The sequence below is a fragment of the Paenibacillus sp. S28 genome, from assembly GCF_016624415.1.
GTDB lineage: Bacteria > Bacillota > Bacilli > Paenibacillales > Paenibacillaceae > Paenibacillus_AQ > Paenibacillus_AQ favisporus.
In genome coordinates this window covers 230,685-288,355 of record NZ_JACVTM010000007.1, presented here as the reverse complement: position 1 = coordinate 288,355, position 57,671 = coordinate 230,685, and the positions used below count along the sequence as shown (strand labels likewise).

54 protein-coding genes and 2 pseudogenes (2 of these 56 cut by a window edge) are annotated in these 57,671 nt (G+C 47.5%); 40 read left to right on the top strand and 16 right to left on the bottom strand.

What is annotated here, in order from left to right:
- The 6 genes from IAE55_RS19045 to IAE55_RS19020 form a co-directional block, all read left to right on the top strand.
- A protein-coding gene (locus IAE55_RS19045) for an alpha/beta fold hydrolase (protein ID WP_200633561.1) crosses the window boundary here: on the top strand, positions 1 to 463 show its 3' portion. It extends 368 nt beyond the left edge of the window; the window shows 463 of its 831 coding nt (coding positions 369-831); its start codon lies beyond the left edge, outside the window; it ends in the stop codon at positions 461 to 463.
- A 345-nt stretch (positions 464 to 808) separates the two neighbouring features.
- Entirely contained in the window at positions 809 to 1,075 is a 267-nt protein-coding gene (locus tag IAE55_RS19040) for a CD3324 family protein (RefSeq protein ID WP_200633560.1), read from the top strand.
- A 131-nt stretch (positions 1,076 to 1,206) separates the two neighbouring features.
- The gene (locus tag IAE55_RS19035) at positions 1,207 to 2,061 is read left to right on the top strand and encodes a GNAT family N-acetyltransferase (RefSeq protein WP_200633559.1); all 855 of its coding nucleotides are present in this window, start codon (positions 1,207 to 1,209) and stop codon (positions 2,059 to 2,061) included.
- 168 nt (positions 2,062 to 2,229) lie between these two features.
- Positions 2,230 to 2,868 carry an HD domain-containing protein gene (locus tag IAE55_RS19030; RefSeq protein WP_116230173.1) on the top strand — a complete coding sequence of 213 codons (639 nt, stop codon included), beginning with the start codon at positions 2,230 to 2,232 and terminating at the stop codon, positions 2,866 to 2,868.
- 291 nt (positions 2,869 to 3,159) lie between these two features.
- Positions 3,160 to 3,696, top strand: coding sequence for a DinB family protein (locus IAE55_RS19025; protein ID WP_200633558.1), 537 nt, complete (start codon positions 3,160 to 3,162; stop codon positions 3,694 to 3,696).
- Between the two features lie 315 nt (positions 3,697 to 4,011).
- On the top strand, positions 4,012 to 6,000 hold the full coding sequence (locus tag IAE55_RS19020) for a Na+/H+ antiporter (RefSeq protein ID WP_200633557.1): 1,989 nt from the start codon (positions 4,012 to 4,014) through the stop codon (positions 5,998 to 6,000).
- A gap of 8 nt (positions 6,001 to 6,008) precedes the next feature.
- Here the strand turns inward: IAE55_RS19020 and IAE55_RS19015 are convergent, their stop codons facing one another.
- Both IAE55_RS19015 and IAE55_RS19010 read right to left on the bottom strand, forming a co-directional pair.
- The gene (locus IAE55_RS19015; RefSeq protein ID WP_200633556.1) at positions 6,009 to 7,223 is read right to left on the bottom strand and encodes an MFS transporter; all 1,215 of its coding nucleotides are present in this window, start codon (positions 7,221 to 7,223) and stop codon (positions 6,009 to 6,011) included.
- 241 nt (positions 7,224 to 7,464) lie between these two features.
- Entirely contained in the window at positions 7,465 to 8,310 is an 846-nt protein-coding gene (locus IAE55_RS19010) for an SDR family oxidoreductase (RefSeq protein ID WP_200633555.1), read from the bottom strand.
- 94 nt (positions 8,311 to 8,404) lie between these two features.
- Between IAE55_RS19010 and IAE55_RS19005 the strand changes: the two genes are divergently transcribed.
- On the top strand, positions 8,405 to 8,818 hold the full coding sequence (locus tag IAE55_RS19005; RefSeq protein WP_105442638.1) for a MerR family transcriptional regulator: 414 nt from the start codon (positions 8,405 to 8,407) through the stop codon (positions 8,816 to 8,818).
- A 27-nt stretch (positions 8,819 to 8,845) separates the two neighbouring features.
- Here the strand turns inward: IAE55_RS19005 and IAE55_RS19000 are convergent, their stop codons facing one another.
- Entirely contained in the window at positions 8,846 to 9,703 is an 858-nt protein-coding gene (locus IAE55_RS19000) for an SDR family oxidoreductase (protein WP_145159531.1), read from the bottom strand.
- Positions 9,704 to 9,901: 198 nt separating this feature from the next.
- Here IAE55_RS19000 and IAE55_RS18995 point away from each other — a divergent pair, with 198 nt between their 5' ends.
- Positions 9,902 to 10,513, top strand: coding sequence for a TetR family transcriptional regulator (locus IAE55_RS18995; protein ID WP_145159316.1), 612 nt, complete (start codon positions 9,902 to 9,904; stop codon positions 10,511 to 10,513).
- Between the two features lie 113 nt (positions 10,514 to 10,626).
- Here the strand turns inward: IAE55_RS18995 and IAE55_RS18990 are convergent, their stop codons facing one another.
- On the bottom strand, positions 10,627 to 11,538 hold the full coding sequence (locus IAE55_RS18990; protein ID WP_200633554.1) for a helix-turn-helix transcriptional regulator: 912 nt from the start codon (positions 11,536 to 11,538) through the stop codon (positions 10,627 to 10,629).
- Between the two features lie 246 nt (positions 11,539 to 11,784).
- Here IAE55_RS18990 and IAE55_RS33875 point away from each other — a divergent pair.
- From IAE55_RS33875 to IAE55_RS18970, 5 genes and pseudogenes are all read left to right on the top strand, one after another.
- Positions 11,785 to 11,880 (top strand): annotated as a pseudogene (locus IAE55_RS33875) (YdeI/OmpD-associated family protein); the annotation flags it as partial.
- A 434-nt stretch (positions 11,881 to 12,314) separates the two neighbouring features.
- Positions 12,315 to 12,566, top strand: a complete 252-nt coding sequence (locus IAE55_RS18985) for a heterocycloanthracin/sonorensin family bacteriocin (protein WP_200633553.1) — start codon at positions 12,315 to 12,317, stop codon at positions 12,564 to 12,566.
- 229 nt (positions 12,567 to 12,795) lie between these two features.
- Complete coding sequence (locus tag IAE55_RS18980; RefSeq protein ID WP_267918341.1) at positions 12,796 to 14,754, top strand: putative thiazole-containing bacteriocin maturation protein; 1,959 nt, start codon at positions 12,796 to 12,798, stop codon at positions 14,752 to 14,754.
- Entirely contained in the window at positions 14,751 to 16,700 is a 1,950-nt protein-coding gene (locus IAE55_RS18975) for a TOMM precursor leader peptide-binding protein (RefSeq protein ID WP_200633552.1), read from the top strand. The genes IAE55_RS18980 and IAE55_RS18975 overlap by 4 nt, the downstream gene beginning before the upstream one ends.
- Positions 16,701 to 16,742: 42 nt before the next feature.
- Entirely contained in the window at positions 16,743 to 18,338 is a 1,596-nt protein-coding gene (locus IAE55_RS18970) for a SagB family peptide dehydrogenase (protein WP_200633551.1), read from the top strand.
- A gap of 223 nt (positions 18,339 to 18,561) precedes the next feature.
- Here IAE55_RS18970 and IAE55_RS18965 read toward each other — a convergent pair whose 3' ends face one another.
- Positions 18,562 to 18,957, bottom strand: a complete 396-nt coding sequence (locus IAE55_RS18965; protein WP_200633550.1) for a hypothetical protein — start codon at positions 18,955 to 18,957, stop codon at positions 18,562 to 18,564.
- 414 nt (positions 18,958 to 19,371) lie between these two features.
- Here IAE55_RS18965 and IAE55_RS18960 point away from each other — a divergent pair, with 414 nt between their 5' ends.
- The 3 genes from IAE55_RS18960 to IAE55_RS18950 all read left to right on the top strand — a co-directional run bounded on the left by IAE55_RS18960 (position 19,372) and on the right by IAE55_RS18950 (position 21,926).
- On the top strand, positions 19,372 to 20,565 hold the full coding sequence (locus tag IAE55_RS18960; RefSeq protein WP_234489677.1) for an NAD(P)/FAD-dependent oxidoreductase: 1,194 nt from the start codon (positions 19,372 to 19,374) through the stop codon (positions 20,563 to 20,565).
- Positions 20,566 to 20,586: 21 nt separating this feature from the next.
- Positions 20,587 to 21,450 (top strand): RNA polymerase sigma factor SigJ, encoded by an 864-nt coding sequence (gene sigJ, locus IAE55_RS18955; protein ID WP_200633549.1) that lies wholly within the window; start codon positions 20,587 to 20,589, stop codon positions 21,448 to 21,450.
- Positions 21,451 to 21,620: 170 nt separating this feature from the next.
- Positions 21,621 to 21,926 (top strand): hypothetical protein, encoded by a 306-nt coding sequence (locus IAE55_RS18950; protein WP_146116188.1) that lies wholly within the window; start codon positions 21,621 to 21,623, stop codon positions 21,924 to 21,926.
- A 115-nt stretch (positions 21,927 to 22,041) separates the two neighbouring features.
- On the opposite strand, the gene IAE55_RS18945 is transcribed toward IAE55_RS18950, so the two are convergent.
- Positions 22,042 to 23,514 (bottom strand): DHA2 family efflux MFS transporter permease subunit, encoded by a 1,473-nt coding sequence (locus IAE55_RS18945; RefSeq protein ID WP_200633548.1) that lies wholly within the window; start codon positions 23,512 to 23,514, stop codon positions 22,042 to 22,044.
- Positions 23,515 to 23,907: 393 nt separating this feature from the next.
- On the opposite strand from IAE55_RS18945, the gene IAE55_RS18940 reads away from it, so the two are divergent.
- The 3 genes from IAE55_RS18940 to IAE55_RS18930 all read left to right on the top strand — a co-directional run bounded on the left by IAE55_RS18940 (position 23,908) and on the right by IAE55_RS18930 (position 28,025).
- Entirely contained in the window at positions 23,908 to 24,348 is a 441-nt protein-coding gene (locus IAE55_RS18940; protein ID WP_200633547.1) for a DUF5946 family protein, read from the top strand.
- A gap of 485 nt (positions 24,349 to 24,833) precedes the next feature.
- Complete coding sequence (locus tag IAE55_RS18935) at positions 24,834 to 26,573, top strand: Rieske (2Fe-2S) protein (protein ID WP_200633546.1); 1,740 nt, start codon at positions 24,834 to 24,836, stop codon at positions 26,571 to 26,573.
- A gap of 228 nt (positions 26,574 to 26,801) precedes the next feature.
- Complete coding sequence (locus IAE55_RS18930) at positions 26,802 to 28,025, top strand: RNA polymerase sigma factor (protein ID WP_200633545.1); 1,224 nt, start codon at positions 26,802 to 26,804, stop codon at positions 28,023 to 28,025.
- 81 nt (positions 28,026 to 28,106) lie between these two features.
- On the opposite strand, the gene IAE55_RS18925 is transcribed toward IAE55_RS18930, so the two are convergent.
- On the bottom strand, positions 28,107 to 28,556 hold the full coding sequence (locus tag IAE55_RS18925; RefSeq protein ID WP_145159342.1) for a MarR family winged helix-turn-helix transcriptional regulator: 450 nt from the start codon (positions 28,554 to 28,556) through the stop codon (positions 28,107 to 28,109).
- A gap of 134 nt (positions 28,557 to 28,690) precedes the next feature.
- Here IAE55_RS18925 and IAE55_RS18920 point away from each other — a divergent pair, with 134 nt between their 5' ends.
- A complete protein-coding gene (locus IAE55_RS18920) occupies positions 28,691 to 29,557 on the top strand; it encodes an SDR family NAD(P)-dependent oxidoreductase (RefSeq protein ID WP_442793340.1) in 867 nt (288 codons plus the stop codon).
- 159 nt (positions 29,558 to 29,716) lie between these two features.
- Here the strand turns inward: IAE55_RS18920 and map are convergent, their stop codons facing one another.
- Complete coding sequence (map, locus tag IAE55_RS18915) at positions 29,717 to 30,469, bottom strand: type I methionyl aminopeptidase (protein ID WP_105442649.1); 753 nt, start codon at positions 30,467 to 30,469, stop codon at positions 29,717 to 29,719.
- A gap of 5 nt (positions 30,470 to 30,474) precedes the next feature.
- Positions 30,475 to 31,077: a TetR/AcrR family transcriptional regulator gene (locus IAE55_RS18910; RefSeq protein WP_200633543.1), complete on the bottom strand. Its 603-nt coding sequence runs from the start codon at positions 31,075 to 31,077 to the stop codon at positions 30,475 to 30,477.
- Between the two features lie 477 nt (positions 31,078 to 31,554).
- Here IAE55_RS18910 and IAE55_RS18905 point away from each other — a divergent pair, with 477 nt between their 5' ends.
- The 5 genes and pseudogenes from IAE55_RS18905 to IAE55_RS18885 all read left to right on the top strand — a co-directional run bounded on the left by IAE55_RS18905 (position 31,555) and on the right by IAE55_RS18885 (position 34,111).
- Positions 31,555 to 31,863 carry a PadR family transcriptional regulator gene (locus IAE55_RS18905; RefSeq protein ID WP_285855252.1) on the top strand — a complete coding sequence of 103 codons (309 nt, stop codon included), beginning with the start codon at positions 31,555 to 31,557 and terminating at the stop codon, positions 31,861 to 31,863.
- Complete coding sequence (locus IAE55_RS18900) at positions 31,860 to 32,207, top strand: DUF1048 domain-containing protein (RefSeq protein WP_076164786.1); 348 nt, start codon at positions 31,860 to 31,862, stop codon at positions 32,205 to 32,207. Before IAE55_RS18905 ends, IAE55_RS18900 begins: the two co-directional genes overlap by 4 nt.
- 12 nt (positions 32,208 to 32,219) lie before the next feature.
- Entirely contained in the window at positions 32,220 to 32,570 is a 351-nt protein-coding gene (locus tag IAE55_RS18895; protein WP_200633541.1) for a DUF1048 domain-containing protein, read from the top strand.
- A 15-nt stretch (positions 32,571 to 32,585) separates the two neighbouring features.
- Positions 32,586 to 33,341: pseudogene (locus IAE55_RS18890) on the top strand (ABC transporter ATP-binding protein); the annotation flags it as partial.
- A 2-nt stretch (positions 33,342 to 33,343) separates the two neighbouring features.
- The gene (locus IAE55_RS18885) at positions 33,344 to 34,111 is read left to right on the top strand and encodes an ABC transporter permease (protein ID WP_200633540.1); all 768 of its coding nucleotides are present in this window, start codon (positions 33,344 to 33,346) and stop codon (positions 34,109 to 34,111) included.
- A gap of 257 nt (positions 34,112 to 34,368) precedes the next feature.
- Here the strand turns inward: IAE55_RS18885 and IAE55_RS18880 are convergent, their stop codons facing one another.
- On the bottom strand, positions 34,369 to 34,578 hold the full coding sequence (locus IAE55_RS18880; RefSeq protein ID WP_200633539.1) for a hypothetical protein: 210 nt from the start codon (positions 34,576 to 34,578) through the stop codon (positions 34,369 to 34,371).
- Positions 34,579 to 34,782: 204 nt separating this feature from the next.
- Between IAE55_RS18880 and IAE55_RS18875 the strand changes: the two genes are divergently transcribed.
- From IAE55_RS18875 to IAE55_RS18865, 3 genes are all read left to right on the top strand, one after another.
- On the top strand, positions 34,783 to 35,115 hold the full coding sequence (locus IAE55_RS18875) for a winged helix-turn-helix transcriptional regulator (RefSeq protein ID WP_089547588.1): 333 nt from the start codon (positions 34,783 to 34,785) through the stop codon (positions 35,113 to 35,115).
- 240 nt (positions 35,116 to 35,355) lie between these two features.
- Positions 35,356 to 36,084: an NAD(P)-dependent oxidoreductase gene (locus IAE55_RS18870; protein ID WP_200633538.1), complete on the top strand. Its 729-nt coding sequence runs from the start codon at positions 35,356 to 35,358 to the stop codon at positions 36,082 to 36,084.
- Between the two features lie 13 nt (positions 36,085 to 36,097).
- Positions 36,098 to 36,556 carry a DUF2269 family protein gene (locus IAE55_RS18865; RefSeq protein WP_145159378.1) on the top strand — a complete coding sequence of 153 codons (459 nt, stop codon included), beginning with the start codon at positions 36,098 to 36,100 and terminating at the stop codon, positions 36,554 to 36,556.
- A 48-nt stretch (positions 36,557 to 36,604) separates the two neighbouring features.
- On the opposite strand, the gene IAE55_RS18860 is transcribed toward IAE55_RS18865, so the two are convergent.
- Both IAE55_RS18860 and IAE55_RS18855 read right to left on the bottom strand, forming a co-directional pair.
- Positions 36,605 to 36,916 (bottom strand): Dabb family protein, encoded by a 312-nt coding sequence (locus tag IAE55_RS18860; protein ID WP_200633537.1) that lies wholly within the window; start codon positions 36,914 to 36,916, stop codon positions 36,605 to 36,607.
- Positions 36,917 to 36,937: 21 nt separating this feature from the next.
- Positions 36,938 to 37,507 carry an NADPH-dependent FMN reductase gene (locus IAE55_RS18855; protein ID WP_200633536.1) on the bottom strand — a complete coding sequence of 190 codons (570 nt, stop codon included), beginning with the start codon at positions 37,505 to 37,507 and terminating at the stop codon, positions 36,938 to 36,940.
- A 166-nt stretch (positions 37,508 to 37,673) separates the two neighbouring features.
- Here IAE55_RS18855 and IAE55_RS18850 point away from each other — a divergent pair, with 166 nt between their 5' ends.
- Positions 37,674 to 38,582: a helix-turn-helix transcriptional regulator gene (locus IAE55_RS18850; RefSeq protein WP_234489676.1), complete on the top strand. Its 909-nt coding sequence runs from the start codon at positions 37,674 to 37,676 to the stop codon at positions 38,580 to 38,582.
- Here IAE55_RS18850 and IAE55_RS18845 read toward each other — a convergent pair.
- Positions 38,579 to 39,511: a DMT family transporter gene (locus IAE55_RS18845; protein ID WP_200633535.1), complete on the bottom strand. Its 933-nt coding sequence runs from the start codon at positions 39,509 to 39,511 to the stop codon at positions 38,579 to 38,581. The two genes, IAE55_RS18850 and IAE55_RS18845, sit on opposite strands and share 4 nt — an antisense overlap.
- 384 nt (positions 39,512 to 39,895) lie before the next feature.
- Here IAE55_RS18845 and IAE55_RS18840 point away from each other — a divergent pair, with 384 nt between their 5' ends.
- The 5 genes from IAE55_RS18840 (at position 39,896) to IAE55_RS18820 (ending at position 47,117) form a co-directional block, all read left to right on the top strand.
- Positions 39,896 to 41,488: an extracellular solute-binding protein gene (locus IAE55_RS18840; protein ID WP_200633534.1), complete on the top strand. Its 1,593-nt coding sequence runs from the start codon at positions 39,896 to 39,898 to the stop codon at positions 41,486 to 41,488.
- Positions 41,489 to 41,558: 70 nt separating this feature from the next.
- Positions 41,559 to 42,521 (top strand): ABC transporter permease, encoded by a 963-nt coding sequence (locus tag IAE55_RS18835; protein ID WP_200633533.1) that lies wholly within the window; start codon positions 41,559 to 41,561, stop codon positions 42,519 to 42,521.
- A 13-nt stretch (positions 42,522 to 42,534) separates the two neighbouring features.
- A complete protein-coding gene (locus tag IAE55_RS18830; RefSeq protein ID WP_200633532.1) occupies positions 42,535 to 43,416 on the top strand; it encodes a carbohydrate ABC transporter permease in 882 nt (293 codons plus the stop codon).
- 94 nt (positions 43,417 to 43,510) lie between these two features.
- Positions 43,511 to 45,877 (top strand): AraC family transcriptional regulator, encoded by a 2,367-nt coding sequence (locus IAE55_RS18825; protein ID WP_200633531.1) that lies wholly within the window; start codon positions 43,511 to 43,513, stop codon positions 45,875 to 45,877.
- Positions 45,878 to 45,965: 88 nt separating this feature from the next.
- Positions 45,966 to 47,117, top strand: a complete 1,152-nt coding sequence (locus tag IAE55_RS18820; protein WP_200633530.1) for an enolase C-terminal domain-like protein — start codon at positions 45,966 to 45,968, stop codon at positions 47,115 to 47,117.
- Between the two features lie 186 nt (positions 47,118 to 47,303).
- On the opposite strand, the gene IAE55_RS18815 is transcribed toward IAE55_RS18820, so the two are convergent.
- Complete coding sequence (locus IAE55_RS18815; RefSeq protein WP_200633529.1) at positions 47,304 to 48,269, bottom strand: aldo/keto reductase; 966 nt, start codon at positions 48,267 to 48,269, stop codon at positions 47,304 to 47,306.
- Positions 48,270 to 48,634: 365 nt separating this feature from the next.
- Here IAE55_RS18815 and IAE55_RS18810 point away from each other — a divergent pair, with 365 nt between their 5' ends.
- Positions 48,635 to 49,360, top strand: a complete 726-nt coding sequence (locus tag IAE55_RS18810) for a stalk domain-containing protein (protein ID WP_145163636.1) — start codon at positions 48,635 to 48,637, stop codon at positions 49,358 to 49,360.
- A 257-nt stretch (positions 49,361 to 49,617) separates the two neighbouring features.
- On the opposite strand, the gene IAE55_RS18805 is transcribed toward IAE55_RS18810, so the two are convergent.
- Positions 49,618 to 50,367 carry an MBL fold metallo-hydrolase gene (locus tag IAE55_RS18805; protein ID WP_145163638.1) on the bottom strand — a complete coding sequence of 250 codons (750 nt, stop codon included), beginning with the start codon at positions 50,365 to 50,367 and terminating at the stop codon, positions 49,618 to 49,620.
- 563 nt (positions 50,368 to 50,930) lie between these two features.
- The gene (locus IAE55_RS18800; RefSeq protein ID WP_105442665.1) at positions 50,931 to 51,488 is read right to left on the bottom strand and encodes a TetR/AcrR family transcriptional regulator; all 558 of its coding nucleotides are present in this window, start codon (positions 51,486 to 51,488) and stop codon (positions 50,931 to 50,933) included.
- Positions 51,489 to 51,702: 214 nt separating this feature from the next.
- On the opposite strand from IAE55_RS18800, the gene IAE55_RS18795 reads away from it, so the two are divergent.
- The 5 genes from IAE55_RS18795 to IAE55_RS18775 all read left to right on the top strand — a co-directional run.
- Positions 51,703 to 52,710 carry an oxidoreductase gene (locus IAE55_RS18795; protein ID WP_105442666.1) on the top strand — a complete coding sequence of 336 codons (1,008 nt, stop codon included), beginning with the start codon at positions 51,703 to 51,705 and terminating at the stop codon, positions 52,708 to 52,710.
- A gap of 369 nt (positions 52,711 to 53,079) precedes the next feature.
- Positions 53,080 to 54,234, top strand: coding sequence for a GntR family transcriptional regulator (locus IAE55_RS18790; protein WP_200633528.1), 1,155 nt, complete (start codon positions 53,080 to 53,082; stop codon positions 54,232 to 54,234).
- Positions 54,235 to 54,439: 205 nt separating this feature from the next.
- Positions 54,440 to 55,390, top strand: a complete 951-nt coding sequence (locus tag IAE55_RS33870; RefSeq protein ID WP_200633527.1) for an ABC transporter permease — start codon at positions 54,440 to 54,442, stop codon at positions 55,388 to 55,390.
- 33 nt (positions 55,391 to 55,423) lie between these two features.
- Positions 55,424 to 56,341, top strand: a complete 918-nt coding sequence (locus IAE55_RS18780) for a carbohydrate ABC transporter permease (protein ID WP_076164828.1) — start codon at positions 55,424 to 55,426, stop codon at positions 56,339 to 56,341.
- 39 nt (positions 56,342 to 56,380) lie between these two features.
- Positions 56,381 to 57,671, top strand: the 5' portion of a protein-coding gene (locus IAE55_RS18775) for an extracellular solute-binding protein (protein ID WP_325168662.1). 422 nt of this gene lie beyond the right edge of the window; only the first 1,291 of its 1,713 coding nucleotides appear in the window; its start codon is at positions 56,381 to 56,383; its stop codon lies beyond the right edge, outside the window.

Genomic DNA, 57,671 nt, shown 5'->3' with positions numbered 1-57,671 from the left:
GGCCGAGGTGAAAAGTAATCCTTACATCTGGCATTTTGGTTTTCATAACGTGCCTGAACTGCCCGAGATACTGGTTTCAGGCAAAGAACTTCCTTATTTCTCCTTTTTCTATGACGTGCTGGCCGGAAAAGGCAAGCGAATGAGTGATGCCCGCAAAACATTATATGCCGAAGCCTATTCCCGTTTGGACGCATTGAAAGCAGGATTTGATTTATACAGATGCTTCCAAGAAGATGAACAGGATAATGCCGCGACAAAACATGTTACCGTGTCAACGCCAGTTCTGTACTTGCGAGGATCGGACGAAAATGCAGATATTGAAAAATACCTTGCCGGATTTAGGGAAAATGGCCTGCAAAATATCAAAGCCAAAATCATCGAAAATTGCGGACATTTTTCAGCAGAAGAACAGCCTGAACGAGTTGCAATGGCCATAAAAGATTTTATCCATAATTCTTTGTAACACTAAGAGGTTCGGCTAACAGTACCAACCCCTCATGCTTTGAAATGACAGTTGGGCGCAGTTCCAGACATTTACATGAAGTGAAGAAATCGCTAAAATAAACATATTATCGATTGTAATATTTGGCATTGATTAGACACCGATCATTTTTTGAAAGTGAGGTCTCGAATGATGAGAAAATTGACGATCAGCTCCATGCAAAGTCTTGTACTATAAACAACGGCGGTTGTTTGTATGGAGCTCAGAATTCATTTTTACCGCCTGAATATCAGCGTTCATGATAATTGTTTATAGGATAGGCTTTGCAACCTTAAATTTTAATTAATTTTAAGGAGCAGAGCTATCATGAAGTATGTAAACGCAGATATCATTTTTCCGGAAGAGCTTTTAAAGGAAATACAGAAATATATCCACGGAAGTATGGTTTACATCCCAACCCCTGAAGGACAACGGAAGAAATGGGGCGAAAATTCAGGAAGCCGAAAACATTTGAGCCTCAGAAACGAAACTATACGTCAGCTGTATATTGATGGTGTAACGATCGATGAACTTTCTGATCAATTCTGCCTTTCCATCGATAGTATTAAAAAAATCATTTATTCAAAAATGTAGGCCGTAGAAATCACATCATATGTTATGATGTGATTTTTTGTGTAACAAATGATTCTGAAAGATCTTTTATATATTTCTAAACAGTTTCCTTTGCTACGATTGGAGCAACACCATTCAGAGGGGGCATTTGGATGTCATTACAAGTTCGTCCATATCGTTCTGAATTTGAGGAAACGGTAAAAAACTTAAGTCACAAAGCATGGATCCTTTTTAAATATAATCAAGATTACGATCATCAGAGGATGAGCTGCGTATTTAACGAGGACGGGAATTTAATTTGTGTGGGATACTTACGCCACGGAATTGCGGATAATCATGATGTATTCGAAGTCGAAATGCCCACGAATGAGTTAGCTTTAAACCGGATGGATGAAGTGAGAGCAGCTCTTTTCCCGACATTTATAGAAACCTGTCAAAAGCTGCGTAATCCAAACAAGAAAACGAAGCTGGTTGCGTGGAAGGACTTTTATGGTGACAGGGCGTTTTACGAAGGGAAGGGTTTTAGCTCTTTTCAAACTTATTACATAGCACGGCGTTCACTTGAAGAACCTGTACCTGAAGTCAGAACGCCTGTTGGAGTGAATGTCAAATACCACCCGATGGAATCCAGAGAAGAACGAATCCAATATACCGAGCTGGAAAATCAATTTTATCAAGGTGTAGTATACCGAAGTGTAAATGTGTTGGAATGGATGATGGGTGGTCCGGAGTTACATACCATTTCTGCCTTTGAAGGTGATGAGCTTGTTGGTAGCGTAATGTGTTGGCAAACTGGGGCAGTCGAAAGATTATTCGTCATTCCGCGTTGGCGTAATAGAGGGCTGGGCAGGTTTCTCATCACGAAGGGATTTGAGTATCACCTGAAGAACGGCAGAAACGAAGTGGAGACGCTGGTTCATGAACAGAATAAGGAAGCTATGTCGTTGTTAGAGTCAATGGGATATACCTTTCCTGTAAAATTAGTACTTATGTCAATGGATATTTAGAAAAAGGATCTGCAGCGCCCTGGGAATATTCAAATGTCTTAAGGGGATACTGGAAATAGGTAGGAGATCATTCATTTGGTCGATAATGATCATAGAAACACCCGCATTGATCTCCATTCCATGAAACCCTAGTATAAGCTTAACGACATAAATAGGGGGCGCTTAGCGATGTCCATGTCAATCGCAGATATCCAAATACCTGATAGCAAGCTGGCCAAGGAAGCGGCCGAATTACTCCGGGAACATGGCGATGATTTGCTGTGGAACCATTCAAACCGGGTATTTCTTTTCGCAGCATTCAAAGGCAACCAGAGTCAATTGAAGTATGATCCGGAATTACTGTATATCAGTTCTCTTTTCCACGATCTAGGCCTTACGCCTGCATTCCGCAGTCCGGACAAGCGCTTTGAAGTCGACGGCGCGAATGCCGCTCGGGATTTCCTGCAAAGCCGTGGCGTTCCGGAAGAATCCATTCGTTTGGTGTGGGATGCTGTCGCCCTGCATACTACGATCGGCATCGTCGAGTATAAAGAAACCGAAGCGGCCCTGATGAATTTTGGCGTCGGTTACGACGTCGTGGGGAAAAACTTCGAACTGATCTCGGAAGAAATTCGCCGGCAAATCGTTGATGCGTTCCCGCGAAACCGGTTTAAGCACAACATTCTGCGCGCCTTCTTTGAAGGCTTTAAGCATAAACCGGAAACGACCTACGGCACGATTAACGCCGATATATGCGAGCTGTTTCTGCCGGGCTATAAACGGCCTAATTTTTGCCATCACGTGCTTCATTCCAGATGGGAAGAGTAACAGCGCACGCTCAATCAGCCTAAGCCATGAACCTGGACAAGAGCATACACACTTCATAGCCGCGTAAATGCGGCTTTTTGTGTTTTAAGATGAATGTATGCTAAAGTATGATGCAACAAATTGGAAATTTTTAACGTCAAAGCAGTGATGATTAGGATAGAATCAAGGTATATGTGTGGATACCGCAGGACCGGTTGAACTTTTAAAAGTCTTAAAAGTCATTTAAAGAAACAGGAGACGATCGTAATCTGTGTTAAGACTCCCAAATATGAATCATCGAGGAGAGAGCAAATGAATATGAAACAGATAGATATTTTTCGTATGCAATTTGACTTTGTTTGGGATACGGAGACCTGGTTTTTACCATTAGAATCTGCTCTTGCAGGTTTAAATTCGACCGATGCAAGCTGGCAGCCCCCTGGAGGAGGGAATACCATTTGGCAAACGGTAAACCATCTGAATTATTACAACGCCCTGCTTGTCAAACAACTCCATGACTCTACGCCTGGAACAGAGGCATCTGAACACAAGCCTACATATGGTGATATCGGAGAACCCCCTGATTCTAAATGGGAGGCCGTTTTGGCAGAAGATACATTTGGAGGGCCTGGGGACCCGGCGGATTCTGACGAATGGGCGGCAACCGTGGCAGAAACCCGCCTGATTTGTGAAGATTTGCGTCAATCGCTGGCCCAAATGAACGATAGGCAGCTGGATGAGGAGCGTGTTGGGAGGCTTGCCCGTCAAATGCTGCACATCGTATACCACATCGGACAAATCGTATTCATTCGCAAACAACAAGGTTCTTGGCCAAAGGAACGGGAATAATTTGTATATTCGCTTAAGGGCCCTATAATGAAGTACCAAAGCCTAATTTCTCACCGAATGCCGAGAAATTAGGCTTTTTCACGCTTAATAGCTATATATGGTGAAGAACAAATGGAAAGTAGGGTGTATTAAAGAAGCTGTCGGTAATTCCGATGATAATACCTATGGGTACTATAGAATATTGCTCTGGGCTTAAGTGCAAAGCGATTCACATACAGTTCATAAATTTACTTTACAATAAGCTGAATCGTTTGTGAGAGCCCTGAATTTACGACAAGTTGATGAATACAGATCGATAATGGAGGTAAGATTCGTTTGGAATTGTTTGAGTTTATTTTGCTAATGCTGGCGGCGGTTTCTTTATCCAATTTAGTGAACCGGTTTATCCCCTCGGTCTCCGTGCCGATTATTCAAATCGTACTGGGGATGTTGATCACTTGGCTGCCGTTACACTTTGAACTGAAATTAAATCCAGAGCTGTTTTTGCTCCTGTTCATTGCCCCGCTGCTGTTCAATGATGGAAGGCAAGCAGATAAGGAAGCGCTCTGGAAGCTGAAGAAACCAATCCTTTTGCTGGCACTGGGTCTGGTATTCGTCACGGTAGCCGTGGTAGGTTATTTCCTGAACTGGCTCCTTCCGGTGATTCCGCTGGCGGCATCTTTTGCACTGGCGGCTGCATTAGCGCCTACCGATGCTGTGGCCGTGGGTGCATTGGAGCAGAAAGTAAAAATCCCTCATCAGACGATGCAAATTCTGGAGGGGGAATCCTTAATCAATGACGCATCGGGGCTGGTGTCATTTCAGTTTGCCGTCGCCGCAATGGTCACCGGTGTGTTCTCTTTCAAAACGGCCAGCGTCAGCTTTGTTTCCATCTCACTTGGCGGTGTGGTGCTGGGCCTGCTGCTCACGCTTGCCAAATATGGAGTGGTGAAGTGGCTGCGCAGATTGGGGATGGAGAATGTTACGCTTCACATGCTAATTGAGATTCTGACCCCTTTTGTGATTTTCATGGCGGCCGAGGAATTAGGGGTTAACGGCATCCTGGCCGTCGTCGCCGCAGGAATCGCCCATTCTTTTGGCTACAAAAAAATGAATCCCGAGGTAGCCAAGCTGCGGGTTGTATCCAAAAGCACCTGGTCGGTCATTGTTTTTGTACTGAACGGACTGGTTTTCCTGCTGCTTGGCACACAGCTTCCAGATATTATTCAGACGATTTGGAACAGCGCGGAAATCGGAAATCTGAAAGTCATCATGTACACCCTGTTATTGACCGCAGCTGTGCTTGGGCTGCGCTTCATCTGGGCGATTCTGATGGATATGGTCGAAGGGACCAAACCGCGAGGCCCTTGGCGGCTCAGTGTCAAGAAGGCGCTGATCCTCAGCCTATCAGGCGTCCGGGGAACGATCACACTGGCGAGTACGATGTCACTTCCATTATTTCTTAGTGATGGCACCGCATTTCCGGCGAGGGATCTGATCATTTTCCTTGCGGCTGGAGTTATCCTGTGGACCCTTATTGCGTCCAACTATCTGCTGCCGCTTTTATTGGGGAAAGAAACGCAAACGGAGCAGGAAGAAGAAGAGGTTCAGGCAAAAATTGAAATTCTGAGGAATGTGGTGAACGGATTAAACGAACTGACCACGGATCAGAACCGGCTGGCGACTGCCCAGATCATCAATACGTATACTTCCAGAATCAAATCGCTGAAAAAAGAGGAAAAGAACGATAAAGTGCAGCGTGCCTTGGGCCTGTCTATCCTGAAATGGGAAAGAGAGAACACGCTGCACGCGGTTCAGAAGAAAGAAGTGAATCCAGTCACAGCGTACCGTTACCTTAAAAGAATAAACCAGCTGTTATTTATGCACACAGGAGATGTCCGTTATAAAAAAGAGCTTTTCCCTGTGAAGCAATGGATTGAAGTGTTCGGAATGCTGCATCCGGCCCGCCTGAGTATCCGAGAGAGACGCGCCGAATTGGCCAGGCTCAGAATTCAAAATACGGCTTACGTCATAAAGGAGCTGAATGCGCTGCTTGCAAAAGGGGAGACGGATATGGAGTCGGTCAGCTCGCTGATCCTGCAATATGAACGTACGCTGCTTCTTCTGACCCGAAACGAATCGGACACCTACAACCGGGAAGAGTCTGACATCATGATGCAGGAGCTCGCACGGGTCGGGATTCAGCTGGAGAGAGACAACATCCAAACCATGTTCGAGACCGGACGGATATCCAGACAAGGCATGAAGGAAATGAAACGTGATATTCTCTTCATGGAGCATGATTTGAGAGAAGAGATGGGTTGAGAATCATCCTATTGATTTATGCTGCCTGTTAACGCGTTCGTAGACGCCGATGACGATTGTTTATTCAATTTTCTTACCGAGACCAGACTGCTTGCAAGCAGCACAAATGCACCAAAAAGATAAGGCAAGTCAATATGGATTTCATATAATATTCCTGCGAGTAACGGTCCAAAGATCGTACCAAGACTCGTATAGGCATTATTCATCCCTGCGACGAATCCTTGGTCCTCTCCAGCTTCTTTGGATAGGAGGGTGTTGATGGTTGGACGCAAAATATTATTGAATGAAAAAAATAGCATGGTGATGATCATGACATAATAGTAATTGCCTGAGAATAGCAACGATGCGAGCGTGAAAGCGGATAGCAAAAGCATGGCGACGATAACCCGCTTTTCTCCGAACCGGCGGGTGATCCGGTCGGTCAGGAGCACTTGGTTCAGCGTGCCGATCAAAGAGCACACGGTAAGTAAAATGGCGATTTGCTGCGTGGTGAAGCCATAACCCTGAACGACAAAAAGCGGGAAAATGGCTTCAAAGTGCGTCAGACCAAACGTCATGGCGAAAACAATAAGCAGCAGGATAAAATAACGGGATTTTACGGAAAGACCAATTTGACGAAAGATATTGTCTTTCTTGTCCTGCACAGATTGGCGAAGGCGGCGGATCTCAGGCGACAGCGGCTCGGGGAGCATCCACATACTGCATATCATAGCCAGCAGTCCAACGGATGCGGAAGCGAAGAAAGGCATTGTGATACCCCATTCCGCAAGCAATCCTCCTACACCCGGCCCGATAATAAACCCTGAAGTCATCGATGCGCCTAACCAAGACATGGCCTTGCTGCGCTGGGCATCTTCTGTAATATCCGCAACGTAAGCAATAATCGCAGGGACCAGGGCGGCTGACCCGATTCCGCCGATCAGTCTCGACACGAATAATAAGGTTAAATCGCCTGCAAACGCCGCCAATAAATTAGAAATGGCAAACAAAATCAACCCTGTAATGATCATCGGTTTACGACCGTACCTATCGGACAAATTTCCTGCGAAGGGTGAGAATAGAAACTGCGTCAAACCGAAGCAAGAGACGAGATAGCCGGCGGCTTGGCCGCTTGCTGAAAACATTTCGAGCAGTTCCGGCACGATCGGAATGACGAGGCCCATGCTCAGATTAGCGAGAAACATATTCAATAGAAGTAATGGATATGCGGACCTTGGTAACATCAATGATCTCCTCTGTAGTCAATATATAACGATGGAAACAGGATAAACGGAACTTTTCATTTATGTTAGCATGCATCAGTCCGCTTGAATAATATGAATAATATTTACGACAGGAATCATTTTAATATAGATGGCTATCCGTATCCGATGAACAGGGAGACATAACAAGCGAATAACGGTAAACTTTCCTGAAATGAAAAGGATGTCCCAGGCCAATTAAGGCCTGGGACATCCTCCTTTTTTAGGCAAAATAATGCCCTTCTTCGAGATCGGCGATGAGTCCGGGCTGCATCGGTTTCCAGCCAAGAAGCTCCCGTGTTGCCTGACTCGCTTGCGCAGTGTTGTACAAGCTTGTAATGTCGAGAGCCGCAATGGCACCTAGAAAGCCGAAATGGGCAGCAGCTTCTTCAGATGTGATGCTGACCGCCGGCACGTTCAATTGCCGTCCGATGACCTCGGCGATCTCGCGGAGCGGAATGCCTTCATCGCCGGCGCCAAGCAGCCGTGAGCCCGCCGGGGCGGATTCCAGCGCCAGACGGTACAGAACTGCCGCGTCCAGGCGGTGAACCGCCGGCCAGCGGTTCGTTCCATCACCGATGTAGGCGGCGAAGCCCTTCGTCCGGGCGATGCTGATCATCATCGGGACAAAGCCCTTATCGCCTTCGCCGTGCACGGACGGTGCAAGCGAGACGATCGATGCCCGGATACCCCGCTTCGCCATCGCGAGCACGGCTTCATCCACGGCATGTCCATTGGCGTGTGCCGTAGTTATGAACGGCTTCCCGGAGCCTTCGAGCGCCGCTCCCATGACTTCCACGGCCCGTAAATCCAGAGCCAGTGCACCTTCAAAGTCGGAAAAATCGTTGGTGAACGCCAGATGAATCACGCCGTCCGCAGCCGCGGCGGCGCTGCTTAGCGTATCGAGATCGTCCAGCGTGCCGTATAGCGGTTCGGCTCCCGCTGCCTTTAATCCCGCGGCTTTCTCTTCAGAGCGGCAGAGACCCGATACAGTATGTCCTGCACCGATCAGTTCTTTGACAACCGCGGAGCCGACATACCCTGTTGCTCCTGTAACAAAAACATGCATTTTGAAATCCTCCTTCATAAGTTGACTGCGTGAACATGTTAAGCATAAACTATGAAGTGAACTCTAGGGCAAGCGGTCCAAAGGAGAAATGACGATGAAAATTCAGGAACTGGCGGACAAGATGGGATTAACGATTCATACGATCCGCTATTATGAAAAGGAAGGCTTGCTGGATGATCGGCATGTCCGGCGAGAAAGCAACAATTACCGCAACTATTCGGATGAAGCCGTCGAGCGGTTGAAGCTCATCAAGAAGTTCCAGTCCATTGGCTGTTCACTGGCTGAACTGAAGGAAGCGCTGCGGGACCACGACGCCAACGCGAACACGAACCAGCAGATTATCGATTGGATTCGCGGCAAGAAAAAGGAGATCGAAGGCAAGAAGGAAGAATATGACCAGATGCTGGTCACCCTTAACTGGATGCTGGAGTATCGGACTCTCCTCATGGACGATCCGCAAAAAGCACAAGAGATGCTAAATTCTTGGCATGCCGGCTCAACCGATTGAGCTGCTTTCTAAGTCGGCGTTAACGTGTCACCGAGAAAGCGAATCTTTTAAAAAATCCGCAAAATTCATTGGGGATCTGCCGATCAGTTTTTCCAATGCGGGATTGGTTTGCGAGAAATCTCCCTGCCGACTGGCCTGGAACATACCCGTTAGCATACCGACCATCGTTTCAGGTAGTCCTCTGGACATTAAATGGCTCCGATATTCATCATCCGACACGACAATTCGACGAATCGGCCGGTCCAAGACCTTGGAAGCAATCGATGCGATTCTATCCATGTCAATCGCTTCGGAAGCCGTAAGGTTAGGGGTTATACCGTCATAACTCTGCTCTGTCAGGATTACCGCTGTGGCTTCGGCCAGGTCGGAATGGGTGGTCCAGGCAACAGGACCATCTTCCGGAGCAATCAATTCCCCTGTTTTTAAAGCATCACCCATCCACATGATTGCTGAAGCGGCATAAAAGCCGTTTCGCAGCGACGTGAAAGCCATTCCTGAAGATTTTAGCATTTCTTCTGTAGCCGCATGAACGTTCATGGGAGGAAAATGCGACGTTGCAGATGAAAACATTTGGCTAGTGTACAGCAGCCGTCGAACGCCAGCTTTTTTTGCCGAGTCGATTGCGGTTTGATGCTGACGAACAGCAACCTCTCCCAAGGAGTGGGACGAGATCATTAGAACTTGAGACGCTTCCTCAAAGGCGTGATTGAGACTTTCGGAATCATCGAAATGCCCTTGCCGAACACGAACTCCGCGTTCTTTTAGATCCTGTGCCGTATTCACATCTCGGACACTTACACCAATGTCCCCAGCAGGAACACGCTTGAGAAGTTCCTCTACGACCTGCCGGCCTAATTTTCCATTCGCTCCTGTAACAACAATCATTTTTACACTCATCCTTTCGTTTGCGAATCATGATAGAGTTTCTTGCCATACGATTTTGCTTGTGTAATCATGATCGTATAAGTAAAATTTAAAAGGTCGGGTCCGTGCGAACAACCTGCAAAAAGCTGTTTTTGTTGTGTTCCGGACATTTTAGTCCTTTTGTCTGTTATTTGAGTTCTAGAGAAAGAGGGGGATAGAATGTCGGTAAATCCAGAGGATCCGCGTGTTAAAAGAACCCGTCAGCTGTTCGTGCAGGCTTTTAACGATTTGGTTGGGAAAAAGAGAAATGTCTATTCCATTTCTGTGCACGATATCACGAATCAAGCGGCCGTAAATCGAACAACATTTTATGCACATTTTCAGGATAAATATGACTTTCTTGAATATTGGATGACGGAAAAATTCCAAATGGCTATAAGGGATAGACTGCCGGAAGAAACAAGATGCAATGCGAATAATTTGCGAACCCTTATTCAAACCCTATTCGATTTTCTATTGCGGTTTCAACAATGCAGCACGCCGGGAGACAAGCAGTTTGAAGCGATGTTTGAAAAGGTCATGCATCAGGAACTTCATCGATTCCTGCTTCAACGGATAAATGAAATGGACAAACAGGGCTTTTCGCAAGAAAAATGGGAAGCGATGGCCCTCGTTATCAGTTGGGGCATATTCGGTTCGGCTTTGCAGTGGAGCCGGTACCCTCAAGATCGCTCAGTGGAAACGATGTTTGAAGGAGTCATTGAGGTTATATCGGCCAACTTAACCCCTGTATGGGAGTTTTATAACAAAAATAGCAGAGGAGGTACATAGTAAATTCCGGGCAAGCCGGGAGGTGGACTTTCTCGGGCAACTCTGAAGCTACTGCCAAAGGCAGAGCTTTTTTTTGTGCGAGCGGATCAAGTTGGGCTCATTCGGTGGACCATTTAGGAATATTGATTAACCATTTCAAGTAAATATTTTCGAAATTCATCAGCATAGGATTGCGGTTCTACGATTTTTAGGTTTGTCCCGAAACTTGCTAAAAATTGAAATCCGATAAGGTTCTGAGGAACGTGGATGGTTGCCAGGAAAAGGTCAGAACTATAGTTTTCAATACTCTTACGGCCATACCGTTCAATAAATTGATCCTTTATGCTGGGCGAAATCAACGCTCTTACAGTGACTAGTTCCGGTTGATAACTTGATTCATGTTCTTGTTCTAATGAATGATCTCTAGGGCTAAACGTTTTTTCATCCACTTGAAGATGGTCGATCCTGGATAATTTAAACGTTCTATACCTCAAGCGATGCAGACAGAATCCTTTCAAATACCAGCTTGTTTCGCTAAAATGAAGCTGATATGGCTCGACCATTCTATTCGTGGTCACACCATTTTTATCCATATACTCAAATGAAATTAACCTTCTTGCTAATATCGCTTCTTGACACTTCTTCAAAGTTTGACGAATTTCAGACCTTCCCTCCCAATCATAAAATGACAGATGTATTGAGCTTTTCGGAGCCAACGGGCTAACCATGGCTTCCATTTTTTTAATGGTCACTTCAACTTCTTCGCTGATCAGAATTTGTTCCAATCCGCCGAGTGCCGTTAATATATTCTCCAGGTCGGAGCTGCTTAAGAGACGTTTATCAACCTTGTATTCATCCATAATACCGTAGCCGCCATGAACTCCGTTGACGGAATAGATGGGGATGTTGGATACACTTAATGTTTCCATATCACGCAGAATCGTTCTTTTGGTAACGTTAAATAATTGTGCGAATTCTTTGGTTGAAACCACATCCTTTTTCAGCAGGATCATGATGATGGATATTAATCTCTCAACCTTTTCCATATGTACTCCTTCTTGTTCTGTACATTATTTATAAATGGTGACATAAAGCTGTCACCTCTTATTCATTATACTACATTTATAACAAGAAGGAGGTTTTACTAAATGTCAGCGATTGTCTATTTAAACTTTGATGGGGTTGCAGAACAAGCGATTGATTTTTATGCGAAAGCTTTTTAAAAATGGTCTTTCCAAAGAAGGCCATTTTTTTAATATTCCTATTTGAAAGGAGGACAATCTTATTAATTTATGTTTAAGAACAGATTAGAAAAATTCCTAACAAACACGAGAAAAAACAAGATGTACGGTCAATGGAACGATAATGGACGCCTACTGGATTATTAATATCCTTTACATTAGAAAGAAACCAAAAAAGTCATAACCACAGATATTGGTTATGACTTTTTTGGCGCCTCGATTTTCCGTTAGCTTAATACAACACCTTGCATGAACGGGACATTACTGCATGATCCAGTTTTAGCTTAACTAACGGGCAGTTTTGCTTATAGTCGTGAATCCACGCGGGGGACTTAGAGAAGGCAGTCCGAAGGATCGAAATCCCGAAACCTCATGGTAGAGTTCGGGGTTATTAGTATTTTGCCGTATCCATTTTTTCGTAGGCATATGTCATAGGAACACTAGCGGATCCAATTTCATAAATTATTTTGTCGAGAAGGGCGGATGGGCTTTGTATGCCGGTTCGGATTCAGATCCAAACATTCTCGTATAACGATTGTCCCGTGCAGGGACAGTGAAATGAATGATACGGAGGGTATTAAATGAACGAATTCCAGAAAGGTCTGCAAAACTTGAATGTCGGCCAATTCAATACGTCGGGGATGACCCCTACGTCGGCGCAATATCAGAACTGTCCGGGGGATTCCCGCTTATGTGTTGGTATTTGCTTTTTTTGCGCCGGCGCATGTGGCGGGTTTTGTTCATGCGGTAACTGTTTCCGCTGCAGTAGCTGCTTCAATTGCGGAGGCTGCGGAGGTTGCGCACGTTGCGGAGGCTGCGCCCGCTGCCGTTGAGTTCCAACAAGCTCGCTTGGCGATCCGCAAAACGGTATGCCCCTGCAGATATCGCGTCTTGCAGGGGCTTGCTCCTTTTTGTTTTAGGCATGACGGACAAAACGCTCTACATAACTTGAAAATGAGGGAAAACCGAAGGTGTGTCAATGCGGTTATCACCGGCAGAAGCTTAGTCTTTTACTTACGAAGCGGTTTTGCCTCCGGCAAAACCTTAAGGAGGAATAAAAACTTGAACCCTTCTATGCGTCTGAAAGTGAAAGGGGATACGTTCTTTCTCCCCGATTCGAATGGAGGCGTCTATTTTCGCAACAATACGGGTTCGTTCCGAATGGAAGGCGACATGGTCGACCAGTGGATCGAAAAATTGATGCCGATGCTGAGCGGGGATTATTCCATGGCGGATCTGACGGACGGGCTGCCGGAACCGTACAAGGTACGGGTTTATGAAATCGTGGAAGTACTGCTGAATAACGGCTTTGTCCGGGATTCCAGCCAAGACCGCCCACACAGTCTTGCGGAAGCGGTAGTACGGAAATATGACGCACAGATCGAATTTCTGGACAGCTTGGCGGGGGAGGGCGCATACCGCTTTCAAACCTATCGCGAGGCTAATCCGATTGTGGTTGGTTCCGGCCCGATCTTTATCTCGCTCGTTGCGGCTTTGTTGGAATCTGGGTTGCCCCGGTTTCGTATGTTGATCCTGAACCCGGCGACCACGGATCGCCAGCGGATCTCAGAGCTGACAGCGGCCGCGCGTCTCACGGACTCCGAGATTGAAGTCAAGGAGATCTTTCCGTCGAATGACGGCTTCCTCGATTGGTCTGAGGTCGTGCGGCAGGCGGATTCCGTTCTCTACGTTGCTCAGGATGACGATCCCGGAGAGCTTAGAGCGCTTCATGCGGCCTGCAGGGACGCGAAGAAGCTGCTGCTGCCTGCCATCTACTTGCGGCAGGTGGGCATAGCAGGACCGTTGGTGCACCCGGATTCGGACGTCTGCTTCGAATCGGCATGGCGCAGGATTCACCGAACCGCTCTTGGCGATGCAGATCGGCCGACCCCCGTCTCTACTACGTCGGAAGCCATGCTCGCGAATGTGGTCGTATTCGAATGGTTCAAAGCCGTTTCGGGCGTGACAGTTTCTGAGTTGAACGGAAAACTGTTCCTGCTGAATCCGGAAACATTAGAAGGCGGGTGGCATTCGTTTCTTCCCCATCCGCTGGTCAGGGGTCTTCGTCCGGCCGAGCCTACGGATCCGTTCGACCATTCAATCGATCAGCGAACAGAAAGGCAGAATGCAGAACGTCTCTTTTCCTATTTCAATCGCTTGACTTCGGCGGAGACCGGCATTCTTCACTTGTGGGAGGAAGGGGACTCGAAGCAGCTTCCGCTCTCCCAGTGTCGCGTTCAGGCTGTCGACCCGCTGTCGGAAGGCCCCGCTGATCTGCTGCCGCTGATCGTCTGTTCTGGAATGACGCATCATGAGGCTAGGAAGGAAGCGGGCTTGGCCGGCATCGAGGCGTACGTGTCGCGACTGGCCGGGGTTCTGAAGACAGCCAGACCTGCGCAGCCGGATTCCGCCAGCCTGATCGACTCGCAGCCGTATGGATATGTAGGGATCGGAGCAGGAGAGACCGTAGCAGAAGCGGTTTTCCGCGGACTGCGGAAATGTCTCTTCGAGGAGCTGAAAAGTCGTTCCGAATCCAGCGAGCCCTCCGTTTATCCAATCAAGCTAAGCGGAGTTGAGGACGATATTTGCCGCTATTATTTGCGCGCATTATCTACGATGCAGGAAGCCCCGGTAATCGGATTGGGTCAAGAAGCGTCGGGTTTCCCGGTCGTCTGGGTCGGTACGAACGGGTACTGGTTCGGCGGAGTCGGAGTCAACCGCACAATGGCGCTGCGTGAATCGCTCCGACAGGCGCTGATGAAAACTCAAAACGATGCGGCGGACATTCAAAGCCAAATCCTGGAGCGTTCTTCGGTCAAGGTTGAAGATGTCTTACCGCAGAGCCTGACGATCCCGGGTTTCGATGATTCGGAATCCGGCATCATGCTGCAGTCTGTCAGGCAGATCCTGCAATCGAACCATAAGCGGATCGCGGTCGTTGACTTATCGATAGAACCGTTTATGAAAGAAGAACTGGCAGGGGTGTTTGGCGTGTCGCTGAGAGAGGAGGAGACGCATTGAGCGCAATCGTGACGGTCATCGGGGAAGGACAGCTCGCGGATTTGGTAATCAAGCAATTGTCTGCCGATGGCCGCTATCGGCTGTTCCGGCAGGAGAGCATGGATTCCGGAGAGGCGGCAACGGGAGACTTGGCGCTGGTGCTGAACGATGCTTGGGATCCTTCTGTTCATCTTGCGGCGGAGGAACGGTTCCGACAGTCGGGAACACCCTGGCTTCGCGGCTTTGTTGCATTCGGAGAAGGGATTGTCGGTCCGTTGGTTCGTCCGGAGGGGCAAGGATGCTCGCAATGCGCGGATACCCGGTTCCTGCTGGCGGGAAGTGATCGCAGGGAATCGTGGGGCCTACAGCAGATGCTGGCATCGCAAGGGGGGATCGGCCGGGACGCTTGGGCATCTCGCACGGGATTGTTGCAGATGGCGCGCCTTGTTGCGGCCGAAGCCGTGAAGGTGCTGGAGGGTGGAGAGCCGGAGACGGAAAGCCGGATATACTTGATCGATCTGCGTACGATGAACAGCTCGTCGCACTTCTTTCTGCCCGATCCGCTATGTCCGACCTGCGGCCGATTGCCGGAAGACGATGAGGGGACGGCTCGCATTGAGCTGCAGCCAAGCCTGAAAATCAGCGGTGAAACGTACCGCAGCCGTTCGATGGATGAGCTGAAGGAAGTTTTAGCCAAAGATTACCTGGATGTCAGGACTGGTTTTCTGAATGGGAAAATGGTTGACCTTGTGTCTCCTTTTGCCGATGCGAGCATCAATTTGCCCTTGTTTGGAGGAGATGAGGCTTGCGCAGGTCGGACCCACTGCTATGCGGATAGCGAAATGACGGCCATCCTGGAGGGGCTGGAGCGTTATTGCGGTCTGTCGCCCCGCGGCAAACGATCCGTCGTCCATGACAGTTTCCGCAATGTGCAGGACCAGGCGCTCGATCCTCTTCGCGTAGGCGTCCATGCGAAGGAACAGTATGAACGCGCAGGCTTCCCGTTCAAGCCATTCGATCCCGAGCAGCCGATCGATTGGGTATGGGGTTATTCGTTCCTGCAGCAGCGTCCGATTCTCGTACCGGAGCTGCTGGCTTATTACAGTTCGGGCTGTGGTCAAGGGTTTGTCTACGAAACGTCCAATGGCTGTGCGCTGGGCGGCAGTCTAGAGGAAGCGATCTTCTACGGGATGCTGGAAGTGGTGGAGCGCGACTCCTTCCTCATGACCTGGTATGCACGGCTGCCCCTGCCGTGCCTGGATCACCGTTCGGTCCAGGACCGGGAATTGAGATGGATGACGGATCGTATAGAGGCCGTAGCGGGCTATGAAGTGCAATTGTATAAATCGACAATGGAGCACGGCATACCAAGCGTGTGGGCGCTCGCGAAAAACAAGAAAGAGCGGGGTGTAAACCTCATCTGCGCGGCGGGCGCCCATCCAGATCCGATTCGCGCGGCCAAGAGCGCGATCCACGAGGTGGCGGGCATGCTGCTCACGGTCAACGAGAAATTCGAGGAAAACCGTCAGCAATATGAACGGATGCTTCTCGATCCGTACCAGGTCGTCCAGATGGAGGATCATTCCATGCTGTACGGGTTGAAAGAGGCGGAGGAACGGCTCGATTTTCTGCTGAATGACGATCGTCCGATCCAAACGTTCGCTGAAGCGTTTGAACCGAGGGGCTGGAACGCAGATCTGACCGATGATCTGAAGGCTATGCTGCATGTTTTTCGCCAATTGAATCTTGAGGTGATCGTGGTCGACCAGACAACTCCAGAGACGCGCCGCAACGGATTGCATTGCGTGAAAGTGCTCATTCCCGGCATGCTGCCGATGACGTTCGGGCAGCATCTCATCCGTTTGACGGGACTTGATCGAGTGCTCAGGGTCCCTGTAGAGCTGTCATACTCGCAGGAGCCCTTGTCTCCCGAGCAGCTTAATCCATATCCGCACCCGTTCCCATAAATTTAACTATCAGCGGCGCGGTTGAAGACAAGGAGGAAAGCGATGAGTCTTATGAATTTGGACGTTTTTCTTCACCATTTGCAATATGATCCGGATAAGGTCAAGCCCTTGAATTGGGAGACGGATTGGGATGACGCACCGCTTCCATACAAGCTTTATCGCGATTTGCCAATGATTCCACTGTCCAGGGAAGTGCCGGCAACGCTCGAGGGCAGGGTTACGACCGGTGAGCCGCCTAACCTTCGCGATATCGGACATTTCCTTTACTATACATTCGGGCTTACACAATTGACCCAATCCGTCATGGAACGGGATACATCGGAAGAGTCGGCAGGCGTCTTGCAGATGTGTCGACGCTTCGTACCTTCCGGAGGCGGGTTATATCCGAGTGAACTGTATCTCTATCTGAAGCTTGGTGAATTGCCTGCCGGCGTATACCATTACGATGCGGCGCATCATCGGTTGGCGTTGCTGCGCGAAGGAAACTTCGATGATTATGTAGCAAAGTCGCTTGGGAATCGCCGCGACGTGAGCGGTTGCTTCGGAGCCGCGTTCGTATCTACGGTTTACTGGAAAAATTTTTACAAATATAATAATTTTTCCTACAGGCTGCAGGGACTGGATGCTGGCATTTTGATCGGACAGCTGCTCGAAATCGTGAAACGATTCGGATATTCGTCTAGTGTGCATTTTCAATTTCTCGATCAAGCCGTCAATCATCTGCTCGGACTATCGGAACAAGAGGAGAGCGTGTATGCGGTTATCCCGTTATCGACTGATCCGGTGATCCGGTGGATGGAACGCGGGAACGAGGATCAGGACACGGTTTCCGCCTCCGAGCTGTGCGGGGACTTGCTGCCAATCAAGCATGATCACTATGTCAGGTCACAGAGGATCGCAGATTATCCGATACTGCTTCAGATGAGCGAAGCGTCCAGACTGGATTCGACGCGATTGTTCCGAGAGATTCGGAAGGATGAACAAGCAATCCCGGATCATGCGCTCACACTGCCCCTGCCTCCTGTAGACCGCTTGTCGTATGATTTGGCGGCGGCCTGCCGCAACCGGTTTTCGCCCGAGACAGAATTTATTTCGAAGCCGATCGGTCTCTCCCGGCTTGCAGCTCTGCTTCGGGAAGCGACGGCTTCCTTCTCGTATCACAATGACCTGGATGGCCCGCGGGAGCGGACGGAACCCCGTGTATGCCTGTATGGTTGCTTCTACGGGGTCGAAGACCTTCCGGATGGCGCTTATCGGTATGATGGCGCCGAGCATGCGCTGCAGTCGGTTTCTCCTGGAGATCAACGTCAACGGCTGCAGGAGGGGATGTCGCTTCCCAATATCAATTTGTTTCAAGTGCCGCTCGGCTTTCATGTTGCAGGGAAGAGGAATTTCTTTCAATCGCTGCTCGGCAAGAGGGGCTACCGCATACAGCAAATGGAGGCCGGGATGCTCGTGCACCGTTTATTGCTGGCATCATCCGCCCTTGGAATGGGAGGGCGTCCGCTTCTTGGTTTTGATGCCAATTCCAGCGATGCGCTTTATCGCACGGCTTCCCGGGATGAAACGGGGCTGATTTTTATTCCGGTCGGTCCATATCGTCAACGATTGCGTTTGGCGGGCAGTTTGAGCCGTTGAAATAAAAATATCATCGCTAACGACATTGCCGCGAGCGGTCATGTCGTCAGCGATGAAACCCATGGCTAAATAGTTTTGTTGGTACGTATGTATCACCGTTTCACACAATGCACGAACCGTAATATTTTTAGCCGTTACTCGAAACAAAAGCTAATTTTGTAAATTCGTCAAGGAAAATAAGAAGACCGGCTTAGGGTTCCGGTCTCCCATTCAAAAAAACTGATTATAAGAGAATATTCGGGCTTTTATAGGCGGGGAATAGTATTTTCCAGTCTCCATTAAATTTTTTCAGTGTGAAAGTAATCTCCCTGGGGCTTGATTTATTTTGCTCGGTTAATGCAACTAAGGCAACGTAAATATCTTTTCCTAAAACAAAGAACTTTTTAATGGAGTAGCTCACGATTTGGTTTGAAATCGCATTTCGTTTATAACTTTCGAATGGCTCAGCAAATCCATTTTCAAAAACAATACATTGATAAGCTTCTTCGATATGTAATTGTTTTAGACTTCTAAGGTAGAAATCTAGGGTCTTTTCTGGATCAGACTTATGAATATAATCAAAAAATATAAACGCTATTGCAATACCAATGATGACTCCAATGACTCTTTTAGTTGTCACAACCACCTCCGTTTCAGTTATATCGCCCCATGTGATTATACATAATTTCTTGCATAACTTGTATAAATTTAGAATAAGCCAACCTGGTCTCACCTCGGAAGCAAGGGAGTTTCCGCAAGTGCGGTATTAGGTGTAGGATCAAATTTCAAGCGACCATAATATCGGAAACAATTGAAGAGGCTGTTCCACCGTTTATGAGCGTACAACGGTGTATGGCTTGCTGATTTTATTCCTCCCCAATATCTAAAGGTCATTGAATAGATTAAAACTAATGTTTTTATGGATTTTCACACATGCTTATTAGCCGCATTATTGCGGCTCTTTGTATGGATCCATGAAATTTTTGTGCGTATCCGATGTCACAAATCAGAGCCTTACATCGTTCTTTGTGCAAAATGCAAAAGGAGCTGAGGAATGATGAAGGAATTGACCTGTGTCATCATTGGAGGAGGATATGCAGGGCTTCAAGCGCTCAAATCGATACAGAAAAAAACACGGGGCATAGCGAACGGACGGAGGATTCGGTTTGTTCTCATCGACAAGCAGCCCGGTCATTTGCGCAAATTGAGAATGTTCCGTCCAACCGCGACTGAGGAAGAGATTATGATCCCCTGGAATCAGTTAACTCTTAAGGATGTCGATTTCGTGCAAGGCTCGGTTGCGTCTGTGGAAAGTACCGAGAAGCGGGTTCGATATACAGACTCGCAAGGAAACGATGCCCGAATGCGTTATGACCTTCTAGTCGTGGCGGTGGGCAGCATCGTTCGGGAACCGGATCCCGATCAAGGCGGCATCGCTTTGACCGACCCACAAGCTGCGGAAGACATCCGGGAGCGCTGGCGAGCGAACCTTCAGAAGGCTGCCCGCGAGATGAACCTTGAGGAACGCAAGAGACTGATGACCATCGCGGTTGCAGGAGCTGGGATCAGCGGCATTGAGACGTCGGCCGAGCTTGCGCTCGCCATGAGGAAGGAAGCCATGGCGTTAGGTCTGAACCCATCCGAGGTCTCCGTCTATATGCTGAACGCAAAGGAACGATTGCTCCCGGAAGTGTCGGGGAAACTTAGACGGAAGTTGGAGCAGCAGCTTATCGAATGCGGAGTAACGGTGCTTCACAATCGTAAGGCGCTTCGGGAGGAAGCAGGATCGTTGGCACTCAATAACGGCGTGTGTCTACCGGTTGGCTTGTGTATTTGGACTTTAGGCTTGATACCCAATCCGGGACTGAAGGGTATGGGGCTGCCCCTTACACTTGACGGGAAGGTAATGGTGGATGAATGCTATCGCGTCAAAGGGATGCCGGACGTTTACAGCATTGGCGACTGTTCAGGAATTGTTGATCCGAGAGACGGCAGAGCTACCCAGATGACGTGCTTTGAAGCGGGGGAGCAGGGGCTTCGGCTGGGGTCAATCGTGAAGGCGGATTTAGAGGGCCGTCCGGCTCCAAGTCATCATTCCGCAAAATCGAGTATGGATGCGTTCACCATCGCACTGGGGCAAAAAGGAGTGTTCTGGATACGCAAATGGGGGCTCGATATGGTTATGACCGGAAAACTTCCGGGAAGAATCAAAAAGCTGGTAGAAGATACCGCCAGTATGCTTAGATAGAAATGATCGGAGGGACGGCGATTGGAAGAACTGTACGGTCAATATAAATCACTGCTGTTCATATTGGCTTATCAGCTGACAGGTTCTGCGGCGGATGCGGAAGATGCGGTACAGGACGTGTTTATGAAGGCTTACGATGTACAGGTAGAGTGTTTGGAGGAGCCTAAGGCGTATTTGTGTAAAATGGTAACCAATCGCTGCCTTGATCTGCAGAAGTCAGCGCGGAGGAGGAGGGAGATGTACGTTGGTCCATGGCTCCCCGAACCTTTTCGTACGCCGGAAGTGGATACGCTCGAGACGACGGTTGTCCGCCGGGATATGCTATCCTACGCCATGCTCGTTATGCTCGAGAGACTGACGCCGACAGAGCGAGTGGTTTTCGTCCTGCGTGAGGCGCTGGGTTTTGAATATCTTGAAATTGCCGAGTTGCTAGGTAAGCAGGAGGCGAATTGCCGAAAGCTAATGAGCCGGGCAAAAAGCAAGATGGGAATATCCGAAGGGGAACAGGTTACGGCCGAAGCGACCGAAAGGGAGTGGGTTAGCCGGTTCCTCACATCCTTCGAGCAAGGTAACATCGATGAAATCCTTTCCCTTCTGACCGAAGATGTCATGCTCGTCTCGGATGGGGGCGGAAAAGTACTTGCCTTTACACGACCGATCCAAGCGCGCGATCAAGTCGCCCGAATCCTTGCCGGTGCGTTCGAGGGCATAAAGCCCTACTACCAGGGAAGTCTTCGCTCCGAGTTTGCCCTTTTGAACGGGGAGACCAGCATCGTGCTCCGCTCAGGGGACGAAACTGTGGCGGCTATATTTTTACAACGCCGTTACGGAAAGCTTGCCGGAATCTACATCGTAAGAAACCCGGATAAGCTTACTCGGGTATAGGTAGTTTTAATTGCAGGTTTTCAGCGTGACCAGACACGTTGCCTCCTATCGATGGCCAAAGTCACCAAAGAAGAACAAACGTCAATAATGTCGGATCATCCAAATGGAACCAACTAACCGCAGGTGGTAGGATAACGCTAATTAATCGTGTTTGGGGTGTGCATAAGTATATGAAAAGTATAGAGCACAATAAAAACATTTGGGAAGAAAAAGTAAAGCAACAAAGCCGTTGGAGGGTCCTCCAAGTGAAACATTCCATCCCTTATTCGGAACTCGATTATTTAACTGAAGAAGAGATTGCAAAGAATGGAATACCCCTTGAATTCGGTCACACGTTGGAGCAGCAATTGCAGGGTCAAATCGATGCCGGTTTTGTCATTGCCGGGTTTTACGAAGATACCTTCGGAGGGGAAAAGCTCTTGGACCGCTATACAAGCAGTTTTATTGCAACAAGGGCCGTAAAACCTAAAGAATAATGGATGTTTCGCGATGTTGTTATAGGGCCAATCGTTGAGCTTTGTTTACGATTACAAGAACCGGATTCTCGTAGGGATCCGGTTCTTTTCTTTTTGTATTTCCTTGTATTTGCGATCATTCAAACTCTATCTTTTCCGAATTTTTAATCGGACGAGTCCCTTGCCGTTTTCTTTGCGTGCCCAGTAAAAACAGTCCAAGCAGGATGGCTAGTGCAAGAAAGGCTGCGAACAACCGAAAACCAACATTAGTCGCATGAATAAGGGCGTCCCTTGATGAACTCGTGTCATGATTCTGGGCCCCCGACAACAAATGAGAAGCAACATCAGACTTTGCCACCCATTGAATGATGACCAGAACAAGCGCTTGGCTGATCGCACGGCACATATTGTAAACGGTCCAAAACACTCCTGATGCAGGTCCGGCTTGATTTGGTGGAGCAGCTGACAGCACAGCTTTCGCAAGCGATGGCCAGGAGAGCCCGGTTGCTGCAGATATAATCAAAAGCGGAATGATGACAGCAGTACCCGACATCTCGGGGCCGAGCTGTCCGAGTAATAGGATCGCAAGACCAATTAGAAACGAACCGAGCAATATCATTCTTGCCGGGCCGAAACGGTCCGCAAGTTTGCCTCCTAAGGGAGCCGTGAACAATTGGGGTACGGATAATGGGATCAACATGAGCCCTGCTTCCAAGGGACTGAGGTGTTGAGCACCTTGCAAATACAGTGTCAATAGAATGGAAACAGCGAAATAACCGATGCAATAACTCGCCGTGATTCCAAGCCCAATTGTATAATCCCGATAGCCAAGGAGACCTAGATCAAACAAAGGGTGACGGACTTTTTTCTCAATGAAAACGAATGCGGTCCAAAGAAGAATTCCAAGTGCGAGCAGTCCAAGCGTTATACTCGATGCCCATCCCCAAGTTTGCGCTTCGGACAAGACAATGAGAAATGCGGTTAATCCTGTCCCATAGGTAAGTAAGCCTGGCCAGTCCGTCCTGGCTTTTTGCAATTCCGCAGATTCTCTTAAAATAAAAAATCCAGCGATCAAGCCCAAGATCCCGAGCGGAACGATAACGTAGAACATGGAGCGCCAGCCGAACCCGCCGATGAGTGCGCCTCCGACAACAGGGCCGAGAAGAGAACCGGTCACCCATGCGATGTTGTTGATACCAAGGGCCCTTCCAAGCTCTTGGGGAGGAAATGTCCGCATCAGAATCGGGGTAGATGCAGCCATCGCCATAGCGGCCCCTGCTCCTTGCAGCAGACGAGCGAGGATCAATACCGTACCGGAACCCGCCATTCCGCAAAGAGCGGTAGCTATAGTAAATAAAGCAAATCCCCATAGAAAAATCCGTTTCGTTCCGAACATGTCTGACCAACGGCCGGAAGGAAGCAAAAATACAGTACTTGTGATGTAGAACGAGGTAAGCGTCCACATTCCAAGTTCAAGCGAAAGATGCAAATCCTCCATGAGTGGAGGGAGACCATTGACCACAATCGTCGCATCCAAATTCGTGATAAAGGACACCAGCGTGACGATGAACAATACGGACCATTTGCCTGATTTCTTACGTGTGATCATAAAGGGTACCTCCACGCTGGGATTGTTCTGCTTATGGTCCGCCATAATTTTTTTTGGATTTGCATCTGATAATCCGTGAGTTGCAAGTCAGCGTATATCATGCTACCCCTCCTTAACGCTTTTTTCATCTTGCTTGAGACTTTGCACAATTTTAACACTTCAGAAAATAAATGCCGCCGAAAATGGAGCATCTATTTTTGGCTGGTTTGAGTTTAAAAAAGAATTGAAGCTCGTGGATGCTATCTTCACGCATTAGCTATTGACTCTCTCGCAAGGTGAAGGTTTATGATTTAGAAGAGGTCAGCTGCATCTAAAAATATGGTTTAAAAAATAAGGATAAGAAAAACGCTTAACATAAAGGGTTTTTATTTCGGTGGATGAGGAGGAAAATACATGCCGAATACTTGTGTTCTATGCAACGCCGATCTTCCTCAGGGGATTACCTGCGAATCGATTTTCAACGAATTTTTGGCACTTGAATTCAACGATCCCAGCTATGGTCGGGTTCACTTTCTCACCGTTGCCTCCTACATGATTCAACACCAAGGTTATAGCGATGAGATGTACGCTTGGATCAAATCCGCATTACAGAAGCATTTGGAGGAAGGCTACGCTACGGAGTTGATTCGCCAAGATATGGCCAAAGGACCCGGAAGCACGAAGGGAATTCGAAGGCCATTGGATGCGCAGCCTCTTCCCAAAATATATTGGACCATGACGATCGCTGACGTGGCGGCGCAGATGTATGACGCCGAAAGCTATTGCAAGCTCATCGAGCAGTGGGGACGTACTACGCTGAAAGAGATGGGACCCCTTGTTTTGAAAAAGATTTAAAACTTTTAATCATGAGCTAAGAAAAAACTTTTAATTATCGACGCACCCCTTCCCTGTCCAGGACAGCTCCTGTCAGTTCCAGAACGTATTTACGCCTGACTTGAAGGACGGCTCGGTGGAGCGTCTGGCCATCTTGGCGGATCAGTCGCTGAAGCAAACATCTGCCGTCTTGAAAGGGTAGGAATAGACCGAAAAGAACATCCCTGGTACTGCAAAGTTTTAAGTGAGCCAGAGAACGATAAATGGAAATTTTGTTAAGATCAGGGTATGAAGAAGGACCAGTTCACGTTGTGGAACTGGTCTTTTTGTTCTGTGATTGCAGGCTAAGAGAGCAGTATCAGAGGACAAGAGCATGTTGCCGGTTATCTGAAATCAACATAGTAAAAAATTTATCAACTTTTTAAATAAAAATGTTTAATAAGTATTCGAAATCATATAATCTGTATACAAGGAAAGCAAATGAATTCAAAAATGGAAGCGTTTTCATGAATGGTTGGATTCAGGCGGGTTCGGTAGAAGAGCTTCGAGATCAGGGACCGAAGTTGATCAAAGGGGGCATCGTCGTTTTTTATCACGAGGATCAAGTGCATGCGCTTGATAACCGATGTCCTCACCTCGGTTTTCCTCTCCACATGGGCAGTTTGTGCAACGGAATTTTGACATGCCACTGGCATCATGCAAGGTTTGATGTATGCAGCGGGGGAACGCTCGACCCTTGGGCTGACGATGTTCCTGTGCATGATCTTACCGTTCATGACGGATTGATTTGGGTCAACCCAAGTTCCCGAAATGGCAATCAAGTACAACTGTATAAGGATCGGCTTCTAAGCGGACTTGAGCAAAATATCGGTCTTGTCATCGCTAAGGCCATCGTCGGATTAATAGAGGCGGGCGTTCCGGGGAATGAAATCGCGGCGGTCGGGATCGAATTTGGAGTCAAACAGCGCAGGGAAGGGTGGGGCTCCGGATTAACGATTCTGACTGCGATGACCAACATTCTGCCTAAGCTGGATAAGCAAGGCCAGATCCTTGCGTTGTTTCAAGGATTGCTGCACACGGCGCGCGATTCAGCCGGAAGCGGAACGCGCTTCTTGCTCGATCCGCTTCCGAATACAGACGTCTCCATAGAACGGTTAACGGAGTGGTACCGCGAGTGCATCGAGGTTCGGGATACGCGCGGCGCGGAACGGGTGCTTCTGACCGCCGTTCAGGCGGGGGCGGATGAGAGCCGGTTATTCTCCATGATGAGCATGGCGGCGACGGACCATTTTTATATTAATGGAGGCCACACGCTGGATTTCCACAATAAAGCTTTTGAGAGCTTGAAGTATGTCGGGCACGAACAGCGTGCAGATGTCCTCGCTTCGCTCGTTCCGATGTTTGGGAACGCATCGCGCAGCGAGGAGCTTCATAGCTGGCAATCTCCAGTCAATTTGGTTCAGCCGTTGAAGGAAGCGTTCGAGGAGTTGTCCAGGAAGGGAATTTCCAATGGAAAAGGGGGCCCCGAAATTGACGATGAGCAACTGCTTCAAGCGCTGCTCGGAGACGATCCGCTTCGGACGATTCGCTTGTTAAAGGAGGCTTTGCTCGGTGGCGCCTCTCCGGTGCGTATATCACAAATTGCCGCATTGGCCGCGGCTGAACGGATCGTCCGCTTCCATATCCATAACGATTTCGGAGACTGGATTTCGGTACTGCACACGTTCACGCATGCTCACGCGGTTCATGAAGGCTTGATTCGTTCCACCGATCCAGGGCTGGTTCGGGGGATTTTTCATACGGCGGTTACTATTTACCTCGACCGGTTTTTGAATATCCCGGCTGCCCCGAGACCAAGTGCAGTTAGCGCGAGCGAAGAAGTACCGCAGCCCTCGGAACTGCTGGAGATTCTCGATAAGCAGCAGCAAGTGGCGCCGGCTGCGGCATGGGTGATGCGTTACCTGCGCAGCGGCGGTAAGCCGGAGCCATTATTCAACGTCCTGGGTCATGCACTGCTGCGAGAGGATGCGGAATTCCACTCCTTCCAGATGTACGAGGCAGCCGTGGCGGAATATGACCGCTGGGCATCCGAGTCGGGGCCGTTTGCTGAGAAGGCGTGCGAAACGCTGATTCTTGCAGTTACCCGTTATTTGGCCGCGCATGCTCCGACTTCCCGTGAGTTGCCTCATACAGCGAAAATTGCATGGCGGCTCCATCGCGGAGAGAAATTGTTCGAGGATGAATAGGTGATTCGGTGACGATGTCATTCCTATGATGTAGAATGAATTGTGCTGAAAATAGGCTTTCGATATGATCGGAAGCTTATTTTCTTTTGTATTTAAACACTATTCAGAATTGGTTCTAGGCTGAAAAAAATACCACGATGTAATTACATAATATTTTTTTGTAATGTACGTGGCTTTTTGGCTCCCTCTGGTGTCTAATTCATTGTAAATCAAGAGGAGGTTCACATCATGTCAGGAGCTCACGACACACAACCTGTTTATCCGGATGAACAGGCGATCATCACAAGCTTTGAAAGAGCGTATGAGCAGTATCGTCAAAGAATCCGCAACTATTTTTCGCTGAAATTAAACCCGATGGTTGCGGATGACTTGACTCAACAGGTGTTTTTGAAAGCTGTCGAAAACATTCAAAGCTTTAAAGGCAGCTCTAATTTATTCACGTGGATATTTAAGATTGCTCAGAATACAGTCAAAAACGAATACCGGAGGTTGTCACGAAAAAAAGAATCTCCTTTTGATTTTACAGAATATGAGTCACAGTCGATCTCCCTTGAGTTTACAAAATTTGTTGATTTTCGAATTGATATTGGAGCTGCGCTAAAAGAATTAGATGAGGTTGACCAAGAAATTATTGCACTACGTTTTTTTGTGGATTGCACCTTATCTGAAATCTCCAACATCGTTGGAATGCGTGAGAGTGCCGTAAAGAACAGATTGTACAGATCACTGGAAAGACTAAAAAAGGAATTGAAAGAATGGGGGGAAATTACCATCATGTCTATTCAAGATTTGATTTCAATTGTAGATAAGGGTGGCAGCGAGAGCACGAGCAAAGGTTTGAAAAAGGTTCAACAAGATTTGTTTGCTGAACTCAGCAATAATGTAGAGCGTATCTCGACAAAATACAATCACCATCCATCACAAAAGATAGTGATTGAAATATACCCGGATCTTCCAACGTTTCATCGAGCTGTAGGAGAAGCCGATGCACCCAATTGGTTTATGGGCACATATGAAGGACATATTCTTAAAATCGTATCACCATTGAATCCAGGACCTGAGCATACGTATCAATCCATCCTGAAAAGCACGGTCCATCTGTTCACCATGTGGTTAATCAATGAAATTAATCCGGCGGCTCCAAAATGGATAAGGCAAGGTATAGGCGGATACGAAGCGAAACAAATGACTCAAGACTTTATTAAAGGCTCGACAGAAGATGCAATCCGCAATTTGGCGATCCCATCATTTGATGAGTTAAATAACGATACTTGGGATTTTGAAACGATGAAAGGATTCCAGTTCTCCTATATGTTCGTCGAATTTGTTGCTGAGAAATATGGAATGGATACATTAAACAAAGTGATCCGTCATCCGCATGATTTTAACGGAATCTTTCAATGCTCTGAATTGGAACTTCATAAGAAAATGGTTGAGTATATCAGTGGATGATTACCCGTATAAGGGCACCATCTGAGGTGAAAATCACCGGCATTCGTGCCGGTGATTTTTTGTTGAACGTTCTGTTCTATTTTACAAACCATTAAAGCGCTTAAGCATCTGAGTAAAAGCCTCCAGGCTGGAGTCGTCCCAGTCCGAAATGCGGTGATAAAATTCAGCTCCTTTTTCATTCATGGCCAGAACAGCTTTGTCCCGTCCCAAATCAGTTACAGACAGCACGACGCCGCGGCGATCATGGGGGTCAGGTTCGCTATGAATATAACCTGCTTTTTTGAGCTGGGCGACGAGTCTGCTTACGGAGCTGCGGTCCATAGCCAAGGATTCAGCCAATGAGGTAGCGCTGGACGGACCGTAGGCTAGAAGCCATCGAACCAGCAGGAACGCAGCGGGCTGCAAATTCGGATCAAATACAGCCGCCGTTTTTACATGAAGGGCATGGGATGCGCTTAACAGGGCATTCAACTGCTGACCAAGATGGATTTCCAGCTGCGCTCTCCCAGTTTCGTGATTGTTGTTGTCCATAATAAACTCCTATCGATCCCAAAATAGTTGACATATATCAAACAAATAAATATAGTTGAGATATATCAATTATATGAAAGATATAAGCACTCATCAAGTTCAATGCATCCAAGTAAGGAATCGGGGAGGAATAAATTATGTCAGATCCAATTATTGCAATAACAGGGGCGACGAGAGGCTTAGGACAATTGGCAGCCATTAGCCTGGCTAAGCAAGGCGCCCATCTAATATTAACGGCGAGGAGCGAAAGGGCAGCGGAAATAACGAGAGATATACATAGCCAGCATGCCCCCAACGCAAAGGTGGACTTTTTTTTCGGTGATTTTTCACTCATGGACCAAGTTAGACAGGTAGGGAATGAAATACGCTCTGCTTATTCTAAAATTGATGTATTGGTAAACAATGCGGGCTTGCATGGTTTCGAACAACGTATTACCAAGGATGGATACCCGGAGATGGTAGCGGTCAACTATTTAGCTCCTTGGCTGCTGACGCATCTGCTGCTTCCTTCGCTGAAGAATGCTGAGCAAGCAAGAATTATTAATGTAGCTTCCGAAGCCTCCCGCCATCACGGGGAACTTAAGCTGCCCCAAGACCTTACTGACACAGCGGAGTTTTCGCGATGGGGTTCCTCCAAAATCTATGGAAAGACGAAACTGTTGAATATCATGTTTACAGGTGAACTGTCGCGGCGGTTGGACGGAACAAGCATCACGGTGAATGCGCTTAATCCCGGTTTCAACGTTACGGGTCTGGGACGTGAGCTAGCGTTTTCATCGGTTCTCGAGAAAGCATTGCGATTTTTAAAAATTGGGGATCCGCGGAGAGGTGCGGGGATCATCGTTCAATTGGTCACGGATTCAAGGTATCGGGACGTTACAGGCGGGTATTTTAATGTCGGTTCCGGGAAAGCGATCACTCCCGTACATCCCGGCGGGGATTCCAACACGCAAAGTCTGTTATGGAATGCAACTGAGACATTGTTAAAGCCCTATTTATAAAAAAACTTTGAGATCATCTTGCTGAGATGGTGGGTTTTACAATTACGATGAAAAGGGGAAGGGCGATCATTAAGAAAGACGATAACCCTGCCGGCTATGTGCTGGCAGGGTTTGGTCTATTTTCATCGAAGCGGCAGTCTTTATTCCGGAATAGAGAATTTAATTCTTCTGTTCGGTCAATATGATCGGTCCATCCGCAGTTATGGCGATCGTATGCTCGTACTGCGCAGAAAGTGAGCCATCGGCGGTTCTTGCAGTCCATCCGTCGGCATCAACCGTCATGAATGGTTTTCCGGCATTGATCATCGGCTCAATCGTCATAACCATTCCTTCCTTCAAGCGGAACCCTTTGCCCGGCTTCCCGACATGGGGGTAATTAGGTTCCTCGTGCATCTCCCGTCCCACGCCGTGACCGAGCAGATCCCGCACCACCGAGTATCCGTTGCGCTCCGCATGGCTTTGAACCGCGTGCATCACATCGCCGATCCGGTTTCCGACGACGGCCTTTTCGATACCAAGGTATAAGCATTCCTTCGTTACTCGCATTAAATTACGGGCTTCTTCCGATACCTCGCCAACTGCATAGCTCCAAGCTGAATCGCCGATCCAGCCATCCGCTTCCGCGACGATATCGATGGTGACGATGTCACCTTCCTTGAGCGGTTTAGGATTCGGAAAACCGTGCGCAATGACGTCGTTAACAGACGCGCAAGTCGCATACGGATAGCCGTTGTAGCCGACCGTATAAGCCCTGGCGTTATTCTCCTTCAGGAACCGCACAGCGAACAACTCAATGTCGAGCGTTGTGACTCCTGGCCGGATCATTCCTGCAATGGCTTGATGAAAAGCAGCGACAATTCGGCCGGCTTTCCTCATTTGTTCAATTTCCGCTTTCGATTTCAGGGTGATCATTCCGATTATCTCTCCTTTGCCTGTATGCCTGAAAAAATCACGTCAACGATGCCTTCGACATCTGTCTCGTTGTGCATATTGTGGTGGATGTTCAATGCTGCGCAGCCAACCAGCGAGCCAAATATTAGATTAGCTGTTTTCTCCGGTGATTTAGAACTGGTTCCATCACGAATCATATCCACAAACGGCATATAGATCCGCTCCTGAAAATGGTCTGACAGCTTGATAAACCGGTTGCCCGGGAAGTGATGAAAGTTATCCGCAACCGTCTTAAGCAATATAAATACGGAGGGATCTTGAATGCACTCCTTCAGGAGCAGCCTGGAGAACGATTCCGCTTTATGCAAACTGTTGCCGTCTCCGGTCAAAACGGGCTGTACTGCCGACTCCGTTCGATACAGGGCATCCCATAATAAATCTTCCAAAAGCATGTGCTTATTTTTGTAGTAATGATACACGGTTCCGTAGCCGAGTTCAGCCTTGACCGCAACATCGCGTATTTCCAATTGGATACCCTTCTCCAAATATACTTCCGCCGTTGCCTGCATAATTTGGTTCATCCGCATCTCACGGATTGCGTCATTCTGTTCTTTAGTACGAGGTGACATGGCTCCTCCTTTTTAGACCTGCAGTAATGTCAATGTAAAAACAATATACATCATGTGATGGATTTGCGCAATCAGAAAGAAATGCAGAAATGAAATGGTCTTTTTGGGATACCGAGGACTGCGGGTGTAACGGGGTGCTGGCCATCGAGATTCTTGAGCAGCCGTTTTTTGTAGTCTGGATTCAAAAAATGTAAGACGACGAGAACATACATAGAGAATAGCCGCATAACTGCGGCTTTTTTTGTTTTTAACAATGCCTGGGTTACAGGACGTTGTTTCAGTATCCAGAATACCCGACAATAAGAGGCTTCACAGCTTGTGATGGAAAATCAAATGTAAGCCTATTTTATAAAATGCGACGAGAAACGCCGTTGACAAAACGAGCTACTGCGTGTTACTTTATAGCGGTAGTAAGTATTACTTCATACCAGTCTCACAGAATAGCAAGGAGCGATTGTGTTGGAAAATTTAACGGAAATGCTTAAAGGCGTGCTTGAAGGCTGCGTCCTTGAAATCATAAGCCGCCAAGAAACCTACGGCTACGAAATTACGCGGCAGCTGAACGCCCTCGGCTTCACAGATGTTGTGGAAGGAACGGTATACACCATTCTGATCCGGCTTGAAAAAAACAAGTTGGTGGAGATCACCAAGAAACCTTCCGACATGGGACCGCCGCGAAAGTTTTTCGCGATCAACGACGCAGGGCGTGAGGAGCTGCGGAAGTTCTGGGAAAAATGGGAGTTTGTATCATCCAAAATAAACGAGTTAAAGGAGAAGGAACAATGAATTTTTGGGAAAAAATCACCGGCAGCGACATGACCAAAGAAATGAAAGCTTTTGAATCGCGTGCCCAAAAGCTGCCTGCTGATTATCAAGCGGCGTGGAAAAAAATAAATGCCAACCTTTGGGTGCATTCCGACTTCACCGGCCGCAACCTCATGCCGATTCTTGATGGTGTGCTTGGCCTGCTTGAAGAAACTGCGGCGGACGGCCAGAGTGTTCAAGAGGTTTTGGGTGACGATATCCAAGGCTTCTGTTCAGCGCTGGCCGGCGAAGAAGGGGCAAAGTCTTTTCGTGACAAGTGGCGCGAGCAGCTCAACCATAATATCGCCAAAAAATTAGGCAAATAGGAGGAGGATCACATGAGTATACGAGATATCATCGAAGGCAAAAAAGAGTGGCGGGCGCACGTGGCACGAGTCAAAGCGCTCCCGCGCGATTATCAGATTGTGTATAAGGAGATTCAAAAATATCTCTTTAAAGTAGGCCCTGTGGAGCTAACCGAAGGGACCGGTATACTCTCGGGAATTGTCGATCTTTTTGAAGAGGGCGCAGCTTTGGGGAAAGGCGTGCTCGAAGTGACGGGAAGAGACGTAGCGGCTTTCTGCGACGATCTCATCAAAGATTCAAAAACTTACGCTGACATCTATCAGGAAGCGGTTGCCCGAGAAAGTAACAAGGCCATAAAAAAGGCAACGGATAAAACAAATTAAAAGAGGGGTACCCGGATGGAAAAACCAATTGAAGTGAAAGGTCTGCGAAAATCTTATAAGGACACAGAAGTTCTAAAAGGAGTCGATCTTGAAGTGGGGCGAGGTGAGATTTTCGCCCTGCTTGGCTCTAACGGGGCGGGCAAGACGACGATGGTCAGAATCCTCACCACGCTCCTCAAACCGGACGGAGGGACTGCCACCGTAAACGGTTGTGACGTCGCATCAAAGCCCGACCGGGTACGACAATCGATCAGCCTGACCGGGCAGTTTGCCGCCGTGGACGAAATTTTGACCGGGCGGGAAAATCTGATTATGATCGCCAAGCTGCGGCACTTTAAAAATCCGCGCCAGGTCGCGGATAGCATGCTGCAACGCTTCGGCTTGACGGACGCCGCTGACCGCAAGGCAGCGACTTATTCGGGAGGGATGCGCCGCAGGCTCGACATCGCCTTGAGCCTTGTGGGCAATCCACAGATCATTTTCCTCGACGAGCCGACTACCGGGCTTGACCCCGAGGCCCGCATCGAGGTTTGGAAGACCGTCAAGGAACTTGCCGGCGGCGGCACGACGATCTTCCTGACCACGCAATATTTGGAGGAAGCCGAGCAGCTCGCAGACCGTATAGCCATTCTGCATGAAGGCAGGATTATCGCGAGTGGCACGCTCTCTGAGCTGAAAAAGCTGTTCCCATCCGCAAAGGTGGAGTATGTAGAAAAACAGCCGACATTAGAAGAGATATTCCTCGCAATCGTCGGAAAGAAGGAGGCTATGAAATGGAGACAGTCAAAAATCACTTTTTTAGCGATATGGGCGTTATGCTTGGACGTTCCATGCGTCATATATTCCGCAGCATGGACACCATCATTACGGTCTGTATCACACCGATTGCGATGATGCTGCTGTTTGTCTATGTGTTTGGAGGCGCAATCCACACCGGAACGGATAACTATGTGAACTACCTACTGCCCGGCATCCTGCTGATTGCGATTGCGAGCGGGATATCCTATACGGCTTACCGCCTGTTTATGGATAAGCAGCGGGGCATTATTGAGCGGTTCCACTCCATGCCGATTGCGCGTTCCGCCGTGTTATGGGGGCATGTGCTGACCTCGCTAGTATCCAACATGATTTCTCTTGTCGTCATCATCCTTGTAGCGCTCCTTATGGGCTTTCGCTCCTCGGCAGGGGTTCTGCCATGGCTCGCTGTAACCGGTATACTCGTGCTGTTTACACTGGCTTTGACATGGGTCGCAGCGATTGCCGGATTGTCCGGAAAATCGGTCGAAGGGGCCAGCGCATTTTCCTATCCGCTGATCTTCCTGCCATTTATCAGCTCGGCCTTTGTGCCGACCGATTCGATGCCGAAGGTCGTTCGGGCTTTTGCCGAAAACCAGCCGGTCACCTCTATTGTAGAAACCATCCGCGCTTTATTGTCAAATCAACCGGTAGGCAATGATATTTGGATTGCTCTGGCATGGTGCGTCGGCATTATGCTCGTAGCTTATGTCTTTGCGATAAGGGCGTACAAAAAGCGGGCGTAACATGGTATTCTCCATCCTTCCTGCCGTCTCGAATTCAGCAAACCTTCCATTGATCGGAACATTGCATACATTTTTATTCACGATTTCTGGGCTGCGGTCTACCGTGCAATCATAGATTACACAGATGGCACTGACGCGGGCTATTAATCAAACAGCAGCAGTCTGGACTATTGTTTTCTCGTCCTTGGCTGCTGCTTATTTATTGATGACAATAGGGGGATTTTTGCTTGCGCCCAGGCAACACTGCCGGACACCACTTATCGAATACGGAAGAAAACACCAATATTTTTCTGTTCCGTAATTAGAAACCCGTTTTTAAGCAGACAGAGCACAGCATCTTTTACGGGTGCCCCTACTCTTAAAGTACTGAGGCAAGGGGACGCGCTACCTATAATGCGTACTTTGCCGATGTTGGCAAAGTTTTTTTTGCTTCTGACGATGATGACCACATCCGGAAAACGGCTCATGATATCAGCTCCTAACTTTAAGTGGATATCATAAGGTATTCCGCTTCACGCAGGAATGCTTGGACACCGTGAGGTATTCGGAATGGGGGTGGCCAATACGTTTCAGACGGTTATGGATTGACTTGATTGTAGGGGCTAATGTAAAATTTTGTTATGTTCTTTGTAGTTAATGTACTTACTTACAGGTAAGGGGATGATTCATCAATGATTCATCAACGTGAATGTCCGATTGAGACCATCATTCATGTTCTAAGTGGCAAATGGAAGCCGATGATTTTATGGCTTTTGATTGATTCTACAAAGCGATTCAGCGATCTGGAAAAGCTTATCCCTGATGTTTCGCAAAAAATGCTTGCACAACATCTCCGGGATTTGGAACGAGAAGGCGTAGTCGATCGAACGGTTTACCCGACAGTCCCTCCAAGAGTAGAATATTCTCTTAGTGAATACGGCCAAACCTTGATTCCTGTTGCGGAAGTCATGTGTGCTTGGGGAGAGAATCATAATAAGCGGAAGTATGAAGAGCCGGCGTCATAAAGCGGAAATAATGAACTTGTACACGAATTCAATCAACTCCAAATAAAAGCTGCCACGGTATTTCCGGGCAGCTTTTTTCTTCACTGCAGTCACACTCCTGAAAAAAGCATTGTATCCCTTTCCGTCATACTTACTTTTAAGTAAGTCCCCTACTTTAAAGTGGGTTCTTAACATCCTTTTGAAGCGATGCTAAGCTTGAGCTAACCAAATATTGGGATCCATGAAGAGGAGGACATAACGATGAAAATCATTGTTTTTGGAGCGACGGGGAATACAGGGAAAAGAGTGTTGGCACAAGGGATACAAATGGGGCATGAAATGACCGCATTTGTGCGAAATGCTGAGAAGCTTTACGATCAGCTGGGTGAGCATTCCGAAAAGCATGTAAAAGTGATCGTGGATGATATGTTGGACCCGGTGAGCGTTCGTGAGGCACTTGTGAATCAAGACGCCGCTATAATTGCAGCCGGCCATGCGGGGCAGGGAGAAGAGTTTGTCCGTATCGTCGATAACATTATAAGCCAGTGCGAAATGGAGCCTAGTTTCTCCGGGCGGGTATGGGTTATGGGAGGAGCCGGCCTGCTGGATATTCCATATACGGATTTGATCGGCAACAATTTACCCGGCTTTCCGCCTGAGTACAAAAACCACAACCGGAATTTCGAAAGGCTGCAGCGGACGGACCTCGATTGGACCATGATGTGTCCGGGAACCATGACAGATTCGAGAGAGCATTCAGATTCTGCTCATCTGCATGTCACAACGGAAATCTTGCCTGTTCCGATGCAGGAGACGATCAAGGACTTTTCCGAAGCAGAGGTAGCCGGTCACTTGTTCAGCAGATTTCAAGAGCTGAATGTGGCTTATGACGATGTCGTCATGTGTATGTTGGACCATCTTGAACTCGAAGGATCGTTTAAAAGAAAAAGGGTCGGTCTAGCCTATCAAAGACATATTGCAGTGAGCTGAGGAGGAGGGGATGATGGGTTTATTTGGATTACTGCTCGTTTTGCATATATTGTCTTCGATCGCTTTTATCGGCCCCGCTTTCGTAACGCCCATCATTCGGAGATCCGCCAGAACGGTCGGCCAGCTGCATTTTGTATTAGGTATAACGGCCAAACTGGCCATCATTACTAAAATTGGCGGAACCGGACTTATTCTGACCGGGGTTGGGCTTATGATCATAACCAAGATGGGGTTATCCCAAATGTGGCTGAATGTATCCATTCTCTTAGCGCTTCTCATGGTTGGACTGATCGACGGATGGATCGAGCCGCGTATGAAAAAGATCAGAAAAACCATAGCTGAGCGTCAAGACCAAGGTAATGACATACCTGCCGAATTCGGACTGCAGTTAAAAAAGATCGTGCCCATCGAGATGGCAGCTATGCTGCTGATGATTGCCGTATTGGTGCTCATGGTCGTTAAGCCATTTTAAAAGCCGCATAACTGCGGCTTTTTTGATTAACAAAATATGTGTATTCTTCTAACCCTGACCTTTCCAGGGATAGTCCATAACGATGATCCCTTCAACATATGGGCCAATCGCCTGCAAAAACTCTTGATGCAGGGGGTGCTGAATATAGTCCTGGCAAGCCTGTTGATTCTCAAAAGAGACGCGGATTCCCAGCGTATACCCCTGCATGTGCTCCTTCTCTTCCGTAACGTTCATTCCAGCGCTAATTTCTGTGATACCCGGAATGTTTGCCTTAAAGTCATAAACTTGCATGACGGCTTCTTCTTTTTTTGCAGTCGAAACATCGGGCTTGAATTTCAATAGTACAATATGTTCAAACATCTTTTTCCTCCAGATTCTCGTTTATACTTGACTTTGCAGCTGCTTTAATCGGGATTGTTCCTTTGCCCATTTCACGAAATTCCCGGATACGAGATCCAGGTACTTAATCGTAGGTTCATCGGTCAACTCACCCTTCTCATTAATTTTCTCATGCACTAGGCCGATGTATACTTCATTTCCCGGTAACAGCGGCGATGAAATACCGGAAGAAAACAATATATCACGCAGATGGCCCTGAGCTTTCACCGATCCCAGCAGACCCATGGAAGAGCCTACGATCCAAGAGGGCTTACCGACCATCACTTGGTCAACGCGGGATAACCAGTCAATCGCATTTACCATGACACCTGGAATGGTTGAATTATACTCAGGAGTGACCCATAACACCGCGTCGGCTTCAGCGACTTTGCCCTTGAAATCGATAACCGTCTGCGGCGGAGCGGACTCCGTATCCTGATCGTAAAAGGGAAGATCCCGAATATTCAACACATCCAATTGGAAAAGATGCTTATAACGATGTTGAATATAGTAAGCTAGTTTTAAATTAAAAGATTCCTTGCGGATGCTGCCGACAATGGCGGCTACTTTCATTGTCATCACCTCAATCAGATGGGTACGAATGGAACAGAACAGGTGGGGCGATCACTGTCTTATCCATTCTTGCTTTTCCTCCTATGGAGGACATAAACTGAGTTTATTGAAACCTGAAGAGGCTAGGAAGAGATCTGGTTATCGTAGGATTGGGAGTCCTACGTTCATGAATATAGTAGGGGGCATGGGAATTATGTCGAAGAGATTGGACCGATACGAGGAATTATCTCGATTTTTACGCTCACGGCGTGAAAGGATAACACCTAAGCAAGCAGGATTGCCGGATTCCGGACGCAGACGGACACCCGGACTTCGCCGAGGTGAGGTGGCTCTGTTGGCAGGTGTGGGATTGGATTGGTATACCTACTTGGAACAGGGGCGTCATATTAACGTATCCGTAGAAATCCTTGATCGGATAGCAGAAGTGCTCCGGTTAGATGAATCGGAACGCAGACATCTGTATCATCTGGCCCGTAAGCAATATCCCTTGGTTGAAACCAAGAAAACATCTAAGGTTACACCGGAACTTCAACGCTTTCTAGATAGCCAAAACCTGTCCGCGGCAAATGTCATGGATGCGCGTATGAACATCATTGCCTGGAATGAAGCTTATTGCGCGTTGAATGGGGAGCTGGCCGCTATGTCAGATCGGGAGCGGAATTTCGTATGGATGACGTTTACGTCACCCCGCTTCCGTTACGCTAAGGGAGAACAATGGGAACTGCATGCGCGACGGATTGTCGCTAATTTTCATGCCGGTTATGCGCGTCACGGTGACGACCCCTGGTGGTCCGAACAGTTCGACGCCTTGTCCCAAGTTAGCAGGGAGTTTCGGGAGTTTTGGGACGATCATGAAGTACTCGATGCCATAGATGCTCCAAAGACGCTGCACTGTCCGAATCTCGGGAAGTTGAATTTTGATCTTGTTTCGTTTCAGTATTCAAATGATCCGAATTTGACCGTCTCCATTCATGTTCCTCATCAAGATGGCACGATAGAAAAAATGCAGCATTTACTAAGTGATTATCAGAGCAGCAGGCATGCTGAGGTACTTGAAACTTCTCAAAGAGTTTAGTTGTTAAGGCCGGGAGCGGTGATGGTTGGCTTTTGCCCATGATTTCCACTCGGCCCCGTTCGTTTTGTCCGTACTGCGGTGACAACACCCAATATGACCATGAAGGTACCGACTACTTGAACCCAACCTACCGGCTGCCCCATCAGTACAGAAATCATCAGTGTTACGACAGGAACCAGGTTGAAGAATACGGAGGTACGGTTTGCACCTACCTTCTGTATGCCTTGATTCCACCAAAGAAAAGTCAAAACAGCGCCAAATGTCCCCATAAAGAAAATGCAAATCCATGCTGTTGTGAGTGTCGTTTGCGATATACCCGATGAGGGGAAATTCAGAAAAGGCAGAAAGCAAATGGTAGCAATTGCCATGGTTATGGCTGAGGTGGCGAGCGGCGTGCTGTTGGTCAGAAGCTTTCGTCCCAGTACACTATAGAGCGCCCAAGTGATATTCGCTCCCAGTGCTATAAAATCTCCAAGTGATATGGTTGTGAGTTGCCAAAAAGCCCCGTTGGTAATGACCATAAGAACACCGGCAATCGAGCACAGCATCCCGATGATTTGTCCCTTATGGATGTTTTCTTTCAGCAAAGGCACCGCCAAAAATGCCGTTACGATTGGGTTTGTAGCCATAATCAAGGCAGGATGAAGCGGCGGTGTATACTTCAAGGCTGTGAACTGCAGAGCATTCGTTACAAAAACGCCGACTACCCCTAGTAAAATATAGACCCAGATCGAGGAACGAAGATTGGTCCACGATGGTTTTTCCTTCACCAATAGAAGCAACAGCATGAGTGCTGCGGCTATGAGGAATCTCCAAGCGGTGACCGTCAAAGGGGGCATCGCTTGAATGGCCAGCTCACCGGCATTAAAACTGGCTCCCCAAAACACGGATACGGCGGCAAGGCGGACATAGGTCCATGCATGATTCATTGAACATCCTCCATCGATTTGGAATAGAACCTCTTTAGCATTAGTGTAAGGCATTCCTGTAGAACGATCTTGAACAATGTGCTCTATATTTTGTACAAAAGAACCACAGCAAAAAGCCGCACACCTGCGGCTTTTTATATTCTAACGATAGATGTTCCTGTCAAATCCGACGACAACAATAGGTTACGCAACCGAAGAAAGAGAAGGAAACCAACGCGTTTTCGTCTATATTCATTAATATGGTCGATTCAGTTTTATTTTCGCAAGTAGTCGATCTTAATAACGGCAAACCTTTTGTGATTTTGTACGATTTCGGGAGAAACCACCATCCTTTATGCTGAATATGGCAAAAGCACATCTAAAATTGAGGAGGAGCTACGATTTATGCAGATGAGCAGGAAAATAATCAATAAGCTTGCACCCGTTTTATGTTTGGGGCTAGCCGCCATAGCGATGGCCGGCTGCAGCAGTGAGGAGAACGCAAAGGGGAGTACGAAATCCGCAGAGACAACCGAACCTTTGAGCCACTTATCGTATTGGAAAGAGATGCATAAGGACGCAGCCGCCATTATGAAAAGCTATGGAGAGATTACCGCTATTAAAGAAATCGAAAAGAACACCGGTGTCACCATCGATTATCAACACCCGGCCCAAGGCCAAGGTGGTGAACAATTCAACTTGATGATGGCCTCGAAATCGCTGCCGGATGTCGTGGAGTTTTCGTGGAATAATTATCCGGGAGGCGCTCAAAAAGCGATTCAGGATGGTAAAATCATTCCATTAAACGACTATTTGGATGATGCGCCTAACTTCAAAAAGCTGCTGGACGAGAACCCGGAATGGAGAAGGCAGGCATCGACAGATAATGGTGATATTATCGGCTTCCCGTTCATCCGTCCCGTCAGAAAACTGCAAACCCACGACGGTCCGGTTATACGTAAAGATTGGCTGGACAAGTTGGGTTTGCCTATTCCTAAAACGATCGACGAATGGTACACCGTTTTGAAAGCGTTTAAGGAGCAAGATCCCAACGGCAACGGAAAGGCCGATGAAATTCCGATCATGATCGGAGCAGGCGAGCTTGCTTTTACTGGTGTTTTTGGAATCCCGAACGGCTTCTATCACGAAGGAAATACGGTTAAATATGGCCCCGTTCAACCCGAATATAAGGAATACCTTACCACCATGAACCGTTGGTACAATGAGGGCTTGCTGGATAAAGACTTTGCGGCCAATGACAGCAAAATGTACGATGCCAAAATGACCGGCAATCAGGTCGGTGCGGCTGTGATGGCAGTAGGCGGTGGCTTGGGCAGATTTATGGATTTAATGGAGTCCAAGGAACCGCAATTCAAGCTTGCTGCCACACCTTATCCGACATTGAAGACCGGCGATAAACCGATATTCGGTCAAATGGACAATCAAATTGTAGGCATATTCACGGCTATTACCGGAAGCAACAAGCACGTAGCAGAAACTGTAAAATTCCTCGATTACTTCTATAGTGAAGAAGGACGAATGATCATGAACTTCGGTAAAGAAGGCGTCTCCTATACGATGGAGAACGGTTATCCGAAGTATACGGACTCGGTCATGAACAATCCGGATGGATTGCCGCTTGCGCAATCCCTTAAACAGCATGTCTTGTCCGCTGATGCCGGTCCGTTTTTGCAGGATGTACGCTACATGGAGCAATATGCGGCCAGACCGGAGCAGCAAGAGGCTTTAACCGTCTGGGCAGAACCTTCGAATGAAAAGAGAATGCCTCCGATTACTATCGCCAGGGAAGACAACAGCCGATATGCCTCGATCATGAACGATGTTGACACCTACAAAAATGAAATGATCGTTAAGTTTATTATGGGCGCAGAATCGCTAAATAAGTTCGATGAGTATGTCGCTACCCTGAAAAGCATGGGGCTCGACGATGCGATCAAAATGCAGCAATCCGGATTGGAACGCTACAACAACCGCTAAAAAGCCTACTAAACTGGAGGCGGAAAGCTTGCGGCTTGCCGTTCTCCCGTGTTCAAAGAAGGAGTAAGCCATGCCAAATGTACAGGGAAATATGGTGACGACGGTAGCGGGGAACCGGGCAGACACGAAATGGAGCATCATTAAAAGGGACATAATCCGAAATCGCTACATTTATCTTATACTGCTGCCTGTCATTGCCTACTATATCGTTTTTCATTACGGACCGATGTATGGTCTGCAAATTGCTTTTAAAGATTACGGGCTTGCAGACGGCATTTGGGGAAGTCCGTGGGTTGGTCTCGATCATTTTAAAAGCTTTTTTGGAAATTACTATTTTTGGAGACTGATTCGGAACACCTTGTTGATCAATATTTATGAATTGCTGTTCGCATTTCCCGCTTCGATTATCCTTGCGTTATTGCTTAATGAAATTCGGAAGGGCTTTTTTAAACGGATCGTACAGACGATAAGTTACCTCCCGCACTTTATCTCCATCGTCGTTGTGGTAGGGATGATGATCGATTTCTTTGCCCGAGACGGCCTGGTGAATAACCTTCTCCTCATGATTGGACTTCAACCGATTGCTTTCATGCAGGAGCCGGAATGGTTTCGGTTCATGTACATTTCCTCGGGTATCTGGCAGGGAATCGGATGGGGCTCGATCATCTATCTCGCATCCATTGCCAATATCGACCCGACACTTTATGATGCGGCCCGGATCGACGGAGCAGGACGATGGAAACAGACCTTGCATATTACCTTAACCGGAATTATGCCAACCATTGTGATCATGTTCATCCTCAATATTGGATCCATGCTTTCCGTCGGGAGCGAGAAAATTATCCTCATGTACAATCCGATAACCTATGAGACGGCCGATGTCATTTCCACCTATGTATACAGAAAAGGTATTCTTGGAGCCGATTTCGGTTATACCGCTGCCGTGGGGCTGTTCAATTCGGTCATCAGCTTCATTCTGATCGTACTCGCCAATTCCATTAGCAAACGAGTGAGTGAACATAAATTATGGTAAAAGGAGAAACGGTATGCTTCACAAACGCAGCCTGGGTGAATGGATATTTTCCGGCGTCAACACGTGCTTCATGACTCTGCTTTGCTTCGTCACGCTTTACCCGTTCCTTTACGTATTGTTCGCCTCTTTGAGCGATCCTACAGAAATGGCCCGATTTCGCGGCATGCTGTTTTACCCTAAAGGATTTAACTTGGAGGCATATAAAGCCGTAATGGATAATCCGATGATCCTGACCGGTTACCGAAACACGATTTTTTATGTTGCTGGCGGTACAGCCATCAACTTATTCATGACAACACTTGGAGCCTATGCCCTTTCTCGCCGCAACGTCTATTTCAGCAATTCCATCATGTTCATGATCGTGATCACGATGGTGTTCAATGGGGGGCTCATACCATCGTTTCTGCTGGTGAACAGTCTCGGTATGCTGGATACGCCTTGGGCACTTCTCTTGCCTGGGGCTGTCAGTTCATTTAATTTGATCATTATGCGAACCGCATTTCAAGCGGTACCCATAAGTCTGGAGGAATCCGCGCGGATCGACGGAGCGAATGACTGGACCATCATGAGCCGGATCATTGTTCCTCTCTCGATGCCCGTTATAGCCGTCATGATTTTGTGGTATGCCGTCGGACATTGGAATTCGTACTTTAGCGCATTGATTTATTTGCGTGACCGGGAGTTATTTCCCCTACAGCTGGTTCTCCGTGAAATTCTGATCTCGAACAGTACGGACAGCATGACGACCGATGCAGCGGCCTCAGACCGGTTAGACATCGGAATCACGATCAAGTATGCGACAATTATCATTTCCACACTTCCGATATTATGTCTGTATCCGTTTCTGCAAAAGTATTTTGTGCACGGTGTCCTGATCGGTGCGTTAAAAGAATGATCGTCACACGAATCGGTCATCCAACGAAGGGAGTAAGCTTGCTCTTCCCGAATTATAGGGAGTGAGCAAGCTTTTCTATACTAGGAGGATCGCAATGTTTTCATTCATCCGAAAAAAGAATGCCGGAAGCAAAAGAAGAAGCCTATTCATCAGAATGCTCGTATCCAATTGTCTGCTGCTCCTGCTTCCCATCATCATCTGGTTTGTTTTCTATACCCAGTTTGAACATATCATGAAAGCAAATGCGGAACGTTCTAATCTTGGCATGCTGGAGCAAATGCGTCTTAATATAGACAGCAATCTTAAAGATATTGAACATTTATCCAATCAAATGATACTTAATCCTAAGCTGCGTTATTTATTGGATACGCAGAGCAAAAACTTATCCGAACGATATCATCTGGTACAGTTTTCAAGAGACTATTTAAAAATGTACTCCCACATGACCAACAATTTTGTTTACGATTTCTATATTTTTTTGGACCGAAGTGATTCTGTGATCAAACCGAACCTCGTGACCGATTCGCACAGCTTTTACGATAAATATTATAGCTTTGATCATCTTACCTATAAAGAATGGCGTAAACAGATGATCAGTTACCATAGTCAAACTTACCTGCCGGCTGCAACCTTACAGCGAAACAGCAGCCTGAAGAATGACCCTATGAAAGTAATTACCTTTATGCAATCGTTGCCTGTCGAAGACACCTCCACGATTAAAGGGAGCCTTGTCGTTCTGATCGATGAAGCCAAAATTCACGAAATGACACGAAAAATCGAGTCCGCAAACGGGAGCTCCGTTTATATCGTGGACCAAAATCATGAACTCATCAGCAGTACACCCGGTGCCAGCCCTTTATCAAAATCCATATTGAACGAACTTAAGTCGAATACCGGTCTACTCAATACCAATCTGAACGGACAAGATGTGATGGTATCATTCACCACCTCGGAACAAGTCGGATGGTACTATATTGATGTGATGCCATTGAATATATATCTGCATAAATTAAAACAAATGGAGCATCTTGCGCTGTGGCTTCTCTTGTTATGCATCCTTGTAGGGAGCGCAGCAGCGTATGGAATCACATATAGAAATTATTTTCCAATCAAAAGAATTGTAGAGGCGATACCGGCCGGAAAGTTCCATCCCCGGAAAGCGGCTGGTGATGAATTTGACTACATCATGGAAATGATGAAGGTTTCCTGGGACGAGGAGAGAAGTATTAAGAACAAGCTTACCCAGCAGCTGCCCTTGCTTCGTTCAAATTATTTGCATCGTGTGCTTCAAGGCTATTATGAGCCTCCAGAGCAGATGAAACAATCGCTGGAATTTATGGGTATCCAGTTTCCGTTTCCTCATTTTGCCGTCATTCTCGTTCAAGTGAACGACTTGACCCGGTTCGCACCGAACCAAAGTGAAAAACAATGGGCATTGGTCCGATTTATTATCTCCAATTTGGCTGAAGATTCTATCTACGACTTGCATACGATACATACCATAGACCTGGAGAAAAACCGGCTTGCCCTGCTCGTCAATCTGTTGCCTGATCAGTTGGGGCATCCGGCTTGCCGGGTTAAGGACATCGTCACCGAATTGCACCGCATTTTGGAGACCCGATTCAAGCTGGAGATCAGTATAGCCATAAGCGGAGTTCATGAGGGGCAGCATCAGATTGGAGAAGCCTATTTGGAGGCGGCTGCCGCCTTGGAGTACAGGATGGTAAATGGGCAGCTGTCGATCTTTTATTATCAAGATATCCGCCAGCAAAAGCTGCAATATTATTACCCCGTCGAAACCGAGCTGCAGTTAATCAATTGTGTTCGAAGCGGTGACAAAGAGCAGGTTGTCCTTCTGCTTAAACAGCTGTTCGATATGAATTTTAGCGACGAATCTATCACTCCTGAGCTGGGGAGATGCCTTTTATTCAGTCTCGCCAGTACCCTGCTGCGTATCATGACTTCGGATACACCGGCATACCGTAGGCTTACAGAGGGCGACATACATCCTGTACGTTTCCTGCTCTCCTGTAAAACAACCGATGAGATGTTTGAAAAAGCGAAGGACCTGTATTTATCGGCTGCCGAATCATTCAAATTGGAACGGAGTGACCACAGTGAACAGCTCCTTATGCAAATACAGGCTTGTATTCAAGCGAATTACGCCGATCCCAACATGAGCCTGAATTTATTGTCTGAGCATTTGCAAATCACACCGCAATATATCTCACAATTTTTTAAAAGGGTAAGTGGGCAGAACTTAAACGACTACCTGACAGTCGTACGGATGGATCACGCAAAGAAACTGATGGCGGATCCTGGGCTGACCAACGCACAGATCGCCAAGATGGTCGGCTATACAAGTGACAGCGTTTTCATTAGAGTGTTTAAGAAAGTCGAAGGGATTACACCCGGTAAATATAGAGAGAGTATGACGAAATGTGACAGACGAATACCCTAGGCTGCTAACCGCGTATAGTTCTTTAATGTGTCAATTATTTGAATCATTGAGAAATGAAACCGCCGAGTTGATGAAGGAGGGGGATCTTATGAATATTACGGGTATACAATCGGATTGGATCGTGGAAAAAATCGAATTCGCCAAGTTAAGGGGAGAACGATCCAGAAGCGCCGGGGCCAATGGCAGAATCGGCATTCATGGCAAAAGCTGTACAGTCGATATCGCCAGAATTACGATCGATGGACAAACGGGTTACGGCAGTTCGATACATATGACGCCGGAGTGGGCCGAAGGCATCATAGGCCGCAGATTGCTTGACTTATTTGATGACAGGGGCAGACTGCACGAAGCGTATCGCTTGCCATTGGAATATCCGGTGTTAGATTGGTTAGGACAGAGACAAGGCAAACCAGTATATGACTTGGTATCGGGTGCCAACTTGGAAAGGGGAGTCCCATTCGTTGTCCCGTGTTATGACACCTCTCTATACTTCGACGATTTGCATCTTTCCGATGAGAAGGCAGCCGTCGTATTGATGCAAGAAGAAGCGACACAAGGGTTTGCGAAGGGCCAGCGTCATTTTAAGATTAAGGTTGGCCGAGGCGGACGCCATATGCCGCTTTGGGAAGGGACGAAACGGGATATTGCGATCGTACGGGGGATTGCAGAAGTGGCGGGTCCCACAGGCAAAATTATGATCGATGCAAATAATGCCTATAATTTGAACATAACCAAAGAAGTATTGGCGGCTTTGACGGATGTGAACCTGTATTGGCTGGAAGAAGCGTTCCATGAGGATGAAGCCTTGTACGAGGACCTGAAGGAATGGCTCCGGCAACGCGGGCAGAATGTACTTATCGCAGACGGGGAAGGGCTAGCCTCACCGCATCTCGTGGAGTGGGCGATTCGCGGATGTGTCGATGTGCTGCAGTACGATATCATCTCGCCGGGCTTCACACATTGGATGGAATTAGGTGAAAAGCTGGATGCCCATGGTTTGCGGTCCGCGCCTCATTGTTACGGCAATGCTTACGGGATTTACGCGTCGGGGCATTTGTCAGCAGCGGTGCAAAATTTCGAATTTGTGGAATATGACGACATTACCATTGAAGGCATGGATGTATCAGGCTATCGAATCGAAAACGGAGAGATTCATATTCCGGCGACCCCCGGTTTCGGAATCGTCTTCGACGATGAGCTTGTCACCAATCTGATCAAGCAATCCGGATGGTCCCTTTAAAGCCGATAATAAGCAGAGAATATTTTAATAATGGATATCAAGGAGGCTGCCGATTGGCGGCCTTTTTATGTTCTCTTGTGACCTCTTGATTTATGAAACCACGGGTACATGAGTATTATAAGTTAGCGGCAGCCACTCTAGTAATTGACGGCTGCCGTTAACAATTCATTATTATTTAACTAAAAATTACCACGCATAAGCCTGCGGCGCCTCGCCGCCAGGACCCGGGAAGATTTCGTCGAGACGCTTCAGCGTCGCCTCGTCGAGCTCCAACTCAACTGCACGCAGCGTGCGATCGAACTGCTCCATTGTGCGCACGCCGGTAATCGGCGCGGTCACTGCCGGGTTGGAGAGCAGCCAGGCGAGGGCGACGACGTCTTCTCTTTCTCCGAGCTCATCGCACAACTTGGCGAATGCTTCGAGCTGCGACCGGTGCTTGTCCAGCCGTGCGGTATCACCACTGCGTTTGCCTGAGTCGCCGCGCAGCGCATTGCCAGCAAGCAGCCCGCCGTCCAGCGGGCTCCACGGTAAGACACCAAGCCCGAGGCTTTGCGATGCGGGCAGCACTTCAAGCTCCGGAAGGCGGCATAATAAATTATACTTATGCTGTTCGGATATAAGGCCAAGCATACCGCGACCTTTAGCTTCGCTCTGAGCAACCGCGATATCCCAGCCAGCGAAGTTGCTCGATCCGACGTACCCGATTTTGCCTTGGTCAGCAGCGATTTCGAATGCGTTCCACAGTTCGGCCCAGCTTACGTTCCGGTCGATATGGTGCATTTGGTACAGCTCGATATGGTCTGTTTGTAGACGGCGCAGCGAGCCTTCAAGATGGCGGCGGATTTTATATGCAGACAAACCGGCCTCACGGTTCGGACCGTCGTTGTCGTCATGCATATCATTGTAAACTTTCGTTGCCAGCACAATGCGCTCACGGCGACCTCCACCTTGTTTGAACCAATTGCCGATAATCTCCTCGGTTCGGCCCAACGCGTATTGGTTGGCCATGTCAAAGAAATTGATGCCCGCATCAAGCGCAGCATCCATAATGCGAAAAGCATCCTTCTCTTCCGTATTCCAACCGAAATTCATCGTGCCCAGACACAGTCGGCTGACCTTTAATCCTGACTTTCCTAAATACGAATATTTCATTATTTCTTTCACCGCTCCTTCGTAAAATTAGGACTGATGTGCAATTTGCGGTTCGTACAGAAGAATTATACCTTAAAACACCTGAACATGTGTCAAAATTGACATATAAAATTGTTGTTAAATCCCTTGAAAAAATTTCCGGGATATCGATTCTATTCAATTTTGTACCTCGTGCTTTCGACCAAAAATGTTTACAAGTCGGATACAATTCGGAGATAGTTTGGAGATAAAGTCGCTCTATAGTTAGATACATAAGGAACACCCGCCTTAAACAAGATAAACGGGGATATGAAGAAGGTTTGAGTTCAACCAAGGTAAGACATAGCGTTTGCTTCGGCAATAAAACAACAAGGGAGAGAATAATCATGAAAAATCGTGTAAAAGGAACCATTATGGCTGCACTTGTCGTAGGAATGACCGTTTCCGGAGCGGCAGGCGTCTACGCCGGTAGCAACTTGGAGAAAATTTCCGCCTACCTCAAGCACAATATCAGTTTTAAAATCGACGGAAAAACGTATGTACCGACGGATGGAAATGGGAACAAATTGGCTCCAATCGTATACAACGACTCGACGTATCTTCCGGTTCGTGCCTTGTCTGAGGCATTGAAGGCATCGGTTGATTATAATAGCCATACCGGTGTCATCACCATTGGTACACCTTCTGCACCTAACAATGGGAACACAGGAAACCATACAGGAGCCGATTTTGTGGCTGTCACGTATTCGACTTCTCAAATTCAGGCGATTAAGAGAGAATTTGCGAAATTCGACGGCTTTACAACGGCTTATGCGCCAATGCAGGCGCCGAAAAATGATAGTCTCCAGAATGTAGCTGCGGGTGGCGATTCGGTCAAGTTTACGTTTAACCACATGAGCGTAGAGGTATCGCCGCGGGACTACTCTTTCGAATATGATGGTAAAAACGTCACGCTCTCCAATGGGGTGCAGGCTAAATGGTATACACCAAGCGATACCGCGATGTTGACTTTTAAACTCGACGACCGGTTTGTTACTCTCTACTCGCAGGATCATTCCCTCTCAAACGCACAGCTGGAGAAGGTTGCTGTATCCGTCGCTAAATTGAAATAATACATCCTTAATTCATGTTGGTTATCGATTTCGCTATACCTTAAAATCAGCAGATCGATTATGAAACAGACTTCCGAAATCATCGGAAGCCTGTTTTTTTGTGTAGGGGAGGTTACAAAGACTAGGGCTAACTTGAAAGAATAGAGGATTACAAATCATTCGATAAAAACTCTGATCGTCAGCTCTTCTTGAAAACAAATCGGTATTAGGAGGAGAATATTTTGCTTATAAGTACCGCTGTCTCATCAAAACCAGCTCTAGGCATGGCTGCGACTTCCTTTGCCCGCGCTCCCGCGCAGCGCCTTCTCGGCATCCGCAATTACATGGGCAATAGCTTGCTGTGGACGTTCCAGCATCGGTCCGTGGCCGACCGCCAACAGCGTAGGGTTCAACTCCAGCAGCTTGCGCGCGGAGCTAACCGACGTTTCCTTGCTCCAGGTTGCCATAGCTGGAAATGGGAACAATAGTTTCATCCGGCCCGATACTGCCAGGCCGCCTTTAGACTGAAACGCATCGCCCGCGATCAGTGCGCCGCTTCGCTTATCCAGAAATGACATCGAGCCTGGCGTGTGACCTGGGGAGGAAAAGGCGGCCAGCGATCCGATTCTGTCGTCATCGCGCAGCAGCACATCGGGCTTCGTCATGATTTTGCCTGGCTTCGGAACCCTGCCTTTGATCGGCGTCTGATGCTCCTGCGGCTCCAGTGTTGCATCTCCTTTCAGCAATCTCGCATCCCTTTCCGAAATATAAACCTGCGAGTCAGGAAGCATGGATTTCAGTCCATCCAAAGCTCCGATATGGTCGTTATGCGCATGGGTCAGCACGATTCGGGTAATCGGCTTGCCGATTTGAGCCGCCGTGTTCATGATGCCTTTCACGCTATACGGCAGAGCGGTATCGATCAGCGTTAATCCGTCTTCCTCTTCGACGAAATAACAGCTCACTGGGAAAAAATTTGGCATCATAAACGTGAGCTGGTAGAGGCCGTTATTTTTTGTCAATCTCATGTTCGTGTCTCCCTACAATAGGTATCGTTAGTTTTAAATATTGTTATTAGTTTGCAACCACTTTTCTCAATTTTCGTTCTTTACTGCTCCATGAACATATTTTTTCGGGTATGCCAGGTCCCCGACTATAGCAATGGTCACACGCCAGATACAAGTTTTCCCCAAGCGCTCAGAACGGTTCTGTTTACATCCGGAATTTCTTCGCCATACAGATCAATTTGCTCGATCGGTTCGTTCTTATTATTAATGGCCGATATTCTTCGTCGCGGCTATCCGAATGTACAATTCCTACGATTTCCTGCTCAATTAATTTAGTTATGCTCTAATTTGAAAAGACTATGCAAGGATTTGTTTGGAATTAAGTAACGCCAAGAATAAAGGTCCTCCAACAATACACCACACATTTCTAAAATGAAAAGGCTGCCAGTAGCTGGCAGCCTTAGTTTCATTTTAATAAGTGACTTCAACTTAGTCCATTTTCGTCGGCACACTTCAATTTACGCAGAGTTTTGCGATTCGTTGCTATAGTCTGCTTTCCCTGAAGAGACGAGCCATATTCCTCTCTAAGAGATAAGAATAACCCGGAGCAAATCTTCAATCATTTGTCGAAGTTCGGAGGAGTCTCTCGCGACTAATTTAAACCCGCGCAATGCGCTTGTTAAAAGATGCGCCAATTTCTCTGAAGATAGGCTGCTTGGGCTGCCGTTGGATTTCGATCGCGATTCCAAAATAGAGGTCAGAATGACTTCTAGCTTGCTGTAGCTCGCATCGAGTGCCTCCTGAGCGAACGAGAAAGAGCTGTCGGTCACTTCTTTTACTTCCGGCGAGTTCAATGATTGATCGAAATTGTTTATAGACCACACTTCAAACGCGTATAACATTTTCTCTTCAGGCGTTTGTTTTGAAGGGAGACCTTCCATTATTTCTTCGATGAGATTGTCGCCGTACAGTAGAATGCTCGCGTTAAAAACTTCCTCCTTGTTCTTAAAATAAAGATAGAGACTCGCACGCGAAATACCGGCGGCTTCCGCTATTTCGTTCATTGACACTCGCTTATAGCCATACTTGAAGAAAACGTCCAATGCAACGGATAGTATATGAAGCTTCTTTTTGTCGTCCATAAATTTATTATTATACACTTTACAAACAATGTCTAGTTGTATAGAATGTACGAATAGACAAATTACGTTTTTCGTCTAAATATCAAATAAGGGGATAGCTTCTATGATAAAAACAGCCTAAAAAAACGAACCTTATGCATTGGAACATTTTCGGATTCTTCAAATAAACTTTCAGCTTTATAAAATTTGAGCATTTAAAAAGGAGATCTTTTATATGACAACTAAGCAGGCACCCATCGGTTCCGGGTTTGGAGCTTCCTCGACAGCAGAAGATGTCATCAAGGGTATCGACCTGTCCGGCAAAATCGCCATCGTTACGGGCGGCTATTCCGGGCTCGGTCTTGAAACCGCGCGTGTGCTAAGTTCTGCTGGAGCCAAGGTTATCGTGCCGACGCGTGACCGCAACAAAGCCGCGGCCGCGCTTGCGGGCATTGACGGTATTGAAATTGAAATGATGGACTTGCTGGACCCTGCCTCAATCGATGCCTTTGCAGAGAAGTTTCTTGCTTCCGGCCAGCCGCTGCACATTCTGGTAAACAGCGCAGGCATTATGGCATCTCCCATGAAACGCGACTCGCGAGGATATGAATCGCAATTCGCGACGAACCATCTGGGCCATTTCCAGCTTGTAGCCCGGCTTTGGCCCGCGCTGCGCAAAGCGAACGGCGCACGCGTGGTTTCCGTCTCGTCCTGGGGGCATCACTTTTCGCCTGTCGTGTTCGATGATCCCAACTTCGAACAACGTGAGTATGACCGCTGGGCGGCCTATGGTCAGTCGAAGACAGCTAACATTCTATTCGCGGTTGCACTGGACCAACGCGGCCAGGCCAACGGCGTCCGCTCCTTTTCCCTTCATCCAGGCAGCATCGTTGGTACCGGTCTCGAAAAGCATCTTTCGAGGGAGGAACTTCATGCGTCTGGCGTCATCGACGAGAATGGACAGCCGGTCCTCGATCCGGCGAAAAATCTCAAGACGGTAGGGCAAGGGGCTGCTACCAGTGTATGGTGTGCGACGAGCCCACAGCTTGACAATATGGGCGGCGTCTATTGCGAGAACTGCGATGTTGCCCCTCTGGGACAGGATGCAGAGAATGAATTTCATTTGGACAACAATTCGACATTAACGGACTCCGGCGTGATGCCATATGCGGTGGATCCCAAGGCGGCCGACCGACTCTGGAGCCTTAGTGAACAGTTGATCGGTTTAACGTTTGCACTATAAATAAGGCTAAGGCGGTAAAACACTCTTTCTAATCCGAAATGGCGCGTATTCTTTTTACTTTCGCACCTGGGGGTATTGACGATTTCTTGTGAGAAATCGGCCAACATTCACTCGGGGAAATTGGGGGACTGCCGAGCAGAATGACACACTGATTATCGGGCCGCCACTGTTTCAGCAAACGCGTTAATATAGAAGCCTGACTGTTGGATTTTATATATCATTAATTAAACAAATAACGGGACAGTCCAGAACCCAATCTGTGCTGTCCCGTTATTTATTAGGACGAACAAAGAAAGGACATGGAATAAACCACTTGCATCTTTCGTATTTTATATATTGAATATATTGATATGAAATGTGGTGATTCGGATGAACTCAGCGGACAGAATACCTTTGTATCAGATGGTTCAAGAGTATATACGTGATTTGATCACGTCCCAGGTATTGAAGGTTGGAGACCGTATCCCTACGGAAAAGGAACTTATGGAGCGTTTCGGAGTAAGCAAAATTACTGTCGTGCATGCCTTGTCCGGTTTGGTTAATGAACGAATCATTACAAGGGTGCCCGGTAAGGGGTCCTTTGTAAGCGATCCGGAATATGAAATTCCGACGACATCTTCTAAAAGTGCAGAAAAGCAAACCAATCAAACCAGCGGAGAAATGCAGACGAGGCTGATCGGTCTGATTATGCCCAGCATTTATGATTATTTTACCATTAGACTTGTCCAGGGGATTCAGCAAGCACTAAATGAAAACGATTACCGTTTCGTGATCTATTTATCGGAGGGCAGCATTGAGAAGGAAAAAGAGGCGATCCAGACATGCAGTAAAATTGGTGTGGAAGGGCTGCTGATTTTCCCGGTTGACGAGGAATTATTCAATGAAGAAATATTAAGCATGAAATTTGCGGGATTTCCGTTTGTTCTCATCGACCGTTACCTTCCAGGGGTGGAAACTCATTATATCGCATCAGACGGTAGGCTTGGCGCTAACCTGGCCGTCAATTACTTATGGGATCTGGGGCACCGTGAAATCGCCATATGCTCTGATTCGCCTATACAAACCGTTACCGTTCAAGAGCGGATCGACGGATATATGAATGCCTTAAAGGAAAAGGGATCCCTCATTAACCCGGCCCACATCGTAACCGGTTTTGAAATCGGAAGTCTTGAGCAAGCTGAAGCACATCCACTGTACCGATATATCCAAAATCGAATGGCAACAGCCTATATTACGCTAAACGGGAGTCTTGGCGTGAAAATACATCAGATGGCACGTCAAGCCGGTTTGAAGGTGCCTGAGGACATATCCATCATCAGTTTTGACGATCCGACTTCCATCATCGAAGGATACAGCACATTCACGCATGTTAAACAGTTTGAACGAGATATGGGCTACCGGGCGGCAAACACGCTGCTTGAGGTCATAAACAGTGATGACGGCCAACCCGGAAAATACATTAAGACCCTCGTGGAGCCGGAATTGGTGATTGGCGAGACGACGGGAACATCTCTTTTTTTCTGACCTGAAGATAACTTTTATGCGAATGAAGAAATTATGGAATGAATCCTACTCCATATTGAATATATTTGAATCATACAAATGAAACCGCTTGCAATAAAGGAGGGGGAAACCGTGCGATATGCCTTGCGCAAAAGTGAGACCGGAATGTGTGAAATCCATGCGATATAAAGCCTGATACGACGAAGATGTAGGAGGTGTTCGGAGAATGGTACCCAAAGGTGCTGTTATCCCTAGATATGAACGACTAAAAAAGAATAGGAAATTAGTTAAAATATGGCAATTTAGATATATATACTTATTTATTCTTCCTGCGATCCTATGGTTTCTGGTTTTTGCCTACTATCCGATGTACGGCATTCTGATCGCGTTCAAAGATTACAAATTCAATCTGGGGATCTTGGGGAGTCCGTGGGCAGGCTTTAAATATTTCGAGCAGTTTTTAAACGATTCCAGCTTTTACGATGTTCTCCGAAATACGTTATCCATTAGTGCCCTTAAGCTTATTTTCGGATTTCCAGCTCCATTGGTCCTGGCCTTGATGCTCAATGGAATCATGCACAAAAAAATCAAAAGAGTATTTCAAACGATTTCCTATCTGCCGCACTTCGTTTCGTGGGTCGTCGTCGTTACTTTACTTCAAAAAATCCTGTCTCCGAACGTAGGTCTCATCAATGATATTCGGTACCAGATGGGGTTGGACCCGATCTTTTTTATGGGAAGGCCGGAATTGTTCTATCCATTGGTCATCATTTCCGATATCTGGAAAGGTGTAGGCTGGGGTTCGATCATTTATTTAGCCGCGTTAACGAATATCGATCCGCACTTGTATGAGGCAGCCGAAATCGACGGGGCAGGCCGGTGGAGCAAACTGTTTAAGATCACGCTTCCATCCCTTACGCCAACGATCGGCATATTGCTCATATTCTCCCTCAGCGGAATACTGAATGCGGGCTTTGACCAAATCTGGCTGATGCAGTCCCCCGCAACATTAAGCGTCTCGGAGATATTGGACACGTATGTCTTAAAAACTGGCCTGCAGCAAGGGCAATTAGCCTATTCCACGGCCATTGGTTTATTTAAGTCTGCGATCTCGCTGCTTCTCATCGTGGTTGTCAACAAAGTATCCAAACGCGTAAGTGACGTATCGTTATGGTAATCAGCTGACGCTGAAGATTGAGGAGGTGTGTGTATGGGGGAGAGAAGGCTGACGCCGGCAGATAAAATGTATGCGACGCTGAACTATTCGGTGCTGCTTTTATTCTGCGCTACGGCACTCTATCCATTTATCTATTTTCTGGCCCTTTCTTTCAATGACGGCTACGACGCGATGAAGGGCGGAATCTATCTTTTTCCTAGAGTGTTTACATTAGAAAACTATGCGAAAGCTTTTAGCAATCCCTTAATCTTAAATTCGTTTTATATCTCCATTTCCCGAACCCTGATCGTAACGGTTGGCTCCGTATTTTTGACGGCGTTATTAGCCTACGCCCTGTCGCGGAAAGGGCTGCCCGGAAGAAAATATATCGTATTCTTCTTTTTCTTCACCACGTTGTTCAGCGGGGGCCTCATTCCGACCTTCATCCTGTACCGGGAATTGCACATCCTGAATACGTTTTGGGTGTTGGTACTGCCGTCCCTTTATAACTTTTTCAATGCGATTATTATGAAAACCTTCTTCGACGGGATCCCGGAAGGTCTGTCGGAATCGGCCCGAATCGACGGAGCAAGTGAGTTGGCGGTATTTGCAAGAATCATACTTCCTCTTTCGATGCCGGTGCTTGCTACCATTGCCTTGTTTGTCGGGGTCGGCGTGTGGAATGACTGGTTTACCGGTCAGTTCTTCATACAGAATGAAAAACTGCAGCCTGCGGCTACGTTCCTGAACAAAATGATCAGCGAAGCGTCTTTCCAATCGATGACGTCGTCGGGAAATAGCGGATCCGCGATTCAAAACATGACCCAGTCTCAGATGGAGCTGCGAGGTGTAACGCCGGAAGCCTTGCGGATGACCTTCGTCATTATTATCACGACCCCGATCATCTGTGTGTATCCATTCCTTCAGAAATATTTCGTCAAAGGCGTATTGGTAGGTTCGCTTAAGGAGTAGTTGGTATAAAAGGCTAAGCCTTTTATATATAAACTTCCAATGGAAGGGGATTGTAGGATGAGGAAGAACAGGCGGCGTAGGAGCGTTCTTGCGATGACACTAATCGCTTTACTGCTGTTAGTGACCATGACGGCATGCACAGGAACAGGCAAAGAGGAGGGAGCAGGCACGGTTGACCCGGGCACGAATAAGTCAGGTTCTGAAGAAATAAAGCCGGTAACCTTGACTTTCCTCAGTGCTTGGAACGGCGGCGGAGCCGGTTTTCCGCAGGACCAGAAAAATAATCCCGTAGCCCAAAAAATCAGGGAAAAAACCGGGGTGACGTTAAACCTCGAATCCATCACAACAAGCGAAGTAGAGAAACTGAATACGATCTTCGCTTCCGGTACGGTCCCGGATATTGTTAACGCACCGTTCTGGTCTACTACCGGAGGAGAAGGTCAAGTCATCAAGAAGGCAGCCATGGAAGGACAGCTTCTGGATTTAACCCCTTATCTCGATAAATACCCGAATATTAAAAGACTGGTGACGACCGGGATTGCGAAGGATTTTGCCGAGTTCGATCTCAATAGTCCCGATTTTGGAGGCAAGACGTATCTCATTCCAACGGAGACCCCGGATGGAACCCCCGAGAGCATTCATAATTGGAATTACGGCCTTTTTGCCAGGGGAGATATCCTGAAAGCTTTAAATGTAAAAGCGGAGGATATTGATACGCAGGATGAACTGTATGATTTATTGGTCAAAATCAGAGATGGCGGTTTCAAAGATATTGGCGGGAAGCCGGTCATCCCGGCCGGAACGATGTGGAATGGATGGGATTATGGACAGTTCCTTGCCGGATGGTCGGATTACTCGATTTCGGACTTCCGTGAAGTGGATGGAAAACTGATCCACTGGACGCAGTCCAAGGATTATGAAGCCAAGTTGTTATACATGAGAAAGCTGCTAAAAGAAGGTTTGTTTGATCTTGAAGCCTTCAGCAATACGAGTACAACAGCGAATGAAAAGCTTACGACGGGCAAGATGGCCGTATTCGGAGCCCAACCGATGTTAGCTGATTTACAAAAAACGCTGTATAAGACGAATCCGGAAATGCAATATGAACTACTCGGACCGATGAAGAATAAGAACGGAGACATCCGGACGCAAGTGGAAAAACCCGGCCGTTCCGGTTTCCCTGTCCTGTTCCTGAGCGCTGACATCAAAGATCCCGATGCGGCATTGCGGTACATCGATTATGTCAACAGCGAGGAAGGCCGATTGCTTGCTTATTTCGGGATCGAAGGAACGCACTATACCATGGAAAACGGGATACCCCAATGGATTC

Coding starts and splice junctions, on each gene's coding strand:
- IAE55_RS18940 (WP_200633547.1), top strand. CDS start 23,908: ATGCCGAATACTTGTGTTCTATGCAACGCCGATCTTCCTCAGGGGATT.
- IAE55_RS18905 (WP_285855252.1), top strand. CDS start 31,555: ATGCTTAAAGGCGTGCTTGAAGGCTGCGTCCTTGAAATCATAAGCCGC.
- IAE55_RS18900 (WP_076164786.1), top strand. CDS start 31,860: ATGAATTTTTGGGAAAAAATCACCGGCAGCGACATGACCAAAGAAATG.
- IAE55_RS18795 (WP_105442666.1), top strand. CDS start 51,703: ATGACAACTAAGCAGGCACCCATCGGTTCCGGGTTTGGAGCTTCCTCG.
- IAE55_RS18840 (WP_200633534.1), top strand. CDS start 39,896: ATGCAGATGAGCAGGAAAATAATCAATAAGCTTGCACCCGTTTTATGT.
- IAE55_RS18880 (WP_200633539.1), bottom strand. CDS start 34,578: ATGAGCCGTTTTCCGGATGTGGTCATCATCGTCAGAAGCAAAAAAAAC.
- IAE55_RS19040 (WP_200633560.1), top strand. CDS start 809: ATGAAGTATGTAAACGCAGATATCATTTTTCCGGAAGAGCTTTTAAAG.
- IAE55_RS19000 (WP_145159531.1), bottom strand. CDS start 9,703: ATGATTGTTGTTACAGGAGCGAATGGAAAATTAGGCCGGCAGGTCGTA.
- IAE55_RS18830 (WP_200633532.1), top strand. CDS start 42,535: ATGCTTCACAAACGCAGCCTGGGTGAATGGATATTTTCCGGCGTCAAC.
- IAE55_RS18810 (WP_145163636.1), top strand. CDS start 48,635: ATGAAAAATCGTGTAAAAGGAACCATTATGGCTGCACTTGTCGTAGGA.
- IAE55_RS18825 (WP_200633531.1), top strand. CDS start 43,511: ATGTTTTCATTCATCCGAAAAAAGAATGCCGGAAGCAAAAGAAGAAGC.
- IAE55_RS19035 (WP_200633559.1), top strand. CDS start 1,207: ATGTCATTACAAGTTCGTCCATATCGTTCTGAATTTGAGGAAACGGTA.
- map (WP_105442649.1), bottom strand. CDS start 30,469: ATGATCACCCTGAAATCGAAAGCGGAAATTGAACAAATGAGGAAAGCC.
- IAE55_RS18855 (WP_200633536.1), bottom strand. CDS start 37,507: ATGAAAGTAGCCGCCATTGTCGGCAGCATCCGCAAGGAATCTTTTAAT.
- IAE55_RS18970 (WP_200633551.1), top strand. CDS start 16,743: ATGAGTCTTATGAATTTGGACGTTTTTCTTCACCATTTGCAATATGAT.
- IAE55_RS18860 (WP_200633537.1), bottom strand. CDS start 36,916: ATGTTTGAACATATTGTACTATTGAAATTCAAGCCCGATGTTTCGACT.
- IAE55_RS18885 (WP_200633540.1), top strand. CDS start 33,344: ATGGAGACAGTCAAAAATCACTTTTTTAGCGATATGGGCGTTATGCTT.
- IAE55_RS18820 (WP_200633530.1), top strand. CDS start 45,966: ATGAATATTACGGGTATACAATCGGATTGGATCGTGGAAAAAATCGAA.
- IAE55_RS18895 (WP_200633541.1), top strand. CDS start 32,220: ATGAGTATACGAGATATCATCGAAGGCAAAAAAGAGTGGCGGGCGCAC.
- IAE55_RS18945 (WP_200633548.1), bottom strand. CDS start 23,514: ATGATCACACGTAAGAAATCAGGCAAATGGTCCGTATTGTTCATCGTC.
- IAE55_RS18930 (WP_200633545.1), top strand. CDS start 26,802: ATGTCAGGAGCTCACGACACACAACCTGTTTATCCGGATGAACAGGCG.
- IAE55_RS18805 (WP_145163638.1), bottom strand. CDS start 50,367: ATGAGATTGACAAAAAATAACGGCCTCTACCAGCTCACGTTTATGATG.
- IAE55_RS18990 (WP_200633554.1), bottom strand. CDS start 11,538: ATGGAAAAGGTTGAGAGATTAATATCCATCATCATGATCCTGCTGAAA.
- IAE55_RS19005 (WP_105442638.1), top strand. CDS start 8,405: ATGAAAATTCAGGAACTGGCGGACAAGATGGGATTAACGATTCATACG.
- IAE55_RS18960 (WP_234489677.1), top strand. CDS start 19,372: ATGATGAAGGAATTGACCTGTGTCATCATTGGAGGAGGATATGCAGGG.
- IAE55_RS18865 (WP_145159378.1), top strand. CDS start 36,098: ATGGGTTTATTTGGATTACTGCTCGTTTTGCATATATTGTCTTCGATC.
- IAE55_RS19015 (WP_200633556.1), bottom strand. CDS start 7,223: ATGTTACCAAGGTCCGCATATCCATTACTTCTATTGAATATGTTTCTC.
- IAE55_RS18950 (WP_146116188.1), top strand. CDS start 21,621: ATGAAAAGTATAGAGCACAATAAAAACATTTGGGAAGAAAAAGTAAAG.
- IAE55_RS18910 (WP_200633543.1), bottom strand. CDS start 31,077: ATGTCACCTCGTACTAAAGAACAGAATGACGCAATCCGTGAGATGCGG.
- IAE55_RS18870 (WP_200633538.1), top strand. CDS start 35,356: ATGAAAATCATTGTTTTTGGAGCGACGGGGAATACAGGGAAAAGAGTG.
- IAE55_RS18790 (WP_200633528.1), top strand. CDS start 53,080: ATGAACTCAGCGGACAGAATACCTTTGTATCAGATGGTTCAAGAGTAT.
- IAE55_RS19030 (WP_116230173.1), top strand. CDS start 2,230: ATGTCCATGTCAATCGCAGATATCCAAATACCTGATAGCAAGCTGGCC.
- IAE55_RS33870 (WP_200633527.1), top strand. CDS start 54,440: ATGGTACCCAAAGGTGCTGTTATCCCTAGATATGAACGACTAAAAAAG.
- IAE55_RS18850 (WP_234489676.1), top strand. CDS start 37,674: ATGAATATAGTAGGGGGCATGGGAATTATGTCGAAGAGATTGGACCGA.
- IAE55_RS18925 (WP_145159342.1), bottom strand. CDS start 28,556: ATGGACAACAACAATCACGAAACTGGGAGAGCGCAGCTGGAAATCCAT.
- IAE55_RS19025 (WP_200633558.1), top strand. CDS start 3,160: ATGAATATGAAACAGATAGATATTTTTCGTATGCAATTTGACTTTGTT.
- IAE55_RS18815 (WP_200633529.1), bottom strand. CDS start 48,269: ATGAAATATTCGTATTTAGGAAAGTCAGGATTAAAGGTCAGCCGACTG.
- IAE55_RS18845 (WP_200633535.1), bottom strand. CDS start 39,511: ATGAATCATGCATGGACCTATGTCCGCCTTGCCGCCGTATCCGTGTTT.
- IAE55_RS18985 (WP_200633553.1), top strand. CDS start 12,315: ATGAACGAATTCCAGAAAGGTCTGCAAAACTTGAATGTCGGCCAATTC.
- IAE55_RS19010 (WP_200633555.1), bottom strand. CDS start 8,310: ATGCATGTTTTTGTTACAGGAGCAACAGGGTATGTCGGCTCCGCGGTT.
- IAE55_RS18875 (WP_089547588.1), top strand. CDS start 34,783: ATGATTCATCAACGTGAATGTCCGATTGAGACCATCATTCATGTTCTA.
- IAE55_RS18935 (WP_200633546.1), top strand. CDS start 24,834: ATGAATGGTTGGATTCAGGCGGGTTCGGTAGAAGAGCTTCGAGATCAG.
- IAE55_RS18800 (WP_105442665.1), bottom strand. CDS start 51,488: ATGGACGACAAAAAGAAGCTTCATATACTATCCGTTGCATTGGACGTT.
- IAE55_RS18835 (WP_200633533.1), top strand. CDS start 41,559: ATGCCAAATGTACAGGGAAATATGGTGACGACGGTAGCGGGGAACCGG.
- IAE55_RS18995 (WP_145159316.1), top strand. CDS start 9,902: ATGTCGGTAAATCCAGAGGATCCGCGTGTTAAAAGAACCCGTCAGCTG.
- IAE55_RS18780 (WP_076164828.1), top strand. CDS start 55,424: ATGGGGGAGAGAAGGCTGACGCCGGCAGATAAAATGTATGCGACGCTG.